This window comes from Sulfitobacter sp. F26169L, from assembly GCF_026410285.1.
In the GTDB taxonomy this organism is placed as follows: Bacteria; Pseudomonadota; Alphaproteobacteria; order Rhodobacterales; family Rhodobacteraceae; genus Sulfitobacter.
Map to the genome: position 1 here is coordinate 1 of NZ_JAPMLP010000008.1, position 57671 is coordinate 57671.

51 protein-coding genes (1 of these 51 running past the window's edge) are annotated in these 57671 nt (G+C 54.7%); 13 read left to right on the plus strand and 38 right to left on the minus strand.

The genetic code is table 11. The features are described 5' to 3' along the window. Positions 1–46 precede the first annotated feature (46 nt). From OS189_RS14995 to OS189_RS15085, 19 genes are all read right to left on the minus strand, one after another. The gene (locus OS189_RS14995) at positions 47–361 is read right to left on the minus strand and encodes a hypothetical protein (RefSeq protein ID WP_267168146.1); all 315 of its coding nucleotides are present in this window, start codon (positions 359–361) and stop codon (positions 47–49) included. Between the two features lie 58 nt (positions 362–419). After that, positions 420–590: a hypothetical protein gene (locus tag OS189_RS15000; RefSeq protein WP_267168147.1), complete on the minus strand. Its 171-nt coding sequence runs from the start codon at positions 588–590 to the stop codon at positions 420–422. Between the two features lie 101 nt (positions 591–691). Continuing rightward, a complete protein-coding gene (locus OS189_RS15005) occupies positions 692–1303 on the minus strand; it encodes a nucleoside/nucleotide kinase family protein (protein ID WP_267168148.1) in 612 nt (203 codons plus the stop codon). An 18-nt stretch (positions 1304–1321) separates the two neighbouring features. Continuing rightward, positions 1322–2827 carry a mannitol dehydrogenase family protein gene (locus OS189_RS15010; protein WP_267168149.1) on the minus strand — a complete coding sequence of 502 codons (1506 nt, stop codon included), beginning with the start codon at positions 2825–2827 and terminating at the stop codon, positions 1322–1324. Further along, positions 2815–3594 (minus strand): L-iditol 2-dehydrogenase, encoded by a 780-nt coding sequence (locus OS189_RS15015; RefSeq protein WP_323380239.1) that lies wholly within the window; start codon positions 3592–3594, stop codon positions 2815–2817. Before OS189_RS15015 ends, OS189_RS15010 begins: the two co-directional genes overlap by 13 nt. Continuing rightward, positions 3591–4595 carry an ABC transporter ATP-binding protein gene (locus OS189_RS15020; protein ID WP_267168150.1) on the minus strand — a complete coding sequence of 335 codons (1005 nt, stop codon included), beginning with the start codon at positions 4593–4595 and terminating at the stop codon, positions 3591–3593. The genes OS189_RS15015 and OS189_RS15020 overlap by 4 nt, the downstream gene beginning before the upstream one ends. Positions 4596–4610: 15 nt before the next feature. Next, entirely contained in the window at positions 4611–5441 is an 831-nt protein-coding gene (locus OS189_RS15025; protein ID WP_267168151.1) for a carbohydrate ABC transporter permease, read from the minus strand. 10 nt (positions 5442–5451) lie between these two features. Beyond that, positions 5452–6318: a carbohydrate ABC transporter permease gene (locus OS189_RS15030; protein WP_267168152.1), complete on the minus strand. Its 867-nt coding sequence runs from the start codon at positions 6316–6318 to the stop codon at positions 5452–5454. Positions 6319–6430: 112 nt separating this feature from the next. Then, entirely contained in the window at positions 6431–7735 is a 1305-nt protein-coding gene (locus OS189_RS15035; RefSeq protein WP_267168153.1) for an ABC transporter substrate-binding protein, read from the minus strand. Positions 7736–7850: 115 nt separating this feature from the next. Then, positions 7851–8882, minus strand: a complete 1032-nt coding sequence (locus OS189_RS15040) for a LacI family DNA-binding transcriptional regulator (protein ID WP_267168154.1) — start codon at positions 8880–8882, stop codon at positions 7851–7853. 149 nt (positions 8883–9031) lie between these two features. Beyond that, the gene (gene pgi / locus OS189_RS15045) at positions 9032–10639 is read right to left on the minus strand and encodes a glucose-6-phosphate isomerase (RefSeq protein WP_267168155.1); all 1608 of its coding nucleotides are present in this window, start codon (positions 10637–10639) and stop codon (positions 9032–9034) included. Then, positions 10639–11289, minus strand: coding sequence for a bifunctional 4-hydroxy-2-oxoglutarate aldolase/2-dehydro-3-deoxy-phosphogluconate aldolase (gene eda / locus OS189_RS15050; protein ID WP_267168156.1), 651 nt, complete (start codon positions 11287–11289; stop codon positions 10639–10641). The genes pgi and eda overlap by 1 nt, the downstream gene beginning before the upstream one ends. A 3-nt stretch (positions 11290–11292) precedes the next feature. Continuing rightward, the gene (edd, locus tag OS189_RS15055; protein ID WP_267168157.1) at positions 11293–13101 is read right to left on the minus strand and encodes a phosphogluconate dehydratase; all 1809 of its coding nucleotides are present in this window, start codon (positions 13099–13101) and stop codon (positions 11293–11295) included. A gap of 11 nt (positions 13102–13112) precedes the next feature. Beyond that, the gene (gene zwf, locus OS189_RS15060) at positions 13113–14561 is read right to left on the minus strand and encodes a glucose-6-phosphate dehydrogenase (RefSeq protein WP_267168158.1); all 1449 of its coding nucleotides are present in this window, start codon (positions 14559–14561) and stop codon (positions 13113–13115) included. Positions 14562–14565: 4 nt separating this feature from the next. Next, entirely contained in the window at positions 14566–15597 is a 1032-nt protein-coding gene (gap, locus tag OS189_RS15065) for a type I glyceraldehyde-3-phosphate dehydrogenase (RefSeq protein WP_267168159.1), read from the minus strand. 90 nt (positions 15598–15687) lie between these two features. Then, complete coding sequence (locus OS189_RS15070; RefSeq protein WP_267168160.1) at positions 15688–16614, minus strand: carbohydrate kinase family protein; 927 nt, start codon at positions 16612–16614, stop codon at positions 15688–15690. 3 nt (positions 16615–16617) lie between these two features. Continuing rightward, positions 16618–17847 carry an ROK family transcriptional regulator gene (locus tag OS189_RS15075; protein WP_267168161.1) on the minus strand — a complete coding sequence of 410 codons (1230 nt, stop codon included), beginning with the start codon at positions 17845–17847 and terminating at the stop codon, positions 16618–16620. Positions 17848–18612: 765 nt separating this feature from the next. Then, positions 18613–18777 carry a hypothetical protein gene (locus tag OS189_RS15080; protein ID WP_267168162.1) on the minus strand — a complete coding sequence of 55 codons (165 nt, stop codon included), beginning with the start codon at positions 18775–18777 and terminating at the stop codon, positions 18613–18615. A 199-nt stretch (positions 18778–18976) separates the two neighbouring features. Continuing rightward, complete coding sequence (locus tag OS189_RS15085; RefSeq protein WP_267168163.1) at positions 18977–19888, minus strand: AraC family transcriptional regulator; 912 nt, start codon at positions 19886–19888, stop codon at positions 18977–18979. Between the two features lie 168 nt (positions 19889–20056). Between OS189_RS15085 and OS189_RS15090 the strand changes: the two genes are divergently transcribed. Then, positions 20057–21007, plus strand: coding sequence for an SDR family oxidoreductase (locus OS189_RS15090; RefSeq protein ID WP_267168164.1), 951 nt, complete (start codon positions 20057–20059; stop codon positions 21005–21007). A 47-nt stretch (positions 21008–21054) separates the two neighbouring features. On the opposite strand, the gene OS189_RS15095 is transcribed toward OS189_RS15090, so the two are convergent. Genes OS189_RS15095 through OS189_RS15105 form a run of 3 tightly spaced genes read right to left on the minus strand, consistent with a single transcriptional unit; the run spans position 21055 to position 23848 of the window. Next, the gene (locus OS189_RS15095) at positions 21055–22068 is read right to left on the minus strand and encodes a zinc-binding alcohol dehydrogenase family protein (protein WP_267168165.1); all 1014 of its coding nucleotides are present in this window, start codon (positions 22066–22068) and stop codon (positions 21055–21057) included. 23 nt (positions 22069–22091) lie between these two features. Beyond that, positions 22092–22886, minus strand: coding sequence for an SDR family NAD(P)-dependent oxidoreductase (locus OS189_RS15100; RefSeq protein WP_267168166.1), 795 nt, complete (start codon positions 22884–22886; stop codon positions 22092–22094). Further along, positions 22868–23848: an LLM class flavin-dependent oxidoreductase gene (locus tag OS189_RS15105; protein ID WP_267168167.1), complete on the minus strand. Its 981-nt coding sequence runs from the start codon at positions 23846–23848 to the stop codon at positions 22868–22870. Before OS189_RS15105 ends, OS189_RS15100 begins: the two co-directional genes overlap by 19 nt. Before the next feature lie 122 nt (positions 23849–23970). Between OS189_RS15105 and OS189_RS15110 the strand changes: the two genes are divergently transcribed. Further along, on the plus strand, positions 23971–24876 hold the full coding sequence (locus OS189_RS15110; RefSeq protein ID WP_267168168.1) for a LysR family transcriptional regulator: 906 nt from the start codon (positions 23971–23973) through the stop codon (positions 24874–24876). Positions 24877–25622: 746 nt separating this feature from the next. Here OS189_RS15110 and phoB read toward each other — a convergent pair. From phoB to OS189_RS15145, 7 genes are all read right to left on the minus strand, one after another. Next, complete coding sequence (gene phoB / locus OS189_RS15115) at positions 25623–26312, minus strand: phosphate regulon transcriptional regulator PhoB (protein ID WP_267168169.1); 690 nt, start codon at positions 26310–26312, stop codon at positions 25623–25625. A gap of 3 nt (positions 26313–26315) precedes the next feature. Further along, the gene (gene phoU, locus OS189_RS15120) at positions 26316–27023 is read right to left on the minus strand and encodes a phosphate signaling complex protein PhoU (RefSeq protein WP_267168170.1); all 708 of its coding nucleotides are present in this window, start codon (positions 27021–27023) and stop codon (positions 26316–26318) included. Positions 27024–27026: 3 nt separating this feature from the next. Continuing rightward, a complete protein-coding gene (gene pstB / locus OS189_RS15125) occupies positions 27027–27824 on the minus strand; it encodes a phosphate ABC transporter ATP-binding protein PstB (protein WP_267168171.1) in 798 nt (265 codons plus the stop codon). 12 nt (positions 27825–27836) lie between these two features. Next, a complete protein-coding gene (pstA, locus tag OS189_RS15130; protein ID WP_267168172.1) occupies positions 27837–29165 on the minus strand; it encodes a phosphate ABC transporter permease PstA in 1329 nt (442 codons plus the stop codon). Then, positions 29162–30388, minus strand: a complete 1227-nt coding sequence (pstC, locus tag OS189_RS15135; protein WP_267168173.1) for a phosphate ABC transporter permease subunit PstC — start codon at positions 30386–30388, stop codon at positions 29162–29164. The genes pstA and pstC overlap by 4 nt, the downstream gene beginning before the upstream one ends. Positions 30389–30448: 60 nt before the next feature. Beyond that, positions 30449–31486, minus strand: coding sequence for a substrate-binding domain-containing protein (locus OS189_RS15140; protein WP_267168174.1), 1038 nt, complete (start codon positions 31484–31486; stop codon positions 30449–30451). Between the two features lie 140 nt (positions 31487–31626). Beyond that, positions 31627–32691, minus strand: coding sequence for a sensor histidine kinase (locus tag OS189_RS15145; protein WP_267168175.1), 1065 nt, complete (start codon positions 32689–32691; stop codon positions 31627–31629). A gap of 987 nt (positions 32692–33678) precedes the next feature. On the opposite strand from OS189_RS15145, the gene OS189_RS15150 reads away from it, so the two are divergent. The 3 genes from OS189_RS15150 to arsC are packed head-to-tail and all read left to right on the plus strand — an operon-like array spanning position 33679 to position 35507. After that, on the plus strand, positions 33679–34011 hold the full coding sequence (locus OS189_RS15150; protein ID WP_267168176.1) for an ArsR/SmtB family transcription factor: 333 nt from the start codon (positions 33679–33681) through the stop codon (positions 34009–34011). A 9-nt stretch (positions 34012–34020) separates the two neighbouring features. Beyond that, positions 34021–35088 (plus strand): ACR3 family arsenite efflux transporter, encoded by a 1068-nt coding sequence (gene arsB / locus OS189_RS15155; RefSeq protein WP_267168177.1) that lies wholly within the window; start codon positions 34021–34023, stop codon positions 35086–35088. After that, the gene (gene arsC / locus OS189_RS15160; protein ID WP_267168178.1) at positions 35085–35507 is read left to right on the plus strand and encodes an arsenate reductase (glutaredoxin); all 423 of its coding nucleotides are present in this window, start codon (positions 35085–35087) and stop codon (positions 35505–35507) included. The genes arsB and arsC overlap by 4 nt, the downstream gene beginning before the upstream one ends. Positions 35508–36106: 599 nt before the next feature. On the opposite strand, the gene OS189_RS15165 is transcribed toward arsC, so the two are convergent. The 3 genes from OS189_RS15165 to OS189_RS15175 form a co-directional block, all read right to left on the minus strand. Continuing rightward, positions 36107–37429 carry an ammonium transporter gene (locus OS189_RS15165; RefSeq protein WP_267168179.1) on the minus strand — a complete coding sequence of 441 codons (1323 nt, stop codon included), beginning with the start codon at positions 37427–37429 and terminating at the stop codon, positions 36107–36109. A 23-nt stretch (positions 37430–37452) separates the two neighbouring features. After that, on the minus strand, positions 37453–37791 hold the full coding sequence (locus OS189_RS15170; RefSeq protein ID WP_267168180.1) for a P-II family nitrogen regulator: 339 nt from the start codon (positions 37789–37791) through the stop codon (positions 37453–37455). A gap of 1003 nt (positions 37792–38794) precedes the next feature. Next, on the minus strand, positions 38795–39043 hold the full coding sequence (locus OS189_RS15175) for a LysR family transcriptional regulator (RefSeq protein ID WP_267168181.1): 249 nt from the start codon (positions 39041–39043) through the stop codon (positions 38795–38797). 286 nt (positions 39044–39329) lie between these two features. Between OS189_RS15175 and OS189_RS15180 the strand changes: the two genes are divergently transcribed. Both OS189_RS15180 and OS189_RS15185 read left to right on the plus strand, forming a co-directional pair. Further along, entirely contained in the window at positions 39330–39566 is a 237-nt protein-coding gene (locus tag OS189_RS15180) for a Rossmann-fold NAD(P)-binding domain-containing protein (protein WP_267168182.1), read from the plus strand. A 240-nt stretch (positions 39567–39806) separates the two neighbouring features. Beyond that, the gene (locus tag OS189_RS15185; RefSeq protein ID WP_267168183.1) at positions 39807–40232 is read left to right on the plus strand and encodes a PACE efflux transporter; all 426 of its coding nucleotides are present in this window, start codon (positions 39807–39809) and stop codon (positions 40230–40232) included. Positions 40233–40688: 456 nt separating this feature from the next. On the opposite strand, the gene OS189_RS15190 is transcribed toward OS189_RS15185, so the two are convergent. Further along, a complete protein-coding gene (locus OS189_RS15190) occupies positions 40689–42167 on the minus strand; it encodes a winged helix-turn-helix domain-containing protein (RefSeq protein ID WP_267168184.1) in 1479 nt (492 codons plus the stop codon). A gap of 97 nt (positions 42168–42264) precedes the next feature. On the opposite strand from OS189_RS15190, the gene OS189_RS15195 reads away from it, so the two are divergent. From OS189_RS15195 to OS189_RS15220, 6 genes are all read left to right on the plus strand, one after another. After that, entirely contained in the window at positions 42265–43890 is a 1626-nt protein-coding gene (locus tag OS189_RS15195) for a tetratricopeptide repeat protein (protein ID WP_267168185.1), read from the plus strand. Positions 43891–45789: 1899 nt separating this feature from the next. Continuing rightward, entirely contained in the window at positions 45790–46464 is a 675-nt protein-coding gene (locus OS189_RS15200) for a type 1 glutamine amidotransferase domain-containing protein (protein ID WP_267168186.1), read from the plus strand. Positions 46465–46537: 73 nt separating this feature from the next. After that, positions 46538–47134, plus strand: a complete 597-nt coding sequence (locus OS189_RS15205) for an SDR family oxidoreductase (protein WP_267168187.1) — start codon at positions 46538–46540, stop codon at positions 47132–47134. A gap of 281 nt (positions 47135–47415) precedes the next feature. Beyond that, positions 47416–48168 (plus strand): amino acid ABC transporter substrate-binding protein, encoded by a 753-nt coding sequence (locus OS189_RS15210; protein ID WP_267168188.1) that lies wholly within the window; start codon positions 47416–47418, stop codon positions 48166–48168. A gap of 5 nt (positions 48169–48173) precedes the next feature. Beyond that, positions 48174–48848: an amino acid ABC transporter permease gene (locus OS189_RS15215; RefSeq protein ID WP_267168189.1), complete on the plus strand. Its 675-nt coding sequence runs from the start codon at positions 48174–48176 to the stop codon at positions 48846–48848. Further along, the gene (locus OS189_RS15220) at positions 48845–49591 is read left to right on the plus strand and encodes an amino acid ABC transporter ATP-binding protein (protein ID WP_267168190.1); all 747 of its coding nucleotides are present in this window, start codon (positions 48845–48847) and stop codon (positions 49589–49591) included. The genes OS189_RS15215 and OS189_RS15220 overlap by 4 nt, the downstream gene beginning before the upstream one ends. A gap of 591 nt (positions 49592–50182) precedes the next feature. On the opposite strand, the gene OS189_RS15225 is transcribed toward OS189_RS15220, so the two are convergent. The 5 genes from OS189_RS15225 to sbnA all read right to left on the minus strand — a co-directional run. Beyond that, positions 50183–51256 (minus strand): PAS domain-containing sensor histidine kinase, encoded by a 1074-nt coding sequence (locus OS189_RS15225; protein WP_267168191.1) that lies wholly within the window; start codon positions 51254–51256, stop codon positions 50183–50185. A gap of 344 nt (positions 51257–51600) precedes the next feature. Continuing rightward, positions 51601–53658 carry a catalase gene (locus OS189_RS15230; RefSeq protein WP_267168192.1) on the minus strand — a complete coding sequence of 686 codons (2058 nt, stop codon included), beginning with the start codon at positions 53656–53658 and terminating at the stop codon, positions 51601–51603. Positions 53659–53709: 51 nt separating this feature from the next. Further along, on the minus strand, positions 53710–55140 hold the full coding sequence (locus tag OS189_RS15235) for a Y4yA family PLP-dependent enzyme (protein ID WP_267168193.1): 1431 nt from the start codon (positions 55138–55140) through the stop codon (positions 53710–53712). Then, on the minus strand, positions 55137–56699 hold the full coding sequence (locus tag OS189_RS15240; RefSeq protein ID WP_267168194.1) for an FAD/NAD(P)-binding protein: 1563 nt from the start codon (positions 56697–56699) through the stop codon (positions 55137–55139). Before OS189_RS15240 ends, OS189_RS15235 begins: the two co-directional genes overlap by 4 nt. Further along, positions 56696–57671 carry the 3' portion of a 2,3-diaminopropionate biosynthesis protein SbnA gene (gene sbnA / locus OS189_RS15245; RefSeq protein WP_267168195.1) on the minus strand. 65 nt of this gene lie beyond the right edge of the window, so 976 of the gene's 1041 nt are visible here — the last part of the coding sequence; its start codon lies beyond the right edge, outside the window; it ends in the stop codon at positions 56696–56698. The genes OS189_RS15240 and sbnA overlap by 4 nt, the downstream gene beginning before the upstream one ends.

Here is a 57671-nt window from a genome sequence, read left to right on the forward strand (position 1 = left end):
GTAGCGATGGACCAGGCTGGCCAATAGCTGCCTACGCGTGACGCAATCAGCGTGTCAGAAACGCGACCACCCTCAAGTACCGCTCTAAATATAGCCACAAAATGGTCAGCGCGATTAACATGAAACCAATTGAGGTGGATGGGTAAGCACGGAAGGAAATGCTGGCGAAAGCCTTGCGCCCAAGCGCGTCTTTGCCTTTCCCAGATCGATCCACGTGTTGACCGGCCTCCGCCACAGCGACCAGCGGATACCGACCGTCGAGATCGGTCACAAAAGACACCTTCTGAGCAGCGCCAGTCCGCATCGGGCCATCCGCTGTGACCTCGAAGAAACCCGCAAATTGACGTTTCAACTGCTTCATTTCAGCTGCCTTGACCAACTACTCGTGCCGGATATGCGGCGACTTTGAAAGGCTGCTGTTAATAGATGTACAGGAATTCGGAGATCATCCTCAACCGATCGGCCACTTCGAACGTCGGCAAGTCTTCCTCAACAATTAGGGCAACCGCTTCCCGCTTTATCGGTAAACCGAATTTTTCTGTTCTTGTGCGCTTTTCCTTATTTCCAAAATCACCATAAAATGCAGCCACAAACCAATGCTTCAGCAATTATTAAAAGGCAAATGCCGCTAAGGGCAGAAGGTCGCAATCCTTTTAGGTGAGAGATAGTTCTTGGTAAAAGAAGAAAGTCTTCATGCCTCAGTTCGCAACACCAAGTCCGGCATACGGGAATGTTTTGCCATAAAGTCTGCATTCTTAATGTCGTTTCCAAGGGCGCGCATTCGTGCCTCTAGATCTGAAAGCCCGTGATCGCGCCAGCGCATGATAAGCCGATGTACCAGCGTTTCACGGCTTACATCCAAGCTAACTGTCAAATCAAAGATCTCGGCAAGATCAGACCATGGTCGGATGTTAAGCAGAAGATAGTTTCCCTCGACCAAGACGATGCGTGTCCTAACGCCAATGCACCCTCCAGCGGGGATAGTTCGATCAGTTTCGCGATCAAACGTCGGGAATGAAACACGATTCCTTTGGCGTAAGTTACGCATTAGATACACGAACCCCTCCGCGTCGAATGTCTCGGGCGCGCCTTTACGGTGAAACAGCCCCAGTTCAATCAATGCGTCATTGTGGAGGTGAAACCCATCCATCGGAAGGACAGCAGCGCTGTGCCCGAACCACGTAACAAGATCGGCGGCCAGTGTCGATTTCCCCGATGCAGGCGCACCAGAGATTGCGACGATGTATCGCTCTGACCGGGCTGCGCGCACTTTGATGAATTGGGTGAGATTGGTAAATGTCACATCCTTCACGGTGGTCAGCTACCCTGTTTTCACGGTTTTTTCGCTTCGCAGCGTATCGCCTGCGTATCTGAGCAGAGCGGTCTCGCAACCCTCTGACCAAATCAACCTCAGCCAGCTTTCAAATGCCTCACAAAACGGGGCAGATGCGGCCACATCACCGTAAAGCTTACCTTGCTCAAGCCATGTTTGGGGGTGGCTTTTGGCCGCGCGCGCTGCGGCGTTCAACTCATCCCAAAGCGGGTCATTCGGTGCGATTTGGGTGCCGTCCTCGCGCGTTCCTTGGCACATGCGCGCCCAAAGTGCCTCGACAAGAGCCAGCCCCGCAACTGAACCGCCCGCAGCGAGCTGATCGCGTAGGATTGGCAGCACGAACCCGGTGTGGCGCGCAGAGCCGTCAAAGGCGACACGTCGCGTCGTGTCAATGATACGCGGATTGGAAAAGCGGCGTTCAATGAGGTCCAAATAAGCCAGCGGCGTCACGTCCGGCACGGGGGCGACTGTCCGGGTGATCTCTTCAGTCTGCACCTTGTGGAACATTGCGCTGATTGCAGGGTGTGCCATGCACTCGGCTATCGTCGCGAGGCCGAGGGTTTCACCTACATTGGCCAAGACCTGATGCCCTGCGTTTAGAATGCGGATTTTCATAGTCTCATACGCGTGAACATCGTCTGAAAATGTCGCGCCAACCGCGTTCCAGTCGGGGCGACCGGCGCAAAACCTGTCTTCAATGACCCACTGGCGATAGGCCTCATGGGTGACGGGCGCGGCGTCGTTGATGCCGAAAGAATGCGCCAGCGCGACTTCCTTGGGGCCGGTAGCAGGCGCGATGCAATCGACCATTGAATTGGGGAAGGTTGCCTGCGCATCGATCCAATCGGCCAGTTGGGGATCAGACAGCCGTGCCAGCGAAACGACTGCTTGGCGCAGAATGTCTCCGTTGCCTTGTAGATTGTCACAGCTCATTCCCGTGAAGGGTCCGTGCCCAGCGGCGCGGCGTGCGGCCAATGCCGCGACTATAGCGCCAAAAGCGGTGCGCGGCGCCGCCGGATTGGCAGCGTCATGCACGATATCGGGATGGGCGGCATCAAAACCTTTATTGACAGGATCAATGTAATAGCCGCTTTCCGTCACCGTGAGAGCCACGATGCGAATGGCAGGGTCAGCCATGGCGGCGATTAGCGCGGCATTGCCGTTTTCGATCGGCAGGTAGTCAATCATCGCGCCGATCACTTCGGCCGATGTCTCGCTCGGGTCGAGTTCGATCAGCGTTGTCAGGCAGTCTTGTGCCAGAAGTTTTGCACGCATCGCGGTATCATAGGGGCGGACGCCTGCGCCGATGATCGCCCAGTCATGTGCTTTGCCGGCTTGCATGAGGCGGTGCAGATACCACGCTTGATGGGCGCGATGAAAATTACCGACGCCGATATGGACAATGCCTGCAGTGAGCGCCGCCCTATTATATTGCGGATGCCTGATTGCGAGTTGGTCTAGCGTTGCGTCAGAAAGTTTGATCAGCTCATCCATTGGCCGCCATCCACATTGTATGTTTGCGCGACGATATAGTCGCTTTCGCTGCTCGCAAGGAACACAGCCATGCCTGTCAGATCGCTCGCTTTCCCCATTCTGCCGAACGGCACAGCCGCGCCTACCTCGCTCTTCTTCTGGCCGGGGGATTTGTTCTCGTATTTTGCAAAGAAGGCATCGACACCGTCCCAATGTTCGCCATCGACAACACCGGGGGAGATTGCGTTAACGTTGATGCCGTGCTTGATCAGATCCAGCCCTGCCGACTGCGTCATACTAATCACCGCCGCCTTGGTCGCGCAGTAGACAGCGACAAGCGGCTCGCCGCGCCGCCCGGCCTGGCTGGCCATGTTGATGATCTTGCCCTTTGTCCCTGTCGCGATCATCTGGCGCGCCACGGCTTGCAGGGTAAACAGCGTCCCCTTGACGTTGACGTCGAAAGTGCGAACGTAGTCGTGTTCCTCTATCTCGACGATTGGCGCGGCTGTGAAAAGTGCGGCGTTGTTGATCAAGATGTCGATGGGGGCGAAACCGTGGCTTTCGGCAACGCCAAGCGCCGCGTCAATGCTGCTGCGGTCTGTCACGTCCATGGCCACGGCCAGCGCCTTGTCGCGGCCAATCGCCATAGCCGTCTCAGACGCGCGTGCCGCGTCGATATCGGCAATAATGACACGCGCGCCCTCGGTGATATAGGCCTCGGCAAAGGCGCGCCCGATCCCGCGTGCAGCGCCCGTGATCAGGGCTGTTTTTCCCGCCAGGCGCATCAATCTACCCGCAGGCCTTGAGCGTCGAACTTGTGCAGCTTGTCGAGCTGGGGGGTGAGGTAGATCGTGTCGCCGTGTTTGACAGGCAGCTCGCCATCAACGCGCGCAGTCATCGGATCACAGCCTTCCACGCCGTGAATATGCAAGAAGGTGTCCGAGCCCAAATGCTCGGCGATCCCAACAGTCGCCTTCCAGGCCCCATCCGTCGAGGAAACATCCAGATGCTCGGGGCGGATACCGATTGTCGCCACGCCATGCTTGTCGGCCTCGGTGCCCTTGATCAGGTTCATTTTTGGCGATCCGATGAAGCCCGCAACGAACTCGTTGCATGGCTTGTGATAGAGTTCCAGTGGCGAGCCGATCTGTTCGATAAAGCCCTTCCGCAGCACCACGATCCGGTCCGCCATCGTCATCGCTTCAACCTGATCATGGGTCACGTAGATCATGGTTGTCGCGAGTTTCTTGTGCAATTCTGAAATTTCCATCCGCATCCCCACGCGCAAAGCGGCGTCGAGGTTGGAAAGCGGCTCATCAAACAAAAAGGCCGAAGGTTCGCGCACGATTGCACGGCCAATGGCGACCCTTTGGCGTTGACCGCCCGAAAGTTGGCCCGGACGGCGGTCCAGATAGTCTGTAAGGTTTAGCGCCTTGGCAGCAGCGTCAATGCGGCGTTCCTGTTCGTCAGCAGGCACGCCCGCCATCCGCATCGGAAAAGCAATATTCTTACGCACCGACATGTGCGGATAAAGCGCGTAGGACTGGAAAACCATCGCCAGCCCGCGTTTTGCCGGAGGCACGTTTGTCGCATCCGCACCATCAATCTCTATGTGACCGGAAGTGATGTCTTCAAGCCCCGCGATCAACCGCAGCAGCGTTGACTTGCCACAGCCCGAAGGGCCTACGAAAACCGTGAACTCGCCATCTTCGATTGTTAGGTCAAGTGGTGGAATGACTTCCACGTCGCCAAAGCTTTTGGACACTTGGTTGAGTTTGATTTGTCCCATTTGTCTTTTCCTTGCTTACTTGACGGCGCCAAAGGTCAGGCCGCTGACGAGTTGTTTCTGGCTGAACCAGCCGAGAATGAGGATCGGCGCTATCGCCATGGTCGAGGCAGCGCTGAGTTTGGCGTAAAACAGCCCTTCAGGGCTGGAATAGCTGGCGATGAAAGCCGTGAGCGGCGCTGCTTTTGCCGCCGTGAGGTTAAGGGTCCAGAAAGCCTCGTTCCATGCGAGAATGACGTTGAGCAGCATCGTTGACGCTATGCCCGGGATCGCCATTGGAGTCAGAACGTATAGCACTTCGTCCTTGAGTGATGCTCCGTCCATTCGCGCAGCTTCAAGAATTTCGCCGGGGATTTCCTTGAAATAGGTGTACAGCATCCAGACGATAATCGGCAGGTTGATCAGCATGAGAATGAACACCAGCGCAATCTTGCTGTCGAGAATTCCGAAGCGGATACAAAGCAGGTAGATCGGGTATAGTACGCCCACCGCAGGTAGCATCTTGGTGGAGAGCATCCAAAGCAGGATGTCTTTTGTCCGCTTGGACGGAACGAAGGCCATAGACCATGCTGCGGGCACAGCGATGATAATGCCGAGTATGGTAGAGCCGCCTGCGATGATGATCGAATTCCAGAGGAATCGGCCGTAATTGCTGCGCTCGAGCACTGCTTTATAGTTTTCGATCGTCCAGTCAAAACCGAGGAAGATCGGTGGATCTGCAATCGCCTGTGCTTCGGTTTTGAAGCTGGTCAGAATCGTCCAGAGGATCGGAAAGAAGATCAACAAGCCCACAGCCCATGCGGCGGTGGTGTTGATGATCTTGCGTTGATTTGTGACGTTGCGTGCCATGATTTTCTCCTCACGCGTCCAGATTCTTGCCGACGATGCGCATCAGGAAGATGGCAACGATATTGGCGAGAATGATTGCATAGACGCCACCGGCCGAGCCGAGGCCCACGTTCTGGCTTTCAAGAACGCGCTGGAAAATGAGATAAGTCAGCGTTTTGGTGCCGAATGCACCGCCCGTGGTGACGAAGATTTCTGCGAAGATCGAGAGTAGAAAGATTGTCTGGATCAAGATCACAACCGTGATTGCGCGGCCCAGATGCGGCAGCGTGATGAAGGCAAAGCGTTTTGACGCAGGCGCGCCGTCCATCTCGGCCGCTTCTAGCTGTTCACTGTCCAAAGACTGGATCGCAGTGAGAAGAATGAGCGTCGCAAAAGGCAGCCATTGCCACGACACGATTATGACAATTGACGTCAGCGAGGCCTGACTGAGCCATTCAACAGGCGTTGCGCCGAAGAATTCCCATAGATGCGCCAGCAGTCCGTAGTTCGGATCCATGAACATGTTTTTCCAGACAAGCGCCGATACTGTCGGCATGACGAAGAAGGGCGCGATTACAAGGATGCGAACCATCCCCTGACCCCACATTGGCTGGTTGAGCAGGATCGCAAGGCCGATCCCGAGGATAACCGTAATCGCCAGCACGCCGCCGACGATGATCAGCGTGGTCATGACCGAGGGCCAGAACGCGCTGGACGTCACGAAGCGGACGTAGTTATCAAAACCGACCCATCCAAGATCACCGCCGCGCAGGGGCAGGTATTTCTTGAACGAGAAGTAGACGGTCATTGTCAGGGGGACGAGCATCCACCCCAAAAGCAGGATCACCGCCGGTGCCATCATAAGGCGCGCTGCTGATCGGGAATGTTGGGTTGCCATCAGGCACACCTCCTCTGTTGACAGGCTCAAGCCGCTTCAGATGAAAGATAACATATTCGGGTGTTTGTTCGGATGAGGGCGGCGTTGCCGCCGCCCTCTTGGTCTAGAAAGTTTAACGGTAGCCCGCGGCTTCCATCGCTTCGTTGGTGATCTCTTGCGCTTTCGCAAGCGCTTCTTCCACTGTCTGCTGGCCTGCGTAAGCCGCCGAGAATTCCTGGCTTACTTCAGTCGCGATGCCGGCAAATTCGGGGATCGCTGCAAACTGGATTCCGACGTAAGGTGAAGGCTCTACAGTCGAGTTCTTAGGGTCAGCCGAGAGGATCGAGTCGAGTGTCATCTGGGCGAACGGTACCTTCTGATACTCCGGGTTCTCATAGAGCGATGTACGTGCGCCGGGAGGAACGTTTGCCCAACCTTCTTTGGCCGCAACCAGCTCGATGTAATCTTTCGATGTTGCCCACTCAATGAACTCTTTTGCTGCCGCTTCGTTCTGAGTGCCGGCAGGGATCGCGAGCGCCCATGCCCAGAGCCAATTGGAACGCTTGCCGAGGCCTGTATCAGGCGCGAGCGCAAAACCGACCTTGTCGGCAACTGTCGAGTCGTCAGCGTTTGTCACAAAGGAGGCCGCAACCGTCGCGTCGATCCACATGCCGCACTTGCCTTGCTGGAACAGCGACAGGTTTTCGTTGAAACCGTTCGCCGCATAGCCTGCCGGGCCGCTTTCATCCATCATGTCTTTGTAGAAATTGAGTGTGTTGGCCCATGCTTCGGTGTCGAACTGTGCATTCCAGTCCTCATCGAACCAGCGTGCGCCGAAGGAGTTTGACATTGCCGTAATGAAAGCACCGCCTTCGCCCCAACCGGCTTTGCCACGCAGGCAGATGCCGTTGATGTCGTTATCACGGTCTGTCATGCCCGCTGCAGCTTCCTTGATGAATTCCCAAGTCGGCGCTTTTGGCATTTCCATGCCGGCCTTTTCCATCAGGTCTTTGCGATACATGATCATCGAGCTTTCGCCATAAAATGGCGCAGCATAAAGCGTGCCATCGTGGCTCAAGCCGTCTGCCATTGCCGGCAGGATATCATCGACATCATATTCGGCGCTCAGGTCATTCAGCGGCACGAGCCAGTCGTTTGCGCCCCAGATCGGCGTTTCGTACATACCGATCGTCATGATGTCGAACGCTCCACCTTTGGTCGAGATGTCGGTCGTTACGCGCTGGCGCAGGACATTCTCTTCCAGCGTGACCCACTCAACTTCGTGGCCGGTTTTGGCCGTGAAGTCGTCGGTGTAGCCTTGCATGCGGATCATATCGCCATTGTTTACTGTTGCGATTGTGATCGTGTCCGCAGCAGCACCACCGGCCGTGAAAAGCGACAATGCTGTCGCGGCGTAAAGTGAATTCTTTAAGAACATCCAAGGTTCCTCCCTCTCAAGATGATGAACGCAGCTTAACGAGCAATCTGACGCGCAGTCAACTTTAATTTTACGCGCGTCAAATAAATATGAAACCCTATACCAAATCAGGGTATTAAGCGGAGTCTCGCATCACCAGCTTACCGTCAAAAAGCGTTTCTTCGCGCTCTGAAAGTCGGGTTTCCGCGTCTAGAATGCGAAACAATGTGCTGGCTGCGCGATTCGCGATTGCGGCGTAATCTTGCCCGATGGTTGTCAGAGACGGACAAGTGTAGCGGGAAAACGGGTGATCGTCGTGGCCGGCAATGCGCAACGCGCTGCCCACACCATGGCCGACGGCTATGCCAAGCCCATAGGCCGCCGATAACATCCCGATGGCCAGACGGTCATTGGAACATAACACAGTGTTGGTCGCGAATGCACGCGCGGACATGAGTCGCGCACCTTCGATGCTACCAATCGCCTCGAATTTCCAGCCCTCTCCCTCAGCTTGATAAATATGCGGCGTGTGGCCGTGCCTCTGCATGCTTTCGAGGTAAGATTGCCGTCGCTTGTTCGCGTTCGGGTTGCTCGGTGATTTCATCTCGAAAAAGCACGGAGGTTCACCACTTCGACATAGATATTCAACAATCAGATCAACGCTTTGAAAGTTATCCGTTCCAACGAATGCCTCGCATGCACCTTCAATATTGGCGTCAAACAGGACAACCGGCACGTCCCTGTTAAAAGCTTCGATGTCCGCACGGTCGGACACCCGGCCAAAAGGAGCCAACAGCACCCCTGCGGGCTTGAGCGAGCGAAGCGCCTCAAGGTTGTCACGCTCTTGTTTAGGGTTGCCATGCGAACTGAGCAAAATAGGGCTATAGCCCGCTGCTAGACAGGCAAGTTCGACTTCGCGACCTATTTCCGAGAAGAACGGATCTGCAAGATTGGGTACCACGACGCCAATGTTCTTTGTCTTGCTTCTGTTTTGGTTCACCGCATAGACGTTGGGCCGATAGTCATATTGCTTGAGCGCTTGCTCGATCCGCTCTCGAGTGGACCTGCGCACGCTAGCGGGATCGTTGAAATACTTGGAAAGAGTCGGGCGCGAAATACCGCTAGCGACGGCGAATTCTTCCATGTTTCGGAGTTTTCGCTGTTCCATTCTTCCCCCAATCTTTACGCATTAGTACGCGCGTAAACTTATTGCAGCATAAGGGGAAACTCCGGCAAAGTGCAATGCCAGAGTTTACAGCATTGACGAATGAACCTCCCAACGACGACGATTGCACATCTAAGACCTTGAACAGCGTCTTACGTCGTTAGCTTTTTTAACAGCCCTCTCGTAGAGGCGTCCTTTGATCTGCAATCAGCACCTTGAACCATAGGCAGAAGTGCGTTCGACAGCTCTTTACCAAGTTCGACGCCCCATTGATCAAAAGAGTTGATCCCCCAGATCACGCCTTCAACAAATACACGGTGCTCGTAAAGCGCGATGATCTGCCCGAGCACGAAGGGCGTGAGTTTTGGGTAGGCTAAGGTAATTGAGGGGCGATCGCCCGGAAAGCAGCGCTGCGCGGCTTGGCGCTCTTTTTCTTGCCCGTTGTAACCTTGTTCCGCGGCGATCTCCATCGCCTTCTCATATGACCGCCCAAGCATCAACGCTTCCGATTGTGCAAGGCAGTTGGCCTTAAGCAGCGCGTGATGGTGCGACAGATTAGGCTCATGACTCTCGGCCGCGATCAGAAATTCAGCCGGGATCACATCCGTGCCCTGATGCAGCAGTTGGTAAAAAGCGTGTTGCCCGTTCGTCCCCGGCTCACCCCAGACAACAGGACCAGAGGCATGCGCGAGGGGGGTGCCGTCTTTCGTGACGCTCTTGCCGTTGCTTTCCATGTCGAGCTGTTGCAGGTAGGCGGGCAGTCGCGATAGTCGCTGGTCGTAGGGCAGCACGGCCCGCGAAGGATAGCCGCAGAAATTGCGGTGCCACACGCCAGCAAACGCCATGAGCATTGGCAGGTTTTCTGTTGGCTCGGCAGTTTGAAAGTGCTGGTCCATCGCGGCAGCACCCGCCAGAAAGTTGCGAAAGTTCTCCGGGCCCACTGCCAGCATGATCGGTAGCCCGACAGGACCCCAGAGTGAATACCGCCCGCCGACCCAATCGGCAAAACCGAATACGCGGCGCTCGGCTATGCCCATTTTGGCTGTCAGTTCGAGCGCGGTCGAAACCGCCGCCAGATGTCCGCCGATGTCCGGCCCGATGCCTCTGCGCAACCAGTCCAGCACCGTCTGCGCATTGGTCATTGTCTCGATGGTCGTGAATGTCTTTGATGCCACGATCACGAGGGTCGATTTGGGATCAAGGCATTCTAGAATTTCGTGAACATGCGCGCCATCGATATTGGACAGAAAGTGGCAGCGCGGCCCGTCGTGATAAGGTGCGAGCGCCAGTGTCGCCATCACCGGGCCGAGATCAGATCCGCCGATGCCGATGTTGATCACATCCGTGAACCGCGCGCCGCCTTGCCCCGCGATCGATCCGTCCCGCACGCCCTGCGCAAACTGCACCATGCGTACAAGTGTTTTCGCAATGGCGGGGCGCACATCCTCCCCGTCCACGATCAGCGGTTTGGTCTCTGTTGAGCGCAACGCGGTGTGCAGCACTGCGCGGTTTTCTGTCTCGTTGATTTTGTCACCGCGCAGCATCGCTGCCCGCGCCTCTGCGACGCCTGTCTCGCCCGCTAGTTCGACCAAAAGCTCAAGTGCTTCGTCGTCGAGGCTTGTTTTGGAAATATCGAGCAGCAGATCGTCGCTTGACGCGGAAAAGCGTTCAAAGCGTCCGGTGTCTTCGAATAACGAGATGATTGTCCGTTCCCGAGCGGCCGCCGCGTTGGTCTCCAACTTTCTCCAAGTCTGCGTCATTACATCTCTCCAAGCCTTGCCGCGCTGCGCGCCAAGGCTTCGATCCCGGCCCAGTCTTCGTTGAGAACCTTGTCGTTCGGCGCAACCCAGCTTCCCCCTGCGCAGATCACGTTGGGCAAGTTAAGGTAGGCGCGCGCGTTCTCAGGGTTCACGCCACCCGTCGGACAGAACATGATTTGCGGCAGCGGTGCGCCGATCGCTTTCAGCGCGGGCGCCCCGCCCGAGGCCTCAGCCGGGAAGAACTTGAGCATATCATAGCCCCGCTCCAGCAAACGCATTGCCTCGCTCGCCGTGGCCGCGCCGGGCAAAAGCGGCAGTTCCTCTTCCTCGCAGGCCGCAATCAGCGCGTCTGTCGCCCCCGGCGAAACACCGAAGGTAGCGCCCGCCGCCTTTGCCGCGCGCACATCTTCAGGGGTGATCAGAGTGCCGGCGCCCACATGGCCGCCTGTCACATCCGACATAATGCGAATGGCCTCGAGTGCTGCAGGTGTGCGCAATGTCACCTCAAGCGCGGGCAGCCCGCCGGCGACAAGCGCCTCGGCCAGGTAGCGCGCCTTGGTGGCATCTTCGATGACAAGCACAGGGATTATCGGGGCGAGTGCACAAATTTCGCGCGTGCGTTTGCTGGCAGTTCTGGCGGAAAGGGTCATGGGTCAATCTCCGAAAATGGTTGCGCCGCTCGTGGCGGCGCCAACGGTGTTGCGAAATGCCGCGAACAGCTCGCGCCCCGTACCGGCCTGCGCACTGGAAAGGTCAACGGTCGCATTGGGGCGCGTGTCAAGATCGCCAGCCAAGACATCGAGCGTGCCAGCCACGGCATCAACGCGCACAAAATCGCCGTCACGCACGCGGGCGATCGGGCCACCGTCAACAGCCTCGGGCGACACATGGATTGCGGCAGGCACCTTGCCCGATGCGCCCGACATCCGCCCGTCCGTCACGAGGGCCACCTTGTGCCCTCTGCCTTGCAGGATCGACAATAGCGGCGTCAGGCTGTGCAGTTCGGGCATCCCGTTGGCCTTTGGCCCCTGGAAGCGCACGACGACGACGACATCACCTGTAAATTCGCCTGCCTTGAAAGCTGACTTAACAGCGTCCTGATCCGCGAAGACGCGTGCGGGTGCTTCGATCATATGATGCTCGGGAGCGACAGCGGAGACTTTCATCACCGCAGTGCCCATCGAACCCGTCATGCGCTTCAGTCCGCCAGTGCTTTGGAACGGATCGCGGGCAGGGCGCAGGATCTTTTCGTTGAGGCTGGTGCCCGCCCCTTTCTCCCAAACAAGCCCTTCGGCTTTCAACTTCGGCTCGGTAGTGTAGTTCTCAAGCCCTTCGCCCGCCACAGTCATTGTGTCCGGATGCAGCAAGCCTGCTCCGAGGAGTTCACCAATCATATAGCCAAGCCCGCCAGCTGCGTGGAAATGGTTCACGTCCGCCAGCCCGTTGGGATAGACCCGCGCCAGAAGCGGCGTGACATCGGAAAGCTCCGAGAAATCCTGCCAGTCAAGGATGATCCCGCCCGCTCGCGCCATGGCGACAAGGTGAATGAGCAGGTTGGTCGAGCCGCCTGTGGCGTTGAGCCCGATGATCCCGTTCACGAAAGCGCGCTCGTCAAGAATAACGCTGACGGGGGTGTAACTGTCTCCCAGCGCACTGAGGGACAGGGCGCGTTTGGCGCCCTCCTGCGTGAGGGCATCGCGCATTGCGCCGTTTGGCGGCACAAAGCTTGCGCCCGGCAGGTGCAGCCCCATGAACTCCATCAGCATCTGGTTGGTGTTGGCGGTGCCATAGAATGTGCAGGTGCCGGGGCCGTGGTAGGCCGCCATCTCGGCGGCCATCAGCGCTTCGCGGCCCACTTCGCCGGCGGCGAATTGTTGGCGCATTTTGGCTTTTTCATCGTTGGAAAGGCCGCTTTCCATTGGTCCTGCGGGGAGGAAGACAGCAGGCAGATGCCCGAAGGCCTGTGCCGCAATCACAAGGCCCGGAACGATCTTGTCGCAGACGCCCAGAAAGACGGCGGCGTCAAACGTGTTGTGGCTGAGCGCAACGGAGGCTGCCAGCGCGATCACGTCGCGTGAGAACAACGAAAGCTCCATGCCCGCTTCGCCTTGGGTGACGCCGTCACACATTGCAGGAACGCCGCCAGCAACTTGCGCGGTGCCGCCCGCTGCGCGCGCCGCCTCGCGGAGCAGATCGGGGAAACGCTCAAAGGGCTGATGCGCCGAGAGCATGTCGTTGTACGCCGTGATAATTCCGAGATTTCCCGCAGTACCTATGGCCAGCTTGTCTTTGTCGTTGCCAGAGGCGGCATAGGCATGCGCCTGACCGCTGCACGAAAGATGCCCGCGCGCCGGACCTTTGATGCGAGCCGCATCCATCCGGTCAAGATAGGGACGGCGCGTGGCTTCGCTGCGCTCGATGATACGCGCTGTAACACGCGCTAAGGTAGGGTGGAGTGTCATTCGACGTCCTTTCAATTAATCTCGCGCCAGCGACGGCCATCGCGGTGCATCAGCATCAGCGCATCTTCAGGGCCGGAGCTACCGGGGTCATAGCCTGCGGGCGCTTGCCCGGCCTCTTCCCAACCGGAGATGATCGGATCAGCCCATGCCCAAGCGGCCTCGACCTCATCGCCGCGCATAAACAGCGTCTGGTCCCCACGGATAACATCCATAATTAGCCGCTCATAGGCATCTTGGGGCTCGGCTTGCTGGTCAAGCGCGTCGGCAAACGTCATGTCCAGCTTAACCTCGGCCAAACGCATGCCGCCGGGGCCGGGCTCTTTGATGGTGTTGCGCAGTGTTATACCTTCGTCGGGCTGCAACCGAATGATGAGAGCGTTGCCTTCGCGGCGTTCCATCGCGGGAAATATCATGTGGGGCGGATCGCGAAACACAACCGCGATTTCGGAGCTGCGCCCGCGCAACTTCTTTCCTGTGCGCAGGTAAAATGGTGTGCCTGCCCAACGCCAGTTCCCGATTTTGACCTTCATCGCAACAAAGCTCTCGGTTCGGCTTTCGGGGTCGCCGGCATGATCGCGATAACTCCCTGCGCCGCGCTGATCGCGATATTGGCCGCGCGCGACATTGGAGGGGTCAACAGGTTCCAGTGCCTCGATCACTTTGACTTTTTCGTCGCGTACTGCACTTGGTTGGAACTTCGAGGGCGGCTCCATCGCCGTCAGGCACAAAAGTTGCATCAGGTGGTTTTGCACCATATCACGCATCGCGCCGGAACGGTCATAGTATTCGCCACGCCCTTCGACACCAAGGCTTTCAGCGACGGTTATTTGCACATGATCAATATGGGTTGCATTCCACAGCGGCTCCCAAAGCGAGTTGGCAAAACGCAGGACCATCAGGTTCTGCACAGTTTCCTTGCCGAGATAATGGTCGATACGGTAAATCTGGCTTTCGTCGAAATTCTGTCGCAGCTCAGCGTTGAGCACCTTTGCGCTGTCAAGATCGTGACCAAACGGCTTTTCCACCACGATACGGCTCTGCGGTGTGGCGATGCCATGGTGATGCAAGCTGGCGCCGATAGCGCCGAACAGAGTGGGGGAGACAGACAAGTAAAAGGCCCGCACGACATCGCCGCGCATGACATCTTTCAATTCAGGCCACCCGTCCGAACCTGTCGCATCGACGCACACATAGGTCAGCATGTCGAGAAACTGCTCAACCAGTTTTGCTTGTTTTGCGGCTTTGGCTGCGAATTCGATTAGGCTTTCACGCACAAACTCGCGGAACGCCACCTGCGTAAAATCTGACCGCGCCGCGCCGATGATGCGCGCCTCCTCGGGCAGTTGGCCCACCGTAAAGCGATGAAACAGGCCGGGCAGGATTTTACGACGCGACAGATCGCCCGTGGCGCCGAAAATGACGAGGTCGAACGGGTCGACGGGAATGACGCGAGAGACCATTTGTTTAACCTGCCATCTTAAGTGGACGGGCATCGCGCAGCAAAGCCCCGATGGTGCGCCCTGTGTCAATCATGCGGTTCGAAAACCCCCACTCGTTGTCATACCAGCTTACTACGCGAACCATGCCAGCCTGCGTCACGCTGGTTTGAGCCGCCGCAAAACATGACGAATGCGGATCATGGTTGAAATCGACCGAGACAAGAGGATCCTCCTCATAGGATAGAACGCCAGCCAGCTCACCGGCTGCCGCTTGCGCAATTGCGGCATTGACTGCGTCGCAGGTCGCTGGCCGCTCGGGCATGAAGCTTAGGTCAACCAGCGAGACATTCGGTGTCGGCACGCGCACGGCAGAGCCTTCTAGCTTGCCTCCAAGTTGCGGCAGTACCAGCGAGATCGCCTTGGCTGCACCTGTAGATGTTGGCACCATCGACACAGACGCTGCGCGGGCGCGGTAGAGATCATTGTGGTTTGTGTCATGGCTTGGCTGATCGCCGGTAAAAGCGTGGATCGTCGTCATGTAGCCGGTCTTGATGCCGAAGGCACGGTCCAGAACCATCGCCACAGGGGCGAGACAGTTGGTCGTGCACGAGGCATTGGAGACGATGATATCATTGGCTGTCAGCTCTGTGTGATTGACGCCGTAAACCACAGTTTTGTCAGCGCCCTTGCCAGGAGCCGAAATCAGCACGCGCTTTGAACCGTTTTGCAAATGTTGCGCCGCCGCCGCGCGTTCGGTGAAAAGGCCCGTGCATTCGTAGGCGATATCGACGTCTTGCCAAGGCAATTCGCACGGATTGCGCAGCGCTGTCAGCCGGATGCTGCGCGCACCTACGATCAGGCGGTCACTCGCGATTTGCACCCGCTCGCGCAGACGCCCGTGAACGCTGTCGTATTTCAACAAATGGGCGATATTTTCAGGGGGGGCCAGATCATTGATGGCGACGATGTCGATATCTGTTTCGCCACTTTCAATGAGCGCGCGCAAAACACCACGGCCAATGCGTCCGAAGCCGTTGATTGCAATCTTGAGTGTCATGTTGCTGTCCTTTTTTAAGTTGGGGAAGGGCGCAATTTTGATAGCGCTAACATTGTGGGGTGAGAAATATCCGCAGATTTAGTGCACATGTCAGAGCTCCTCGGACCATGGCGGATTTGCTCCGGCGCGTGAGACCGTGATTGCAGCAACACGCGCACCATGCTCGAGAGCTTTGGTGAGTACATCGGCCGAAAGATCGGCTAGAGCCGATTTATGTAGCTGACCTAGTTCTGAAAGCTTGGCAAGGATGCCCGCGTTGAACGTATCACCCGCGCCAACAGTGTCGACGATCTCAGCCTTGAGGGCGGAAACCTGGACTTCTTCGCCGCTTGTCAGATAGCCTGTCGCGCCTTCACCGCCGCGCGTCAGGATCACAACAGAAGGCCCCTTGGCCAGAAGGTTCTCCGTCTTTTCGCGCAGCGATAGAGGCTCGGGAATTAGCCAGTTTAGGTCTTCATCCGAAACTTTGACAATGTTCGATAGGGCCATCATACGGTCAAGCCGTTCGCGGTAACGCGCGATGTCACGGATAAAACCGGGGCGGATATTCGGGTCAAGCATCACTGCTCTGCCTTGCGCGTTACGCTCCAGTAAGCTGGGGTAAGCCTCTGCACCCGGTTCGCAGGCAAGGCTGATGCCACCAAAGTAGAGTGCCGAAACCTCGTCCGAAAGCGCAGGCATGTCTTCTGGCAAGAGCATGCGCCCCGCCGAATTCTCGTCATAAAAATCGTATGTTGCGTGGCCGCCGACCAAGCGCACAAAGGCGAGCGTTGTGGGGCGGTCTGACATGATCAGATTGGAGGTATCGACATGGCTAGCCTTCAACCCCTCGACAAGTTGCCGTCCGAACATATCCGTAGAGATACCCGACAGCATGCCCGTCTGAACGCCTAAGCGGCCAAGCGCGATCGCGGTGTTGAAGACCGCGCCGCCCAAATGCGGAACGAAGCCTTCAGTGCCCGTCACAGTCGCGGTAGGTATCATGTCGATCAGGGCCTCTCCGCAGCAAAGTATCATTGGTCAGCCTTTCAGAAACGCGTTGCGATCCACGAGGAACCGATCGGAAAGAGGTAAGCTCGCAGCACCAAGTGATCGCGCATCGCCACCGATCGTGCCTGTTCGAACTTCAGGTATTTCGATGCCGGGTACAGCGAAATCATTCAGGCAGATGCCTGCGCGCGCCACCAGCTCGGCACGCACCTTCGCGGGAAGCGAGCCATCGATCAAAACAGTTTGAAAATCGATCAGGCAGTTGGCCGAAACGATCACCTGCGCCAAACCTTTTGCGGCCCCGTCAAGCCAATTGTTAAGCAGCTCGTGCGAGAAGTCCCATGCGTCGGGATCGCTCCAGCTTGTCTGCCTGTCGTGCCCCGCACTTTCCAGCATAGTTTCCAGCGTTGCCAGCGAAGCCACATCTACAAGTTGCTGGCGGACGCCGTCCTGTTGCCCAACAATCGGCATGGACCCAAGTGCTGCCGCGTTACCGGTTCTGCCTTCGTAAAGCTTGTTGTCCAGAACAAGGCCGCCACCGACAAAATAACCAATGTAAAAATACAAAAAGTCCCTTGGTTTATCCTGATCACCAAAGACGAGTTCCGCACCGCAAGCAGCCGAGGCATCATTGCAGAGATATACGGGGAAATCGAATGACTGCCGAAGTTCCGCCGCAATGTCGCGGTCGCGCCAAGCATCAAGCCTGCTGCCGGCCTGCACCAGTGATTTGTCCCACTCCCAAAGCCGAAAAGGCATGGCGATGCCGAGGCCTGCTACACGTCCTTGCTTGGCCTCGGACATTTCTCCCAGCCAAGCGGCGAGCGTCTCACGCGCAAAACGGATGACAGAATCAGGCATTGGATGGGAATAAACTTCCTTTGTGTGGTGCCGCACCTTGCCTTCAAAGTCGACCAATACGATCTCGGTACTCCTGCGTCCGACCTTCAGCCCGAAAAAGAAAGCGCCATCGGGGTTCAGGCCCATCGGAACCGACGGTTGCCCGACCCTACCGCGGACCCTTAACCCTTTCTTCAATAGGGTGTCGGCTTCGAGCGCACGCATGATGACGGAAACCGTTTGCGCAGAAAGCCCTGTGATACGGCTGATCTCTGCTTTTGACATCGGCCCATTCTCGCGCACCAGCGATAGCACCAGGCGCTCGTTGTAGGCCCGCATCCCGCCTTGGTTCGAACCGCGCGCGACGCGTCCAGTAAGGGCAATCTCACCTCTGGGTGCGTAGCGAGTTTCATTATGCATGCGATTTCCAAACAGCTGTCAAGTGACGCTCTCCATGACAATCTCGTAGATTCGGCAGTCTCTGTCAATTATTAAATCAATCTGATTTATTAATTGGCGTCGCCGTGATTTTGGTCAACCGGTTTTCCCGAGGACAGTAACAATGCGCAAACACGTGGCAAAAGCTTGGTTCGGTTGGACCGGTTAGAAGAGCATAGATAACCTCTTCAAAGTAGGAGGGCGGCACCGGATGGAACCGGCATTCCTGCGCAACCGAGCCACGTGCTGCAAGGGAATCGCACCTCGCACAGGCCGAAATTTACTTGTAGTTTTCCTTAGCCCAAACCGAGGGGTGAAATGCGATGCAGTTCGCTATCGTGAGGGTCGCTTGGTGTTCGAAGAGACTGTGCGCTTACTGCTGGCGAACGCATGGCGCCCCGAAATCAGCCATCACGATACTCTTGGAGCATCCTGCCGGGGGGCTTGACGGTCGTGTGTAGCTCAAACAGCAAAAAATTTCCTGCGAGCTGGGGCAGGGTATATTCGCCTTAGCTGCGGAATCACGATTTCAGAGATACTTGCCCTCATATACCACGCTGAACTCAGAGCAAGTTCACGCCATCATTGATTAGCGACTGCCATTCCCCATAGTTGTTGCCGTCATATGGGGGGAAGCGATCATTCACTGTAGGTGCGTCGAAAGTCCGTTCTGCGGGGTGTTGTTGCGGTTTGATTTCGGTTCGTTTGATCAGGTTGGTGAACAGGTAGGGCTCAAGAACGGTGCAGTCAAAGGGGGGCGCGATGACAGCCGCCCTGCGCGCGCACGTGTTGCACGGTGACCGATCCAACGCCACCGGATGCGCCGCTCACCAAAATCGTCTCGCCCCCTTGCATCCGCGCCTTGAAGGTGTGGAAGATCCATTGGTTTGCCCGACCGTGTGGTATCCGCATCTTGGCATTGCCCTTGGAATGCGAAACCGTGCGGGTGTTGATGTTAGTGTTGTTTGCTCCCCCGCCGCCCGCACGCGGACAACTACGTCGTTTGGTCCCGGATAGGGCACCGGAAGAGTGCCTCGCACCTCACGCGTTTCCGGCACGCCATGACGGTCAGGATAACGGCGGGCATCGTGTCGGGTAGGGGCATGTTGGTTTACAATCGAGTGTTTCTCTCATGAATATCAAAGCGCGGCTGCTGTGCGTGACCCCACTGCCGTGGCGTCTGTCCATACATACGCTTGAACTCGCGGCTAAACTGCGATGGGCTGACATAGCCGACATCAATCGCGGCCTCGTTGACCGCCATGCCGCCTGCGATTTTCATTGCCGCACTGTTGAGCCGCATCGACTTCACGAACTGGATCGGTGCCATCGTCGTGACCTGCTTGAACTGCCGGTGAAAAGCGGCCCTGCTCATGCCAGCGCGGCTTGCCATATCGTCGATCGAGATCGGCATATCCAGATGTGACGACACATGCGCGATGGACCGTGCAATGGCGTTTCCGGCGCCGAAAGCCTGCCGCGCAAAATCGCCCGCCTCGCCTTTCAGGATGGCATAGTAAACCTCCCGAAACCGCGCTTCGCCGAGAACTGCCATATCCGTTTGGCTGTCTCCGAGCTGCAAGAGGCGGAGCAGGGCATGGGTAAAGGTGTCATCCCACCTCGCCAGTCTGATCCCCCGTTCCCGGAGCGCGCCGCCGGTCGGGGCCAGACGGCCTCCGGCAGCCTCAATCTCCATGGCGACCCCAACCATTGCGCGCCGGTCCAAGGATATCATGACCCCGTAAAGCGGGTCGTCGCGCGAGGCGGTGGGCGTTCCGGCCTGTACCGGCATCGACATCGGGCAACAGAGATATTGGCTGTTGTCGTAGACGTATTTGCGGCCATCCAGGACAACCTCCTTCGTGCCGCTGACAATGGCCATGACACAGGGCTCATAGATGGCGGGGACGCACGGTATCGCTTCGGTGGCACGAAAGAGGTGTAGGCCCGCGATGCCGGTCTCTGTCAGGCCGTCGCCGAACGTTCGGCGGGCGATGAATTGTTTGATCCGATCCTTGCTCATGCGAGAGATCTAAGAGCCAAAAAGAAACCTTGGCAACCATATCGAGACGATCAGGCAAGTAATCGCGACAATCTCGTCTGTGTGATTGATCCGGCAGGAGCTATCTACAATTCGAAGAAGGAAACTCATGTCGCACAGTCGCGTGCCGACACCAAAAGGAAAATGCCAATGCCAGACACTGCTTTCGGACCTAAAGGCTGGACGCCAGATCGTCTTGGTGACCTAGCGGGCAAAACCTATCTTATTACCGGAGCCAATGCAGGAGCCGGATTTCAAGCGACGCGGACGCTACTGGCCAAGAACGCCACTGTCGTGATGTTGAACCGCTCAGTTACAAAATCGGAGGCGGCGCGCGCGGAACTGAAAAAGGAATTCGGCGCGAAGGTCGATGTGAGTTTCATCCAGATTGACCTTTCTTCGCTTTCCAGCGTTCGCGCAGCGGCAGCGGAGGTGTTGAAAACGGTCCCCCGGATCGACGCGCTTCTGTGCAATGCAGCTATCGCTCAGGTGCCGACCCAGCAACTCACAGTGGACGGACACGAGAGCATGCTCGGGACAAACCACTACGGTCATTTCCTTCTGTGCGGTTTACTATTCGAGTTGATCGATGCGTCGAAGGGTCGGATCGTGATTGTCTCCAGCCTCGGCTACAACATGGGGATCAGGACCATCCAGTTTGACGACATGAACTGGGACAAGAACTATCACCAGAACAAGACTTATAGCCAAAGCAAATTGGCACAGATGATGTTCGCATATGAATTGCAGGATCGGCTGGCGGCGGCAGGCAAAACCGGCGTCGAAGTTTACGCCTGTCATCCCGGGTCATCAAAGACATCACTCATCTCGACCAGCGGCAATCTGGGTACTCGGATCATGTTCGGGCTCATGTCGCTTTCGCCATTGGTTCAATCGGCCGAGAAAGGCTCATGGCCTGAAGTGATGTGTGCTACCGAGGGCGGGTTGGAACAGCGGGCGCTGTATGGCCCCACTGGCCGAATGGAATTCGTCGGCCCGGTCGGCAAAGGCACGCTGCATGCGCATGCCTGTGACAAGGCGGCTATGGCCAAACTGTGGGACGTGTCCGAATATGCAACCGAATTCCGCTGGAGTATCTGAGCCTTGGATGTGGGCGGCGCTAACATCGGTGCGCCGCCCGCCATAATTTAGAACCCTTCAAGCACCAGTTTCCCCTTGGCCTTGTTGCTTTCGAGGGTCGCATGGGCGCGTTTCAGTGTCGCCGCGTCGATCTTGCCCAGAACCTCGGTTGCGGTTGATTTGATTTTGCCCGCATCCAACAGATCAGCCACTTCGTTGAGGATGTCATGCTGGCGCGTGATGTCGGCTGTTTCGAACAAGGACCGCGTAAACATCAATTCCCAATGCGTCGATATAGCCTTGGTTTTGAGCGGCATAATATTGAGCGTTTCAGGATCATCAATTAGGCCGAACCGGCCCTGTGGCGCGATGAACTCGGCGATTTGTTCGATGTATTCATGGGTGTGCGTCGTTGAGAAGACATATCCGGGCTGGCCGGTCCCCAAGGCTTCGATCTGGGGTGCCAGCGGTTCGGTATGATTGATCACATAATGTGCGCCAAGATCTTTGACCCAACCCTGCGTTTCAGGGCGCGACGCGGTAGCGATTACGGTCATATCAGTCTTTGCGCGCAAAAGCTGGATTGCAATGGAGCCGACCCCGCCAGAGCCGCCAATGATCACGACGGCATTCGCTGCACCGGGAACAGCGTCGCCCACGCGCAAACGGTCAAAGAGCATTTCATAGGCGGTCAATGCGGTAAGTGGCAGTGATGCTGCGTCAGCGGCGGTGACGGATCTGTGCCTGTTACCTACAATCCGCTCGTCCACCAGATGATATTCCGCGTTTGTACCCGAACGGTCGATTGCGCCCGCGTACCAAACCTTATCGCCGGATTTAAACATGGTCGCGTCCTTTCCGGTTGCGACAACTTCGCCGACCGCGTCCCAGCCCAGAATGACGGGCGTGTCGCCTTCAGGTGGGCGGCTTTGGCGTATTTTGTAATCAACTGGGTTTACCGACACGGCTTGAATCCGGACCAAAAGATCGCGGCCTGTTGCGGTCGGCTTGTCAATTTCCAGATCAATCAAAGAGTCCGGGCGATCAAGCGCGCCCGCAGTTTTGTATCCAACGGCTTTCATAGTATTGAAACCTTTAATGAGGGTTAGGTTGTTTGAAGATTTGAGATTGTGGCCTTGATGGCCTGAACCACGGCGCTGACTTTGCCAGTAACCAGTGCGTCGGCGTGGGGTTGGCCAAAGGCCTTGGCATCGTTGTCGAAGTAGCGGCCCGACACATCAGCGAAGTCGGGATCAAGTGCTGCGCGGTAGAGAATTTCGGCGCCAATTCTTAGATCGTTGCCGGCAACGCCAAAGCCTTCCTTGACCATCTTGCTGGCCAGCAGTGATCCGGGATTGAGCGCCAAGACGCTAGGCCCGTCCGGAAGCTGCGCAGCGAGATCGCGCGACCACATAGTGATCGCCAGTTTGCTTTGGGCATAGGCGTTCATGTCGTCCAGCGGGTGCCCGCCTCGGAGTGCAGCGATATCCACGGGCGCCTGTGCTGCCGAGGATAAATTAATGATGCGCCCACCGGTCGGGATCAGGTCTAGGAGGCCGACCGTCAGCATGTAGGGTCCAATCGTGTTTACCATGAACCGCAAATCCAGCCCTTCGGGTGTGATGGTTTGAGGCGATTTTAGGACGCCAGCGTTGTTGATCAAAACATCAATCTGCGTGTGATCCTGTTTGATCTCGTCAATCAGGCCCACGACATCCGCGCTGAGCGACATGTCGGCCAGATAAGGCTGTGTCTTGCCGCCTATGGCCGCGCACGCTGCATCGAGCTTGTTCCGGCTACGGCCGTGGACCAGTACAGTATGGCCGTCTCGCACCAGCATTTTCGCAGTTTCAAAGCCAATTCCGTCGGTGGCACCAGTAATCAGAATAGTTTTGGGCATTGTCGTATCCTTTTGATTGGACGCGCGGGTAGAATTTTTTCCGCCTGACGTTTCATCGTTGTTTCCGTATCGCAGGAGTTGAGCTGCAGGTTTAGCGAAACATGGTTAACGCCCGCCTCCTGCAAAACCTCCAAATAGCGGCGCAGGTGGGTCACGCCTGATTGGAACCTCAGGTGAATCGGGCGCGGTGCTGCATCCGGCTCTCTAACAAGATCAACGTTAAGCGATTGCATCACCGGCTTGTCCGATCCGCCTTCAACAGCAACGCGGGCGCGGAAATCGGCGATTGCCTTTGCTTTGACATTGGCGTTGCGGGGGCATGTGATCCAGCCGACGCTGTTGTGCGCGGCCCAATCAGGACGTCGGCGGCGACCACCGGTCACCGAGAGCGGCAGCTTACGGCCCATTGATTTTTGCCATATGTCCATCGCGCCACGAGACATTCCTTGCGCAGTTTTAAAGGCGGGATAGTCAGGGGCCATCGACCGGATATAGTCAAAACTGTCGCGAAACCGATCACCACAACCCCCAAGCGACTTGTTCGTGGCCGGGTATTCTTCGGGGCGAACCCCAGACGCGACGCCTAGCAGTAAACATCCCCCCGCCAGAACTTCCACGCTTGCCGCGGCCTTCGTCACGTGCGCGGGATGGCGCAATGGAAGAGTGATACTGGCAACGCCAGGGGCGATGCGACTGGTCTGGCTTGCCAGCACTCCAAGGTACGTAAAGTGGTCGAACATCTGCCCTGCATCGCCAAATAATGGCACATTGAAAGGCATGTCGCACAGCCACACTGCGGAAAAGCCGAGGGCCTCCGCCATCTGGACCCGCTCAAAGTGGCACATCATTGTCGGCACGGGCCCCGTGACGTAGCTTTCAAGCGGCGCAACCAGACCAAGGCTCAGCTGGTCGGGTTGGAGTGCCGTGTTAGAGGTTGTGTTGATCATGGCAAATTGGGTCATCTCAAGCTCTTAGCAAATCACGAGCGGCAATCAGCCTGCTTCAGTCCCTCTTTATATTATTTTGAAATTCAGGATAAGGTTGTATAATTGGATTTCATAATTCCGAATTTGGATATAATTTCATGGATACCGAAAGTGTTAGACTCTTTGTGCTGTCTGCCGGAAAGCTAAACATCAGTGCGGCAGGCAGAGAGTTGGGCATGGCTCCGGCAGTAGCAAGCGCGCGGCTGGCAAAACTTGAAAAAACACTTGGCGCAGATTTGTTGCGGCGCTCGACGCGCAAAGTGTCCCTTTCGATTGAAGGCGCCGATTTCCTGCCGTTCGCAAAAGAAATAGTCGCTCAGGAAGACGCGGCTTTGGCGGCCTTGGGCATGGTGAAACCGTCCGTCAGCGGCACTATGCGCTTTGCCGCACCCAGCACGTTTGCACAACACTACATTGCACCCGTCTTGCCCAAGTTTCTGGCGCAGTATCCCGAGATCACCTTGGACCTACGGCTATCGGACACACAATTCGATTTGATCGAGGGAAGCTTCGATCTGGCTCTCCGCAATGTGGAAATGTCCGATAGCAGCCTTAAGGGGCGCAAGCTGGCGGATGACGTCCGCGTGCTGTGCGCGTCGCCTGCATATCTTGCGGAACACGGGCTGCCTGACAAACCGGCCGAGCTGGTAGAACACCGCCTGATGTCGTTCAAGGATTTCTCGACCAAAGGCCTTGTGACCGCGACAGGGCAAAAGGCGCAATTCGAGCCAAAGATCGCAGCAGCGCGATTATTATGTGACGACGGTCAAAGCCAGAAGATCGCGACGATAGCTGGCGCGGGGATCTCCATCAATTCGATATGGAGTGTTTATAATGAACTGGCCGACGGTACGCTCGTTCGGGTTTTGCCGGACTACCGTCTTGATGAGCAAACAGCTCTATGGCTGGTCTATCCGAAGTCAAACGTGCTCACCGCGAAGGTGCGGGTGTTCATTGATTTTCTGATGGATGAGGTGGGAGGCACGCTCCCGCAACTTGACTGACAGGGTTTTCATGCTCGAACAGCCAGCGGCTAGAACATGTCGTTCTGGTTCTTGCGGTTTTCCGGCAGGACGGCGTACTGTTGGAAGTAGCCGGGGTTATTTACAGTGTTAGCATCGGGATCGACGATGATTGCAGCTACTGCCGCGGATACGAGTTCCGGTGCAGTTTTCTTGGTGATACTGTCAATTATTGTGCATTGATGACTCGTCAGGTGCCAAATCCGCACAGGTCCCAGTTACGCAATATTCAGGGACCAATCATAGTTAACGTAATCACATTGACCAAAGAGGATGTCGACACCTGTGTTGTCCGGCAGGTTCTCATCTTGCTATCGCAGGAAGATGGCATCTTGCGCTGGTGAACTTGCACGCACAATCGGTGAGATCACGCAGCAGGTTTTGACGGAGAATCTGCAAAGTGCGGGACGTGACGGATAATCTGGAGCACGGTCCGCCCGTCGCGGTTCGATATACCCTGACGGGAATGGGCAATGAACTTGAGGGGCTATCGGTATGGGCGGCTGGCAGTGACAGTGATGTTGAACGATCACGCGCAATGTTTGAGGGTTCTCAATAATCCGATCAAAAAGAGGCAACGTTTAATTAAGGCGCAGCTAATGCTTACGAAAAAATCCGTCGCAATTGAAGCAGAGCTTATCTGGCCACACGGCGGATTTTATCAAACCTGCAATTTCGATACTTTTGTCGAAATCCCAGACTTTGTAAGTCTCCTCAAAGACCCACGTTCATCCAAGCGCGTAACCGGCGCCGCGAACCGTTCTTATCGGATCACTACTGCCATAGCTTACCAATACCTTACGCAATCTTGCGACATGAACATCGACAGTACGCATATCTACAAAAACGTCGCGCCCCCACACCAGGTCAAGCAATTGATCACGGCTGAAAACGCGACCCGGCCTTTCCATCAATCTACTTAACAATTTAAATTCAGTGGGGCCCAATTTCAGCTCATGCGAATTGCGGCTGACACGGTGGTTTACAGGATCCAGGATTATATCTTCAAATTCAAGCGCGCGTCCTGCTGCAACCGGTCGGGATCGACGCAATTGAGAACGTACGCGCGCCATCAATTCACTAATAGAATAGGGCTTGATGACGTAATCATCCGCACCGGTGTCCAGACCGCGCACTTTATCGACATCTTCGGATCGCGCGGACAGCATGATTACCGGAATATGACGGGTGTCGTCGCGTGTCTTGATTTGGCGACACACTTCAATACCACTCATCAAGGGCATCATCCAATCAAGGACCACCAGATCGGGCAAAGCTTCCTCTATCATCAAAAGGGCATCTTCGCCATTTTCGGCACAACGTACGTTGAACCCCTCAGCCTCAAGGTTGTAACTTAAAACCTCGCGTTGCGCTCGCTCGTCTTCAACCAATAGAATTTGCGCCTGCAGCGTTCTCACCGATCAGATCCCCTTGCTCGTTGAGGTATCGTCAGCTTTTTGTCGTGCGTCATCTGGTTTCGTCCCCGTCGCTAAATATACGACTTGTTCTGCGATTGAAGTGACATGATCCCCCATCCGCTCTGTGTTCTTGGAGATAAAGTGAAGGTGTAAACAAGCAGTTATGTTGCGCGGGTTTTCCATCATGAAGGTCAGCAACTCTCGAAATAAAGCATTGTACATCTGGTCAACATCGACATCACGGGCGATGACATCGGCAGCCAGCGCCGCATCACGGTGAATGTAGGCATCTAGCGCGTCTTTCAACATTCCCTCAACGGCGCGCGTCATCCGGCGAAGCGTCCCGACGCTATCGTTGATCGGAGCGATTTGTGCGAGCACTTCCGTGCGTTTGGCCATGTTCTTGGCATAGTCACCGATGCGTTCAAGGTTTCCGCTTATCTTGATCACACTGAGTATCAGGCGAAGATCAATGGCGGTCGGGGCGCGTAACGCAATGATCCGTGCCGCGCGCTCGGTGATCGTCTCTTCAAGTTGGTCAATTACAGCATCCCCAATACGAACCTGCTGAGCAAGATCCTCATCGCGTGTTTCGAGCGCTTTCATTCCGAGGCGAATAGCGTCTTCAACAAGGCCGCCCATTTTCATGATTTCAGCTTGAACACCGTCCAGATCAGTGTCGAAAGCAGAATAAATGTGTTCTTTTGTCATGGGTTATCCGATCCTGCCGGTGATATAACTTTCAGTTCTCGGGTCAACCGGCGCTGTGAATATCTGGTCGGTGTCCCCGTACTCTACCAGACTTCCGAGATGAAAAAACGCTGTTTTCTGGCTGACTCGCGCGGCCTGTTGCATCGAGTGGGTGACGATAACAACGCAATAATTCTGGCGCAGATCATCAATCAATTCCTCGATTTGTGCGGTTGCGATTGGATCAAGCGCAGAGCAAGGTTCGTCCATCAACAACACTTCGGGTGATGTTGCGATGGCGCGCGCGATGCACAGACGTTGCTGCTGCCCCCCCGATAGCCCTGTTCCTGCGTTTTCCAGTCGGTCTTTGACTTCATTCCACAATGCGGCTTTGCGCAAGGCGTTTTCGACTATGTCAGCCATCTCACTCTTGTTACGGGCAAGCCCATGAATTTTCGGACCATACGCGACATTGTCAAATATCGACTTTGGAAACGGATTAGGTTTCTGGAACACCATGCCGACCTTGGCCCGCAACTGCACAGGATCGACGTTACGGTCATAGATATTTTCGCCGTCCAGGCGAATATCTCCTGTGACACTGCAAATATCGATGGTGTCGTTCATTCGGTTCAAGCAGCGTAGAAAAGTGGATTTGCCACAACCGGATGGCCCGATAAATGCCGTGACTGTGTTCGGGGCGATTTCGACCGATACGTCCTTAATTGCGATCGTTTCGCCGTAGGAAACTTTTACGTTCTTGGCCGAAATTTTTTGTCGCGTCGTGGTTTGGGTGCTTTCGATCACTTGAATGTCTTTCATTTGTTTTTCTCCTTACCAGCGGCGTTCAAATCGGCGACGCAACAGGACTGCGGCAATGTTCATGATGGCCAAAAACACCAGCAATGTGATGATCGCCCCTGACGCGCGTTCAGCGAATCCGGGATCGGCGCGTTGTGTCCAGTTAAAGACCTGCACAGGCAGTGCCGTCGCAGCTTCGCCAAACAGCCCTGCGGTTTCGCTGTAGGGGGCTGGATATTCGCGTACAAAGGCCACCATTCCGATCAATAACAACGGCGCGGTTTCACCCAGCGCCTGCGCCAAACCGATGATGGTGCCTGTCAAAATTCCAGGTGCCGCAAGCGGTAGAACATGGTGAAATACGGATTGCACTTTACTCGCCCCGACCCCCAGTGCCGCATCACGGATCGACGGTGGCACTGATTTCAGGGCGGCGCGCGTTGAGATGATAATGGTTGGTAGGGTCATCAGGGTTAATACTAATCCGCCAACCAGTGGTGAAGATTGGCGTAGCCCGCCAAAATTGATGAAGATCGCCAGGCCAAGAATGCCAAAGACAATCGACGGCACGGCGGCAAGGTTGCTGATGTTTACTTCAATAAAGTCAGAAAGCCGGTTCTTCGGCGCAAATTCCTCCAGATAGATCGAGGCGGCAACACCTAGGGGTAAAGCCAGCACAAGAACCACAAGCATCATATAAAGCGACCCCAGGATGGCCACACCCAATCCGGCTGCTTCGGGGCGCTGGTCGCTGGCATCGGGCGCTGTCAAAAACCGCCAATTGAACCGCGTCTTAATCACGCCGAGGTCTGCAAGGCGTTGTGCAATTTCCAGTGCTTCAGGGGAGGTGTTACCATCCAATGCTGCGCTTTCCATCGTGACGCGGCCCTTGAAATATCCATCGACCCGCCCCTCCGTCAGAACGTCGATTGTCAGGGTTGTACCAACCAGTTCGGGGTTCGCCAAAACATGATTGCGCACAGTCGCTACCGCTTCTTTGCTGATCATCTCGCCGATGTGTTTATCTGATAAATCGGTCGTAATGCCCAGCTCGGCCAGCTGCCTGATCAACGCGGCCCGCAGTAATGGCGCATAGCCAAACGTCGTAACCCTTGCCATGAGGTCTGGGTCGCGCGTGCCGGTTTTGTCAAGTTTGTCTTCGGGCAATGCGATCTCAAGGGTGACGTAAGTTTGGCGAAACGCGCCCACACCGCTTGAAACAACGGTTGTTAACAAAACCACAAGTGCCAGTGCAGCGATGCCAATCGCGCCGAGCCCATAGAAGCGAAACCGCCTCTCAGCTGCGTTGCGGCGCTTTGTGCGATCATCGCGCACCAATAGTGATGGGGTAACCTTGCTCATTCGTACTGCTCCCGAAATTTACGCACAACGACGAGGGCCACCACATTTAATCCCAATGTAAGGACGAACAACGTTAGCCCAAGTGCAAAGGCAACCAACGTTTCAGGGCTGGCAAAATCGGTGTCCCCCGTCAATTGGCTGACGATCTTGACGGTGATTGTTGTCATGGCTTCGAACGGATTCAGCGACATCCGCGCAGCGGCGCCAGCCCCTAGAACCACAATCATCGTCTCGCCAATTGCGCGACTTGCGGCCAACAGAATTGCACCGACAATGCCGGGTAGCGCTGCTGGGATGACAACCTGCCGGATGGTTTCTGAGTGCGTCGCCCCAAGACCAAAGGACCCGTCGCGCATGGATTGGGGGACCGCGTTAATGGCGTCATCCGACAACGAGGATACAAACGGAACCAACATGATCCCCATCACAAGTCCTGCTGTCATGACTGATGATGCGCTGTCTCCCAGTCCGAGGGGTTGCGCAAAATGATCCCTTAGCAGCGGCCCGACAGTCATCAACGCAAAAAGTCCATAAACTATCGTTGGGATACCGGCCAACACCTCGATCATCGGTTTGGCAAAACCTCGCATGCGCGGCCCTGCATATTCGGACAGGTATATCGCCGCGAACAGGCCAACCGGAACCGCAATGAGCAATGCGATGACGCTGATATAAAGCGTGCCCCAAAGCAGTGGCAGGATGCCCAACGCGCTGTCACCGCGAAAATTGGGCGCCCATTCAGCCGAGAAGAAGAAATCGACCCAGTCGTAGTCGCGAAAAAAGTTGGCTGTTTCAAAAATCATCGATAAAACAATGCCCACAGTCGTTAAAACGGCGACACTTGATGCGCAGAGCAGTAGAAACTTGATCCAACGCTCGGACGCTGTACGGGCCCGAAAGGATCGTGTGGATTGCCGTATTGCACCGATACACCCAAGTGCGGCGACACCTAAGACCGTCCAGTACAATACGGGAAATGAAAGCGTTTCGATGCCCTGTTTTTGCGCGATGGACCGGATCAGATACAACACAAAAACAGTGACTAAAACAGGAACAATCACGCTCAGAAATGCATTCGTTGCGTGGGCTTTGGGCAATGCAGCTAACGTACGGACATCTCCTTGTGATGCCGCCGTAGCGCGCACTTTGGCCCCCCAAAAGCCAATTGTTGCCAGTGCTATAACAACAACCGGCAACGAGATGAAAAATTCAAACACCCACATCAAGGCAGCTTTCCTTTTGATGGCTGCAGGCCCGACACAGCATCAGCCCTGCAACCTGTTTTACATACCGTCGAGAAGGGTGCGGTTTGCTACTGCATCTTGCGTGCTCGCCAGCTTGGGATCAGACACCAGACCGTATTCGGCCAGTGGGCCGTCCGGCCCCGCGATTTCATCGCTTACGAAGAAATCAGCAAACTCCTGCAAACCCGGTATTTCACCCAGATGCGCGGCCTTGATGTAGAAATAAAGCGGCCGCGAGACAGGGTAGTCGCCTGTGGAAATGCTCTCTGTCGTCGGCACAACATCGGACATTGTGGCAACCTGCAATTTATCACTGTTGTTTTCATAAAACGACAAGCCGAATACGCCGATACCGTTGGTATCCGCTTCAATGCGGGCTAGTGTTTCGGTGTAGTCACCGTCAACATCAACCGACAATCCGTCTGTTCGAACCGTCATGCAGGAACTTTCGGCAGCATCCTCGTCGCCGCCGTTGATCGCCAGAATTGCGTCCAGCGCACCGCTTTCTTCACAGCCTTGCAGAAGCACTTTTTCCTCGAACACCTCGCGTGTTCCGTGCTTGGTGCCCGGAATAAACGCTTGGATCGGCTGATCCGGCAGTTTAGCGTTCACCGCGGTCCAGTTTGTATTGGCGTTTGCCGCCATTGCACCGTCAACAGGCAGTTCGGCAGCGAGGGCCAGATACCAGTCAGCAGGCGTAAATTCAAATGTGTTACCGTCGATGTCGCTGGCGAATACGATGCCGTCGTAACCAATGCGCACTTCGACAATATCCGTCACGCCGTTTTCAGCGCAGGTTGCGATTTCGGAGTTCTTGATCGCACGGCTGGCGTTAGCAATGTCGACTGTGTTTTCGCCGACACCTTCGCAGAACCGCTTAAGGCCTGCCGATGACCCCCCGGATTCAACAACCGGAGTTGGAAAGTCGAAGTTTTCGCCAAATGCTTCGGCAACGATGGCCGCATATGGCAATACAGTAGATGAGCCTGCAACCTGCACGTTTTCGCGCGCAACGGCCGCAGTGGCGGATACGGTGGCAAGAAGAAGTGATGAAGTTGTAAATTTTACGAGTGACATAGTCGCTCCTGTCAAATTCGCTTGAGGACCACCCCCATGGTGATCCTGGCGCGCTTATCGGCGCGCTTGCTTTCAGTTTTGCTACAGGAACATTACAGTTTTATGACATCTTGATGGGGCGGGCACTTCTGCCCACAGACTTATCCATCATTGACAATCGAGGGCAGAACGACAGTGAATTGCGACCCTTGTCCAACCTGACTGCTGATCTTCAGTCGACCCCGATGGCGATTTAGTATGTGTTTTACGATCGCCAGCCCCAATCCGGTGCCGCCAAGTTGACGGTTGCGATGACCATCGGCGCGATAAAAACGTTCGGTTAAGCGTGGCAGATGGAGCGGAGCAATCCCCGGACCTTGATCGGCAATCTTGATCTCAATCGCAGGGCCACGTAGGACAGGATCGTGCATAACGTGTTCGATCGTCACATCGACCGTTTGATCCGCGCCACCATATTTGATCGCGTTCTCGATCAGATTGGTAAAAATCTGTATCAACTGGTCGGCGTCTCCGACAAAAGACAGCGGCCCTGTCCCCAACTCCATTTGCAAGGTCACGTTGTTTTTCGCAGCCATCGGGTTGAGGTTTTTCAGTGTGGTTTGCAACAGCGCTCGCAGATCGATCTGTGTGTTTGGGCGCACCCGTTCCTCGGCTTGGACGCGACTAAGGGACAGCAAATCACCTACAAGCCGGTTCATCCGTTCCGCTTCATCGGCCATGATGGCCAGAAACCGGTCTTGCGCTTTTGCATCGTTGCGCGCTGGGCCACGCAGAGTTTCAATGAACCCCATCACGGACGTTAATGGCGTGCGCAGTTCATGGCTGACGTTCGCAATGAAATCGCGCCGCATTTGTTCTGCTCTCTCAGCACCGGACACGTTTTCAAGACTGAACAACAGTAAATCAGTATCGCCAATAACCTGCAAATGGCCCTTATAGTTCACGTCCTCGCCGTTTTCGACAATCTGATATGTGACGGTTTGAGGTGTGCGGTTCGTCAAACCTTGCTCTACAGCGGCAACCAGTTTCGGGTGCCGTACAGCAGTCGCGAAATGACGTCCCAAAACAGCGTTTCCCAGCACATCTTCGGCCAACTCGTTCAACGCTACAATGACGTGTTCATCCCCGATGATTAACGTTGGCAGCGGGAAGGCGGCAATCAAATCCTGTGCCGCCCAGAGTTGCTGTTGTTTTTGGTCGGGCATGATTGCACCTGTACCTTAATCCATTCGGGGGTTTGTATCCGGCTTCAGAAGGTAACAAAAGAGTAACCAACCTAACTTGTCGGTAGCATACTCCTTTAGCCGATAGTCCTGATCTCGAAACAGTTCAGCTCCAATTGACCGCCGCTCGGCGAAGACTGGGCGTGCCCGACATAAACACAACCCAGCCCGACCCGGTCGACTTGCTTAGCAAGGTGAATGGCCGTTTTCATCGACACCTTGCGAGCCTTTGATCCTTGCACACGCAGAATGGTTGATGTGAGGTGTGGGCGCTGCGAAAGAGGTGTCAATCGATCACAACCGGTTTGGAATCGCGAGCGACGTTTAACATTTGTTAGAAGTTATAGATGTTGGCCGGTTCGACGATACTTCCCCGCGCCTTCAATCTTTGCCCCTGGATAGCGGGGAACTGTCGACTTTTTGGGGCCCAGCAGAAGCTGGACGTCCTCGTGCAGCGCACAGAATGGTTGCCGTAGCCACTTAACTTAAAGCCAATCAAAACAGTCCAGTTCCGAACCAGAAGCTCAAACTGGCGTGTTGATAAGTGCGGACGGTCATGGAAAGGCCCGGAAACATAAATTGGCATCCGGTTATTTTGAAAGACTTAATCCAGTTGGTCACAGTCTTTCCCGTAGTATGTCATCGCAGATAAGATCCGTGTCTTTGAGCGTGACAGGATCAAAAACGTCCAACATCCTATCGACTGCGACAATGAACAAACCCGGATCCGGAAGGTTTTCCGCGGGTTAGGGGCCTGCGCAAAGAGCCAAGATCCGTTCGGGAAGCAGCAGACTCTTTTGGCCGACTAGGCGATCAATATTCGAGGTTCCGCGCTTCTGGAATATCGCAGGAAATTGGGTTTTGAATCTTATCTGCCTCCTATTCAGCACAATCTGCAAAATTGCGGTAAAAGTGAAAGTATCCAAAATAGAACTTGACGATCGCCGTAATATCAATATTTCTTGATATATGGATAGTAAGACCGCTCTCGATGCCTTCGCCGCACTCAGCCAGCCTACCCGGCTAGACGTCTTCCGCTTGCTCATAAAGGCAGGGGAGGTCGGCATGTCGGCAGGCGATATCAGTGATACTCTCGGGGTCCGCCAGAACACGATGTCGGCCAACTTGTCGATCCTTGCACGTTCCGGATTGATACGCAGCGCGAGAGAAGGGCGCAGCATCCGTTATTTCGCCGATATGCAGGGGATGCGCGGACTGTTGAGCTTTCTGATGGAAGACTGCTGCGGCGGAAACCCCGAGCTTTGCCAACCCGTTATCAATGAACTCGCCTGTGCCTGTTAGGAGACTATCATGACCGATACATCGTTTTCCGCTGCGGCGGGTCTTGGAACATTTGAGCGGTGGCTGTCCGTCTGGGTGGCGCTAGCGATTGGCGCGGGATTGCTGTTCGGCAATCTTTTCCCGGAGGTTTTTGCCGCTCTGGCTGCGCTGGAGGTTGCATCGGTCAATCTGCCCGTGGCGGTACTGATCTGGGCGATGGTCTATCCGATGATGGTGGGTGTGGATTTTGGCGCATTGCGGCAGGTGGGCGACAAGCCGAAAGGGCTGGTCGTGACGCTGGCGGTGAACTGGCTGATCAAGCCCTTCACAATGGCAGCGCTTGGCGTTCTGTTTTTCGAGGTTGTGTTTGCCGGCCTGATCCCGCCCGATGATGCGCAGGCGTATCTGGCGGGCGTTATCCTGCTGGGGGCAGCGCCCTGTACCGCAATGGTGTTTGTCTGGTCGAACCTGACGCGCGGCGACCCGACCTATACGCTGGTGCAGGTCAGCGTGAATGATGTGATCATGGTGTTCGCCTTTGCGCCCATCGTAGCCCTATTGCTGGGCGTGACCGACATTGTCGTGCCGTGGGATACGCTGCTATTGTCGGTGGGGCTTTATGTCATCCTACCGCTGATCGCTGGATATTTCACCCGCAAAGCCCTCGTCGCGCAAAGCGGCGAGGCGGCGGTGGATGTCTTTAAATCGCGGGTGCAACCCTTCTCGATCTTCGGTTTGCTGGTGACGGTCGTTCTGCTGTTCGGGTTTCAGGGGGAGGTGATCATCGAGCGTCCGCTGGTTATTGCGCTTATCGCGGTTCCGCTGATTATCCAATCCTATGGTATTTTCTTTGTCGCTTATTTTGCGGCGCGGGCGTGGAATATTCCCTTCAACGTCGCAGCTCCCTGCGCACTGATCGGCACATCCAATTTCTTCGAGCTGGCTGTCGCGGTCGCAATCAGTCTGTTCGGATTAGGCTCTGGCGCGGCACTGGCAACGGTTGTCGGTGTCCTGGTGGAAGTGCCAGTGATGCTCTCGCTTGTTGCCTTTGCCAACAGGACACAGCACTGGTTTCCAAAGGAAAAGGATGCATCATGACCGTCGTTATCCACCACAACCCCGATTGCGGCACGTCGCGCAACGTCTTGGCAATCATCAAAGCGTCGGGCGAGACGCCAGTGGTCATCAATTATCTTGAGACCGGCTGGACCCGCCCACAGCTTTTGGCGCTTTTTGCCGCTGCCGGTCTAACGCCCCGCACCGCCCTGCGCACGACGAAGTCGCCGGCGGAAGAACTGGGACTGCTCGATCCTTCGGTCAGCAACGATGTAATACTTGAAGCGATGCTTGAGTACCCCGTTTTAGTCAATCGCCCTATCGTCTGCACCCGCAAGGGCATTCGCCTGTGCCGCCCGAGTGAGGCGGTACTGGATCTTCTTGACCGTTTGCCGCCCGGCCCAATGACAAAAGAGGATGGCACGCCGCTGATTGATGCGAACGGAAATCGCGTGGGCTGATGCCGAAGTTTTTCTGCTTCCCCAAGAATGTCCTGAAATCCACCGCTCGTCGGACAGCTTGTCGAAGCGGGTATCTTAACACTTGCGGCGAAAGCCTGCTTCGACTGCAACTTCGCCCGTGACCGGCATTCTTTCGCAGCGAAGTGCACGAGTAGCTGGTATTCACGTCGCATTGCGAAGTCAAAATTTTGGCATTTGCGGCAAGTTGTGTGCTACGTGTGGAAGCAGCGAAGATTAAAACTTTCTGCTCAGGGCTCGCATTCCGTCCTCGCCGCTGCCTGATTTCAGATTTTTTCCAAACCGGTGAATGGCACGCACCGTTCCCCAACATCGCTTGGATGTCCATGCGCTCCGCAATACTCAAAGCGGCTTCCAATTCGACGCTAACATAACACACTGTGCCGTCGCGTAGAGCATCGCATTGGTATGAATGATCTCTGTTTGGTGGAGCCACACCCGCCATCTCTGCAAATGGAGTTGACGGCTGTAAGTACACTGTTCCGCATTTCTGTGTAGTAGTGAGTGTCGCCTGCAAAGAAACATTCCGATAGGCATTCCCCAGCCTAAGCAGGGAAACGCCTTTTTTTTACACCAGATGCTTAGCCTGCTTTGAATTCCGGATACGCTTCCATGCCCAGCTCTGCCATATCAAGCCCGTTGATTTCACTCTCTTCGTCAACGCGGATGCCAACAGTTGCTTTAAGTACCATCCAGACAACCGAAGACGTGACGCATACAAATACCCCAACAACAAGGATTGAGTAAATTTGAGTGCCCAAAGCTGCAGCGTCGTTGGTGAACACTACTGCAATGGTCCCCCAGATGCCTGCACACAAATGCACAGGGATCGCACCGACCACATCATCAATCTTTAGCCGATCAAGGAAGGGCACCGCGAAGACCACGATTGCGCCCCCTACACCACCGATCAATGATGCCTGAAAGAGAGAAGGCGTCAACGGCTCTGCCGTGATAGACACCAGTCCCGCCAATGCACCGTTCAGGATCATTGTGAGGTCGGGTTTCTTGTACATTAGCTGGGTTAGCATCAATGCAACGACAGCACCGGCGGACGCAGCAATATTGGTGTTTGAGAAGATGCGGCTTATGTCAGCAACATTACCTGCTGTATTCATATACAGCTGCGAGCCACCGTTGAATCCGAACCAACCCATCCACAGAATGAATGTGCCCAATGTGGCAAGCGCGAGATTTGAGCCCGGAAAAGGTACAACTTTGCCATCTTTATACTTGCCTAAACGGGGCCCGAGAATAATGGCGCCGCAAAGTGCTGCCCAACCACCGACCGAATGAACAACTGTTGAGCCCGCAAAGTCCTGAAAACCCATGGCATCAAGAAAACCACCGCCCCATTTCCAGCTTGCCTGAATTGGATAAATGACAGCTGTCAAAATGATGACAAACGCCAGAAAAGGCCAAAGTTTGATCCGTTCCGCCAGAGCACCGGACACAATCGATGCCGTTGCAGCACAGAACATCAGTTGGAAGAAGAAATCGGACCCGACGGAGGCATAGGTCAGATCTGGCTCGACACCCGTAAGCCCGACGGGCTCAAGGCCGGTCACCGCAAAAGCGCCCAATATGTTCGGGATCGTCCATGCATCGCCCGGATACATCAGATTGTACCCCAACAGATAGAAGAACAGAGAAGCGAGCGAAAACAAGGCAATATTTTTGGTCAGTTGCATGGCCACGTTTTTACCGCGCACAAGCCCAGCTTCGAGCATGGCAAAACCCGCAGCCATAAAGAAGACCAGAAAGCCCGAAACCATAAACATGAATGTTGTGAAGATGAATCCTATTTCTGCCGTGAGCGGTGTTTGGTCCACTTCTTGAGCAAGGCCGATCTGGGGGGGCAAAATTAGGGCGATGGGCAGGCCCAGTTTCCAAAATCTGTGCATAGTTGGTTTCCTGTTTGAGGTTATCATAGTGCATCCTCGCCGGTTTCGCCGGTGCGTACGCGAACGGCTTGTGCGATATCGATTGCGAAAATCTTCCCATCGCCAATTTTTCCGGTGCGGGCAGTCTGGGAAATCGCTTCGATAACGTCGTCAGCCAATGAGGATGGAACAGCGATTTCGAGCTTTATTTTGGGGACAAAGTTCACGGTATATTCCGCGCCACGGTAGATCTCGGTATGCCCCGATTGCGTGCCGAAGCCCTTGATTTCATGAACCATCATGCCGCGAACGCCGACAGCGGTAAGCGCTTCACGGACCTCCTCTAGCTTAAATGGTTTTATGGTTGCGATTATGAATTTCAAATTCTTCTCTCCTCGTTCGGGTGACTGTGCAGTTTCAGCCTAGGGATCGCTGCATTGCAGCGTAAAGGAGAGTGCCGCCACCAAAGTGACCGAATGCGCGAAAGCGATTAATCATTAGGCACGCGGGTAGGGGGCGCTAAAATTTTGGGCAAAAATATAAAACCATATCCCGATAAACTGTCCAAATTGGCATTTTTCAGAACAGGTTTCGTACGGCGCGAGCGCTCTCGGTTCATTTGAGAGGAAGTTGTGGGAAAGCGCAGCGACTCAACCATTAGGAAATTCGTTATCGCTGCGGTTCACATGCACGACCAGGTTTTGCGGGGCACGGCGGCAAAGGAGCGTATTCAGTTGCAGCAATATCTTCGCTGCGAGCGCACGCAGCACAAAATCAAGACGTCTGCTGTGGGCTCCTTATTGTCATTGGTTGAGTCTTGGATGGAAAATCTGGCCTTATGAATTTATTCCGGACAACCTCTGCAGGATTAACCCAGCTTATCCAGATGCTGCTACCGCTGGCTTGGCATTTTCGTACACGTCCAGCAGGCGGCCTTTCAATCTGTAAGAGTTTGATGTCGAGATTTTTGGCATCCAAAGAATAGCTTTAGAGATGCAAGGTTTTCCACGTAAGCGAAAGCCGCGCCAGCGTAGGACCATACTGCATCAGTGCGATTGATATAGTCTGGCACAAGTGAAAAGCATGATGCGGATTTCACACATTGCGCGTATCTAAGTGTTGATCAAACAAGTGATCTATAAAACCCGATTGGTCAATCGTGTCCGCGATGCCGCGATTTGCAGGTGGCGCGCCAGTTCAGCAATATCAATCTAGTCATTTGCAAAAACGGCTCGATTTTGACGCGGCGCAGACGTATTACTCTCTGAAAAGCACTTTGGATGGATGGCTTTTGGGAACAACATCCGGAAACGCAATCAGAAGATCTACCTGCCCGAATTGTATCGTTTCAGTGGCTCGTTCGTTATCAATGTCACGGGAAATTTTCTAAAAATCGGGTGCGTCCTGACGAATGCGCTCAATAATCTCAGGCATCACAATGACCTGCGCATAATCGGTTGCTGCGATCGCAAACGCCCCCGAAGCGGTTGCCGGATCGAAGGTATCCTGCGCGGTCAATGCTTCCAGATCCAAAAGAATTTGCTGGATTTTGAAATTTAAACATTCGGCGGCGAGCGTCGGGACAAAACCGTTTGGTTTGCGAATAAATAGCGGATCCTCGAAGACTTCCCGCATCGTCTTGAGTTGATTGCTTGCTGGGTCGGAACCATCTGTTCTGCGACCCGTGATGCGTTGCTTCGCGCATAAGTGTCACAATCAGAAAACGGGAAGAATTCTGCGGGCGCATGGCACGTGACACCAAAAAGGAAAGCGCAATGTCAGAGAAAATAATTCTGATCGGCGCTAAATGGAAAAGGGGCCAAACAGCGCTGAGTGGTCCGGGTAGGCTTGCAATCATAACGGCCAGCCGCGCTGGGGACGGGGTGAGCACCAAGTCGATGAAAATGGATTGTTCGCTCGGATGATTGGAGTGCTTAACGTTAAACCTATCCCGTCCGCGGTTGCAGATGCCGTAACAAGTGATGCGATCGATACGTTTTCCAAAGTGGTTGCTTACGAAATGCCGGGTGTCATCCGCGTAAACTCGGTCAGCCCAGCAGTTTTGACAGAAGTCTGGGATGTTTATCCTAAAATGATCTCTGGCTTTGAGCCCGCGCCGAGCAAATTGTTAGGCAAAGCCTTTGGAGCGCGCAGTTGATGGTTTCATCACCGGTCAGATTATCCACATGGACGCTTAAACGTATCGTATGGTTACTCTCGGAACCTTATCCAACACTACCTCACAGGGGGGGGACGGCACCGTACAGAGCGCGCAGCTTTACCGGACTTTTTGTCTGAGTTGACAACTGCGGAGAGAAACATAAGTTGGTTCGTGAGGACGGCCTCCCCCATCTAGGGCAATTTTCTGGGACGACCCAGCTATCAGATGGGAAGTATCATGCGAACAACTCGCGACCGTATTCGCCACGCAATCAGTTTTGAATTCATTGGCCTCCTGCTTGTTGTTCCGCTTGGGGCCCTTGGGTTCGGGTTGCATGCTGCAGATATTGGCGTCGTCGCAGTCAGCGCAGCGACCATCGCGACCCTGTGGAACTATCTATATAACTGGCTTTTTGATCGAGCCATGAGGTGGTGGAAAGGTAGCGTTCAGAAATCGATCATCCTCCGCATTCTTCATGCAATACTCTTTGAAGCAGGTCTCTTGTTGGTGACGCTACCTCTCCTTGCGTATGTTTTAGGAATTGGTTTGTGGCAGGCACTTGTCGTGGATTTGGCCTTCGTTGTGTTCTATCTGATTTATGCATTCATTTTTAACTGGGTTTATGACTTGGTTTTTCCGCTTCTCAATCAGGCTCCAAGATAATGTTTACGGTGCTCGGCCGGGTTGACGTCCAGCAGTGAAAATACCGGGAACCAAGCAAATTTCTGCGTGGTCTAAATGGGAATGCCGGCTTTGGGTCCGGAACGTCAAATGATGGTTCTCGGATGAAAGTGTAGTAAGTTCGCATCCAGTTCCCCGAACACTCCCCCGAAACAAGGCCTCTAACATACCAACAGAATCTAATCATTTTGGTTGCGGGATCTCGATTTCACGAGTGCCACTCCTCAGTTTCCGGCCTCCAGCATTGGAACGACTTCATCCGGAGATTGCGCCCGACGTTCGCTCGAACATTATGACTTCTGAATATCAGGGGCGACACAGGGCCATTCTCTGCCGTCCGTTATAGCGTGCGCAACATGCCGTTGGCGGTTCCTCATAGCGGGAGCGGACGATCATAGGATAGTAGCAGACCAGAATGAGACGTGCCCTAATCTCACTCTATGCCGGCATGCTTGCTTTCGTCAGTCCCGAAAGCCAATCTCGGCGCACGCGTTGGGGTGTGTGAAGTTCGTCTTGAATCTGGCACTCTCTGGAAATCGACCAGTCAGGATTCTCTGCCATATAGGGGATCAATGCGTTCCGTGCCGCCCTTGAATTGCCGAGCTCATGATAGATCACGGCCAACAATTTTGCCTGTTCGGCTGTCCTGCACGGAATGGATTCCATAGCTTTGAGCGCCTTTTTATGCTCGCCCATCTGCCAATATATGCGCCCCTTCTTGTAGGCCAGTTCGCGGTTCCGCAACGGGTTGATCCGCTCTGCCATATTGATCAATTCAAGAGCGCGGGCTGTATCGTCAAGATTGAGGTAAGGATCAATCATCCCCGTTACGACGAGTGTCGAGGACGGATTTATTTTGGCTGCACGCTCAAACGCTGCAATTGCGGATCTGATTTCGCCACGTCCAACTAACGTTCGCCCAATTGCATAATGCACAAGGTAGTTGTCTGGGGCGATGGCAAGTGCGCGGGCCGCCAATGTCTCGGCACGGCTACGAGCGGCGTCGATGTCTTTTATAATCCAGCCGGCGTCGATACCGACCCGCAAAGCCAGCGATTGACCGAAATGCCCCCACGGTGCATCCGGAAACCGTTTCAGTGCGGTTTCTTGCTCCAGAACGTTCCGTTGGAATGCCTCTCGGGACTGAAACCGCAACATACGACTGCGCGCCGCATTCTCGATGAGCATGGCACTGATATCGCCCATATCCATACGGTTCTGAGCCATGTCGATTATCTTCGCCCCCACGGCGTTTGCGACATGTCGTCCGATCCACGGCGTGACATTGAAAAATTCGCTTAAACTGAGTTCCACCTGATCAACCCAGACACATGCATGGTCCTTGGTTGATACGAGTCGCAAGCTGATGCGGACACAAGTTCCGTCACTCTGGACGCCGCCTGTGACGACGTAATCGGCGCGTTGCTCTGCGGCGATCTTGCCCAACCGGTGTGCCGTTGGCTCGCTTGGATCAGCGAGACGCGAGAAAACAGTAAGTTCGGGGTAGCGGGCAAGGTAAGTGATGATGGCTTCAGCCAATGCCGCCAACAGTGCCGGAGCCCGCACTCCGGATACGCCGAGGTTGTCAAACGGAAGCACAGCGATAAACGTGCGGGTTCGCGTTGCAGCTGCTTGCCCGTTTCCGGGTAGTTTCGGTTCTGCGGATGGCTGGTCCGATAATATCGATTCACATGGCTCGGCAGCGGAGGCGAAGCGGTAGCCCTGCCTTGGGATCGTCTCGACGATGCGTTTATCGGTGTCCGACAGGACGCGGCGAATGTCCGCAATGCATTGCGCAACGTTTTCATCCGACACCAGTTCGACGTCCCACGCGGCCTGAACAAGCTGTGCGCGCGTGACGACCTTGCCTTTGTGTTGTGCCAAATATTTCAGAACCTGTCGGGACTTATATCGCATCGGAAGTTCGCAACCCGAACTGTCGCGAAGATGTCCGGACCTCTGGTCAAGCACAGCTGCGCCGCACTTAATTTCAAAAGATTTCAAGGAATTTCGTTTGAAAAAACGCACGCCAGAACCTCCGATTGAAGCCTACCACACTTTATTTGTCCGGCGAACCAAAACGAATGATGTTCGCGCAGAAGAAGGAAACTATTTCATGAAAAATGTGATTTCGAAGACAACGGTCTCGCTTGTTGGTTTGCTTTTAGCGACAGGGCCGGCCGCGGCACATAACCTTGATGCGGTAATGGAAGGCCTTGATTCCTCTACACTTGGGAAAGTAGAGTTCGCGACATCCTGCACTGAAGACGCCCATGACAATTTTCAGGTCGGTCTGCTTTTATTGCATCACATGATGTATCGCCAATCGGCACAAGTGTTCAGTGTTGCGGCTGAGACGGATCCTGAATGCGCTATGGCGCAATGGGGCATTGCGATGACCAAGTTTCATCCGCTTTGGCCCGGCGGCCCGACACCGGAAGAAACGGCAGCCGGCCAGTCCGCCGCTGCAAAACTGTCTGAAATGGAGGCTGGTTCAGATCGCGAGGCAGCTTATATCGATGCAGTTCGTGCATTTTATGCGGGTGGAGATGTAGGGTTTCGCGGCCGCCTTGCCGCTTGGGCTGCCAAGCAACGCGAGATAGATGATGCCTATCCCGATGATCTGGATGCTAAAGCTCTTGATGCTCTCGCACAGCTTACTATGGCCCCGCGCGGCCCCGACGCGGTCCCTGAACTGCGCGCGGTGGGAAAGCGGATGGATGCATTGCGCGTTACCGCCCCATACCATCCGGCGGGCTATCACTATGCGTTGCATGCCTATGACCACCCGGCACTTGCCGAAATGGCGCTTGAAGCGGCTCGGGGGTATGAGGCAATTGCACCCGAAGTCCCTCATGCACTTCACATGCCATCTCACATCTTCACACGTTTAGGACTATGGGAGGAATCCGCAGCCTGGAATGCGCGTAGCGCTGCGGCGGTACTTGACCAAGTGGGGGGTGGTGTACTCGCCGACCATTACCCGCATGCAATCGACTATGCTGTTTATGCCCATCTGCAGGTGGGCAACGTTGCGCAAGCAGCGGCACTTTTGGCTGAGCTTGAGGAGCACCCCGGAATTGAGAATACGTTCGGTTCAGCCTACGCGACGGCCGCTGCAGCTGCACGCATTCCGCTTGAGACGGATAACTGGGAAAAAGCGGCAAAGTTGCCTACCGACCTCAATCCCGCCATCACATGGGTTCGCTACCCGCAGGCCATTGCGATGCGCTGGTTTGCGCGCGGCGTAGGTGCAGCCAGATCAGGTGATGCTGCCGCCGCGCAACAGGCACTCGACGAGCTTGTAGTGTTAAAAGGGAAAATGGAGGAAATGCAGGCGCAGTATTGGTTGGCACTTCTCGACTCACAGACCAAGTCCATCGAAGCCTGGATAGAATTCTTGGACGGGAATTCAGAAAGAGCGCTCAACTTGATGCGACAGGCTGCCGAGACCGAGGACAAGATCGGCAAGGCGCCAGTTACACCGGGACACATCCTTCCTGCCCGTGAACTTCTTGGCGACTTGCTATTCGAAATCGGGGATATAGCGGCCGCGAGGGTAGCTTACGAAACCGCCCTTGAACATTCACCCAACCGACGCAGAAGCCTGACCGGACTGACCGCTGCATCTAGACGATAGAGTGTTGATGCATATTTCGATCGGAAAGGACCTGTCCCTGAGAAATCATGGGCAGGACCTTTGTTTGTGTCTCGGGATACTTAGATTAGCCATCTCGAACAGGGCCAAGAAAAAGCACGCGACCGGTGCAAAACGCCTCGTAAGGGGAGTTATTACGACACTTATTCTGGCGGTTTTCTTTGGGTGCGGGAAACCGATCCCGCTTTTATGATCTGCCTGTCTTACGCCGATTTCTTGCATTGATCGGGGGTGATGCCAAACTCCCGGCGGAAGGCGCGGTTGAATCGAGATTGGTTTTTGAACCTGAAATCAAGCGCAAGACCGGCGAGGTTCCCGCGGCGAACGTTCTCGCTTCCAGTATTTTCCGGCATGAATGTAGACGTACGCTTCGGATATAGGCGGCTGGTGTTGCGCCCGTAACAGCAAATGTATTGTACAGACTGCGACGTGATAGGGTTGTGAAGCGCTACTTTGGCAAAGATGGGACTTGCGATTAGATGACGGGTAGTTTGACATCGGTGATGTAACACCGGTTGCATTATCATCCGTGACTGCTCCAAGGGTATTGTCAAACCCGCAGGTGAATGGATATCGATCGTCGAGCTTGAAACCATCGCAATATCCTCCTGCCATCGCCGCGCATCATGACATGTGGGATGAACGGCCCATTTCATTGCCATCAAAGCACCCGGTGCAACCCTGACCTAAGCTGAATTGCAGGCGTTCTATGAGGGCAAGGTCCTTTCAGAACGTCATAACAAACGCCGGACGCCACAATCTTTGTCGATAAACTGCAGATGGGTGCCACTGGCAAAATTCAGAAAAAATGAACTGCGCAAGACTGGGGTGCCCATCTGATTGGAAGCGGAGCCACCAATGGCCGATCCACAGATCCGGGGTAGCGGTGCCAAAACCCCGATCTGGACCGAGTGCTTGCCAATTTCACAGCCGCAGAAGATGCATGGGCGCAGACCGATAACATGGGATCATCTGCTCTCGAAGTTCGGATGTGGAAGGGCGTGATGCCCACCAATTTCGCGCAGAATACCGCGTCCGAATGCGATATTTGAACGACGGACCGCGCGGGTAAGGTCTCGCTTGTGCTATCCTACTACCATGATGCATAAAATCGCTAGTCTAAGTTGGAAAATCAGGCCGCCAATATCGCAAAGTTTGATCTTGCCCCATGCAACGACAATTGGTCAAATTTAGCCAATGGATATCGTCACCTATGTGTTCGATCGGCCCGAACGAGTGATCGTCAAGGCGCCGTGGTGCCCCTGTTCGCGCAACCTGCTGTCAGGTTTGATGACTCTGTTGCCCAAGCCGCCGTAGTTTGTGACTAACGTAAGTAACACAAAACAGGCACGCTTCTGAACCGTCTCCACCATGTTCCTAGCTAGCCAAAATTATCGCGTTTCTTTTGAATGCATTGCTGGGTTGAGCGGGTGAAAGACGGGAGGAGCATTCCTACCCTTTTCGGTTTGGCTACAAAGGGACATTAGAATCCGACGAAATTTGATGCGAGTATAGGAAACTACGCTCGTTCGTTAGAGAGATATCAGGCTGATCAAGTGGTCAACGTTGGCTACGAGAGCATAGTGGCACCGACATCTTAGCCTTTCATGGGGATTGACCTCGGCCAAACAATCGCAGTGCGGCGTTTTTCGAAGCAGAAAACCCTAATTTGTTGACAGTTCGGGACGCGGAAAACAATTACCGAAGTTGCCATTTTAGGGGACGAGTGCCGCGATAAAAGGTCAAGAGTCTCAGAAACTGACCGAAATGCCGGAACAATCACCGTCGGCGTTTGTTCGCACAGTGAAGGGCAGGGCTTCTGGCAGACCAGATGTCAGAGTGTATGACCTGCAAACACACAGAATTAGAGGCGGCAAAGAAATGAACATTCTTATGATACTCACGTCCCACGACGAGTTGGGCAACACCGGCAACAAGACCGGCTTCTGGCTGGAGGAATTCGCCGCGCCCTATTACGTATTCAAGGATGCGGGGGCCGAGATCACGTTGGCGTCACCCAAAGGCGGCCAGCCGCCACTTGATCCCTCGAGTGATAAGGACGACGCACAGACTGAAGCCACCAAGCGTTTCAAAGACGACGATGCTGCACAAAAGGATTTGGCCAACACCAAAGTTTTGTCCACCGTATCTGCAGATGGATTCGACGCAATCTTCTATCCGGGCGGTCACGGCCCGCTGTGGGATCTAGCTGAAGATGGCGATAGCAGAAAGCTGATCGAGGCGTTCAACTCGACTGACCGCCCCATCGGCGCTGTTTGCCATGCCCCTGCCGTTTTCAAGCATCCCAAGGGGTCGGATGGAAAGCCGCTTGTGTCGGGCAAGACAGTCACGGGGTTCACCAACACTGAGGAAGAGGGCGTTGGTCTGACGGACATCGTTCCTTTTCTGGTCGAAGATATGTTGAAATCGAATGGTGGTGATTACCAGAAAGGCGACGATTGGGCATCATTTGTTGTAACCGATGGCAAGCTGGTGACCGGACAGAATCCTGCGTCATCAGAAGAAGCTGCGCGCAAATTGCTGGCGTTGTTGTAGGGCCGCGCCGGGGCAACCTGCACGTGGTTGCCCCGATGCTCCAGAAGCCAAATTTTATGAAGTGGAGATCTCAATGGACATCCTTGTAGCAGGCGCGACGGGCAATACCGGTCTGCGCCTGGTCAACGAACTGAAAAGGATCGGCCATTCTCCGATCGCGTTGGTCCGAGAATCCTCCAATACTGGAGATTTGCCGTCCGATATCGCCCTCCGTCACGGTGATCTGACCGATCTTCAGGACGACGTTTGCGAGGGATGCGATGCAGTGATTTTCGCAGCCGGCTCCGGCGGCTCCACCGGTCCAGAAATGACCGACAAGGTGGATCGCGACGGAGCCAAACGTCTGATCGACATTGCCGCCAAGGCAGGGGTGAAGCGCTTCGTAATGCTGAGCAGTGCTGGCGCTGAAAATGCGGATCCGGATGGCGATCTCGCACATTATCTTAAGGCAAAACACGCAGCAGACGAACATCTGAAGGCTTCGGGCCTCAGCTATGCGATCATCCGTCCGGTCAGCCTGACCGATGATCACGGCACCCGAAACATGCGTTTCGGTGACGATGTCGACATGACGGGCAAAGCTGCGCGCGGCGATGTCGCAGCCGTGTTGGCGAACGCTGTAGAGGATGCCGAATGGACCGGTAGGGCGTTGCTGATGGAATCATTCTGATCTGCGCAGTATCGCGGCAGGCAGTGAGAGCAATCTGTTAAGGGGAGGGGGCTAACGAAGCTTCATAAACTCAACATCGTACGCTGCTGATCGGGGCCCTGATTTCAATCAGCCTCCATTCGCCAAGGCGCAGGCCCTTGATAACATTCTTTGGAATAAGCCCTATCAAGGACAACGTTCCGGCGGTGCCGCAATTACTGTTATAACAGACTTAGTTAGCCGACGATCATTGAAGGGGGTCCCCCCATTGTTAAGTATCTCGCGAACCGACGGAGTATATCATGAAAAAAACAGCTGCCATCACATCATTCATTATCGCATCCATCTTCGGCACAGCTCAGGCGGAAACGCTGAACGTAGGCATGTCGGGGGGGTATTTCCCTTTTACCTTTGTGAAATTAGATGAACTTCAGGGTTTCGAAGTGGATTTCATTAATGCCATTGCTGCCGAAACTGGTGACGAAGTCAATTTCGTTACAATGTCGTTTTCCGGCCTTGTAGGTGCTCTTGAATCCGGCCGGATCGATACAATCGCGAACCAGATTACCATAACGCCAGAACGCGAGGCGAAGTTCGTCTTTTCGCAGCCTTACGTTTTTGACGGGGCGCAAGTGGTGGTCAAGGCGGGGAACGAGGACACAATCGCCAATGTCGAAGATTTAAGCGGTAAAACCGTGGCGGTGAACCTTGGGTCCAATTTCGAACAACTGCTGAACGAACTGCCCAACGCCGATCAAATCGAAATTCGTACTTATGAAAGCAACATCGCGCAGGACACTGCTCTGGGTAGAGTTGATGCATTTGTCATGGATCGCGTGTCGTCGGCCCAGTTGATCGCGGAAAGCCCGCTGCCGCTGGCATTGGCGGGCAGACCTTTCAGTCAGATCAGAAATGCATTGCCATTTCAGGACAACGCCGAAGGCAATGCGCTACGCAACCGGATTGACGCCGCCATTACGACACTAAAAGAAAATGGGACCTTGACCGAAATCTCGGAAAAATGGTTCGCTACTGATATTACTGTTGCTGAGTAGAAAACATGAGGGCACTCGATTTCGAATACATGTGGGATCTGGTGCCCATTTTGTTGGGGTACGTTCCGCTAACCCTGTTTATGGCTGTGGTTGGCATGGTTTTCGCGCTGGTACTGGCATCTATCATGGCGGTGGAGCGGGTGTTTCGCGTGCCGGTGCTGGATGTTTTCGTACGGCTTTTCATTAGCTTTTTCCGCGGTACGCCGCTGCTGGTTCAGTTGTTCCTATTCTATTATGGCCTGCCGCAGGTGCTGTCGTTTCTGACAAACATAGACGGCGTGACCGCGACAATCATGGGGCTGACGCTTCATTTCTCTGCCTATATGGCGGAGAGCATTCGCGCCGCGATCCTTGGTGTCGACCGCAGTCAATGGGAAGCTTCCCAAGCTGTCGGCATGACACAGGTCCAGATGATGTCGCAGATCATCCTGCCGCAAGCGGCGCGCGTAGCGGCCCCGACGCTGGTCAATTACTTTATCGACATGATTAAGGGCACGTCGCTCGCTTTTACGCTTGGCGTTACGGAAATGATGGGCGCAACGCAGAAGGAAGCCGCTGGCAGTTTCCTCTATTTCGAGGCTTTTCTCGTGGTTGCCGCGATTTACTGGATCATGGTCGAAGCGCTCGCCTTTGTGCAACGTAGGCTCGAAATCTACCTCAACAAGGCGCATGCAAGATGACATCAAACTCTGGCATCTCCGTGACCGGGCTTAGCAAGGCCTTCGGAAACACTGCTGTCCTGAAGGACATTTCGCTCGAGATTGCGCCGGGCGAACGTGTCGTCGTGATCGGGCCATCAGGCACCGGAAAATCGACGTTGCTGCGCTGTCTGAATTTTCTCGACCGCCCTGATGAAGGCGTGATCCGCGTAGGCGATCTGACGGTAGACGCCAGCAGCGCGTCCCGCAACGACATCTTGGCGTTGCGAAGGCGAACCTCGTTTGTCTTCCAGAACTACGCGCTTTTCGCCAACAAAACGGCACGTGAGAACATCACTCAGCCGCTCATTACGGTTAAAAAACAGTCAAAAACCGATGCCAATGCGCGTGCCGAAGCGATCCTAAGAGAAACCGGCCTCACCGAACGGGCCGATGCCTATCCGGCCGCTCTTTCAGGTGGGCAACAGCAGCGTGTAGGTATCGGTCGTGCCATGGCGCTGGACGCCGATCTGATGCTGTTCGACGAGCCGACTTCGGCACTCGATCCCGAATGGGTCGGAGAGGTTCTCGATCTGATGCGGCGGGTGGCCGAGAAACGCCAGACTATGTTGATAGTTACTCATGAAATGCAGTTCGCCCGCGAGATAGCGGATCGAATCCTGTTCATGACTGATGGAAGAATTATCGAACAGGGCCCCCCGAAAGAGCTGCTCGAAAACCCGCAAGATACGCGCACGAAAGATTTTTTGCGCCGAGTTGTTTGAGCATTTTTCGTAAGGCAGAAAAAAATGCCTTAATGACGCGTTTCGAGGGTAGAAACCTGAAACACAGATATCCGACGAAATAATGAAAACCGCACCGCATCCTTACGAAGTTCGTCCGTTTCAGTTTCATAGTTCATCTCCTTTGTTGCGGTAATTGCTTTCAAAGGAGCGGGATCAAACCGTGACGGGGCCAGTTGGCAAGATTGTCGTAAGCCGGGACGCGGTGGCCAAGATTTACGGGCTGGAATTGCGTGGAGAGTTGGTGGCTATGCTAAACGCAGCAAGGCCCGCCGATGAGGCGGGCCTTGCTTAAAACGAAAATTCGCTAAAGTTGGTTGCGGGAGCTCGATTTCAGAAATACTTGCCTTTGCATTCCGCTCGGGCGATCGGCATTCTTTGCTCCTGATCAACTTCACGTAGCGACGAAACGAGCCAAAAAATTGGTCTTTCAATCCATTAACTAAACAAAAGCAGGCATTGGTCGCGTATAGCATTCTACTGAACCTAAATTCAGCAAGCAGAGTCACGAACGACTGGGAATCAAAAAGTCGGCCAGTTTTCGTAGATCAGCATTCATAATGAGCACAAAAATCATTGGCTGGGGAACAGGTCAGGCTTTCCGTCAACGGGTAATTCTAACTGAAAAATAGTCTTGTTCGCATCTGATATCACATCAATTTTGCCGGAGTGTGCCTTTACGATTTCATGAGCGATATAAAGCCCCAAGCCCAACCCTTGGAGTGAGTCGCTTTGGGCAGACCGTTTAAACGGTTCGAAGATGCGTGAGATTGTCTGTTCGGGGATCACCTTCCCGGAATTGGCTACCGACATCACAAAGACATTATCGTGCGCATCCGTATCAACTAATATTGGCTTGTTCCTTGATCCATGTGTCACAGCATTGGCCACAAGATTTGACAAAACCTGTTCCAACCGCGCAGCGTCACAAGTCAGAACGCCCTTGAACTTGAACGAGGTCATGATCTTCCGTTCGGGGTGTGCGAGACGTATTTCGTCAACGACTTGCTCAAATCGATCGTTGATATCTGTAATTGGGGCTAAATCGACTGGGATACCACTGCCTAAACGGGCTCGCGCGAAATCCATCGTGGTATCGATCAGTTTGGCCATCCGGTCTGCACTGTCGTCAATCGCTGCAAACATTGCGGCAATTTCTTTGTCGTGGGGTTGGCGTGACGCAATTCTGACAGCTGATCCAATCGCAGCCAATGGATTGCGCAGATCATGTCCGAGTATGGCAATGAACTGTTCACGCAAAATGGCTTCATCTTCGGACGACTTCAAAGCAAGAGAGCGTGCTTTGTCGTCTGTCACATCACGGGCAGAGCATACAAAAATATCCCCTTCGGGGACAGCAACCCACGACAGCCAACGGTAGGATCCGTCTTTGCAACGATACCGATTTTCAAAATGCAATGCAGACTGGCCTGATTTCATTGATATGAACAGTTTTTGCGTGCGTTCCATATCTTCGGGATGAAGGAAATCCGTGAAGACCATCGTTTTGATTTCCGTTTTGGACCACCCCAGCACCTTTTGCCACGCAGGGTTCGTTTCGACAAAAACCCCGGCTTGATCGACAATGCCGATCATATCTGGTGAAACCTTCCAGGTCAGGCTGTGCGTGTCCGCATGGGTTGTCATTCAATCACCGCAGTAAGAAGTAGTTGGAATAGAATAGCTAAGCCTATCTCTCATCATTCGCGGGTTTTTGCCTGCAGAATTTCTGTCAGTGCCGAGAAGCCTTGGCCAGACCATTGATGAAAATGGCGGTCTTTGCAAGTTCCGCCCCGTCCCCATAGCGTGCCCAGCCGCTTCGTCTCTGCTTTGGCGGATCACCACGGCTCGACTACACAGGTATTTACGCGCGCCCCCCAAATTTTAAGCCTTAGAGCGCAGCAGGATTCAAACCGATTGCTTTTGAAATCGGACGCGGCGCGCGCAGTTGGTCATACATTTTTGCGTAAACACGCAGTTTCGCAATCAGATCAAGATGCGTCTCTCGCCCAATAGCGCAATCCTTCGCACATTTTCAGAAAACCGGCGACGTTATCATTGTTTAACTTTAAGATGCCATCATCTAATTTTCCCGCTACCCCCACTGCTTCGAAAAGTGGCGTGCTGGCGTCTGTCCAAGCAATAAACTTCGCATGGGCAAATGCGTCACTGACAAAATCCTGTGCCGGCTTGTTTCGGGCCAATTCCTCGCCCGCATTGGCAGAGAAAATCAGTGCCACTGCATCGAATAGAACAGACGGGCCACCGTCGATTGTTTCGTCGGCAGCTTTCATGGTGCCATCGGACAGCTTAACGCCCGCGATGTGCGGCGCGATGATCGCAACCTTTGCGCCCGCGTCGGTAAAAGTTGTCTCAATCTTGTTAACCAAATTCGCATCCGCCCCATCCGTCAGGAACAAGCCCAATTTGCGACCTGCAAAGCTGTCCGGACCGTTCTTGAGAATACTTAATGCATCAGAAGCAGGCAGATCCGTGATCGGTTTGCGCGCAGGTTTCGCGGCGTCCGGCATATCGGTATAGCCAAGACCTTTGGCCACGGCGTTGGCCAGATCATCATGCACATTCATCAGATGGCTCAGCATCCGCAATCTGATGTGTTCATGTTCGCATTTGGACAACTCAAACGTATAAGCGGCGGCGATGTGGTTCTGCTCTGTCTTTGTTTGGCTGACGTAGAATTGCCGCGCCTGACTGTAGTGATCGGCAAAGGTTTCTGACCGCGTGCGCTGCTTGTCGCCCTGCACCCTTTCGGAATAACTGGTGAACCCGATTTCGGGATTTTCACGCGGTCCACCATCGTCGCCCCAACTGTTGGGCTCATAATTGGCGCGCCCTTTGGGGTTGTGCATGGCCATGTGACCATCCTGTTGAAAATGGTTCATCGGACATTTGGGCGCATTGATCGGAATGTGGGTAAAGTTCGGCCCGCCAAGCCGTTTGGTCTGTGTATCCAGGTAGGAAAAATTGCGCCCCTGCAAAAGCGGATCGTTAGTGAAGTCGATCCCACGCACAATGTTTTGCGTGCAAAACGCCACCTGTTCGGTTTCTGCAAAAAAATTATCTACAGTGTTATCGAGCGTCATGGTGCCAATGATTTGCACAGGCACCTGTTCTTCGGGAATCAATTTCGTTGGATCAAGGATATCGAATTCAAATTCATCGGCGAAATCATCATCAAAGACCTGAATACCCAGATCCCACTGCGGGTAATCGCCGGAATCAATCGCGGCCCACATGTCACGCCGGTGAAAATCGGGGTCCGCGCCATTGATCTTTAGCGCTTCGTTCCAGACTACCGATTGCAGCCCCTGTTTGGGCTTCCAGTGGAATTTGACAAAGTGCGATTTGTCATCGGCATTGACCAATCGGAAGGTGTGAACGCCAAACCCTTCCATGAAACGCAAGGAGCGCGGGATCGCGCGATCGGACATAGTCCATAGTGTTGTATGAATGGATTCAGGTGTCAGCGATATAAAATCCCAAAAGTTGTCATGCGCGCTTTGCGCCTGTGGGAAGTTACGGTCGGGGGCGGGTTTGACCGAATGGACCAGATCGGGAAACTTTATCGCGTCCTGAATGAAGAACACGGGGATATTGTTGCCGACGAGATCCCAATTGCCCTCACCTGTGTAAAACTTGACCGCAAAGCCGCGAACATCGCGCGCCACATCAAATGATCCCTTGCTACCGGCGACTGTCGAAAACCGAGCGAAAAGGGGCGTTTTCTCGCCCTCGCGCTGAAAAATGTCTGCGCAGGAAAGCTCCGGGATCGCCTTTGTCAATTCAAAGTGGCCATGAACGCCATAGCCACGCGCATGGACGACGCGTTCTGGAATCCGCTCATGGTCGAAATGAAAAATCTTTTCCCGCATGATATGGTCTTCCATTAGCACAGGTCCGCGTGACCCCGCCGTGAGAGAATTCTGATCATCCGCAATCGGGCCGCCCTGCGCGGTTGTCATTGTCTCATCGCGCTGGTCGGCTTGTTGGTGCGTCGCACCGCCCTTGTCCATCTTTGGCTCTGTCATGGTTTCATCTCCCTAATATATGCAGCGCCAATCGCGCCTTTTGTTGTCGCGTTAGTCAGTGTCGATTGCGTCAAGCGTTGCTGTGCCATCCCGTTGCAGAAACACGTTTTTCGCTAAAGGAAACTGGTGTGAGCGGCTTTCCAAGAAATGCATGAGGTAGCCAGCCGTGTTCGGAAATACCATGATATCACCCGGTCGCACACCAGCGGGGAACACCATCTTGCGCCGCGTCAGCCATTCGCTTTCGGTGCAATAGGTTCCAGCAAGATACCCTTCGACCGGATCACCGCGCGGCTCGGGACCGGGGACCATCAATGGGTCCAATGCAAATTCGCTAAAGCCGGATCGTGATTGAGTGCGGTTCATCTGCACCCCGATCACTGGCACGCCGGCGCTGTCGGTCTTGCAGAACGCTACGCGCGCGAGCGTCATTCCGCAGCCGTCCAGCACCGAGCGACCCGGTTCGCAGCGCAAGGATACTTTTGCATCGCGCAGTCGGTTCGCAATGGTCTTGCCTCCGTCGGTTGCATTCAGGATTTCGCGCATCCAATCCGTCTGAACCACTCCTTGGGCCACCGGATAGCTGTCGATTGACCCTTTTGCACCATCAGGGTCGACAGTCCGTCCCAGTCCGACATTGTGCTGCGTGATGGGTTCACGCGTACCGCCCAGTGCAGCATCCAGCTCGGACTTCCATGTGTCCCATTGAGCTGGATCATCGAGGTAGTTCATCGGGATACCGCCCCCGATATCCAAAAAGAAGTCGCGCTGTATGCTATGGCGAAGCGCGGTAATAACCGGCAGGGTCTGGGCAATGGCTGCGATACGATCCGCACTGCTGTAGCCGTTCAAATGGAAGTGCAAGCCATCCAGCGTGATCTGTGGCGTTTGCGACAAACGCGTTGCAATGTCTGGTATCTTCCTCAGTGGAAGACCAAACCGAGAATAAAGTGGCTGCCCCTCGCGTTCAAAACCGTTCAACCGCAGACCGACTGACACCGGCCTGTCCTGATACTGAACGACCTCTTCCAGCAGCGTGATTTCATCCAGATTATCGAGGATGATCGTCACCCCGTTGGCCACACACAAAGACATCAAGTCCTGGTCTTTGACAGCCGCAGTGCAGACGATCCGGTCGCCGGGCAAGCCGCGGTCCAGACACTGAACAACTTCTGCATGGCTGGCTGTATCTATGCCAATGTTTATGTCCCGCGCTGCATCGACGTAGGTCAGGCATTTGTTGGCTTTGCGGGCAAACATCGGAAGAAAAGGCAGATCAAATTCACCCACGCAGCCGATTAAATCAGCGATATTCCCTCGAAATGGCGCATCAGACTGTATGTTCAGCGGCGCGCCATGCTTGTCGAGCAGATCGTGAACAAGTTTCGGCTCCTCAAGAAGCGTCACCATCCAGTTCTCCAGCCGGGCGCGCAATGGTACGATGCCACGACAGGGCTCATAAACAGATACTTGTGTCTTCATGTGGCTGCCTCCAATCCCGTATTCTGCGCTGCCGTTGAACGCAGAACTTGTTTCGCCCATCTTTCGGGCAAGTCATGAAGCAGGCGCGACAAGGTATCATTACCCAGAACGCAGCCTTCAGTAGCACGCCCGATGATCGACAGGCCTGCTGTCACACCATTATTGCATAATGATTGCCCATCAGCGTTGATCCGTAGCCCACCTAACGCACCGACCGATACATGCCCGTCGCGAAGTAATCCGGCGAGCGGCTCGGACAAGGCAGCGGCGCCAGCTGACGGGATCGTTGCATCGATTATGACATCCGCGTTTGGTGGGTTGGTCAGGTGATCAAAGCTGATCAAACCTGCCTCTTCAAGACAGATCAACTTGCCCACGTTTTGCGCTGGCGGTCCAAAGGCAAGCCGCTCCATCTCGGCGGCGACCTCAAGAAACAGCGCAGCATCGTGCTGACAAAGCTCTCTATAGCTAATCCAGCGAATGAGCTGAGGATAGCATCGCCGCCACGTCTCGGCCAAGGCCCAACCTATGTCCGGCGCTATTCGTCCCGAAGCAATATCATACCCCAGCCGTAACGCGTCGCGACACCTGTGCGCATCAAACGGGGTTGCGGTCCAATCATCGAAAAATTCCCTTGCCGCACCGCCAGATGCACCCTGCAGTTTATCCGCAATAGAAAGCAACTTGGTCCAGATATGTTCACTGAATAGGTCAACGCGTGGATCGCCCAGCACCATCTGGAATCCATCCAACTGTTCCGTCCAGAATTCAACATCGCGCGGCGGTGTAAATTGGGTCTGCGAAACCTTGGCACGCATAGGTCGACCAGAGCGACTGAATGGGGCGATCAGCGCTGGTTCCTGCCCCGACGGCTGATAGGAATGACCTTTGTCAATTTCAGTGAAGACCCCCCCGCGACCTTCGGTTAGCGCCAACATCATGTCGATAAATGTAAGCGCGAACCCCCTGCAAGCAACGATTGCGCCCGCTCTCACTGAGGCAGGTGTTAAAGTTTTGCTAATCGGATAAGGCGACGAAACGGTTATAGCGCTATCGGCGCTATTTTCACGCAACCAATCCTGATGCCCCGTCGAGACCAACACTTCATCAACAACAATACCGCTCGGCGTAACGATCCAGCCATCCTGCTTTTGCCTCAGACTGGTAACGGAGGTCGTATGAAGCGTGAGATTGATGTTCGCGGGCGCGTTCTCGACCACTTTCTTAAAGCACCAGCCAAGATATGCACCAACATTTGATCGGGGCACGTAATCGTCAGCCGCGACGCTTGAACCGTTGCTGTGTGACCACTTCAAAAAATCCGGCCCCCGTCCGTCCGTCCACGCATCAATCATGCGCGCTGGGAAATTCATCAGCAAAATATCAGGCTGCGATGGATCGTAAATCGGCCCTGCGCCCGGATGTGGCGAGGCTTCGAAAATGTGGAGATCAATCTGTGACGCCGGATTATTTCGCCCCACTTGGCTCAGGCTGTCCAACGCATAGAGCCCCTTGGGCCCGCAGCCGATTATGGCGATGGTTTTACGTTTCCCAGTCACGACGCGGGTGTGTCCAGTCCGGCCAGTCTCTGCACCTCGGCATCCGAATTTCCCAACTCCCGTTCAACCCATTCAGGATCAAAGATAGTGCTCAGATACCGCGAGCCCGAGTCGTGGATAATCGCGACGACAGTTTTACCGCGCAACGTGTCTTGCATGCTGCGCACTGCCTCCAGCACCCCACCGCCGGAACCACCAACCAAAAACCCTTCTCGCGCCACCGCCCGCCTGCATCCGGCGACACAGGTGACATCCGCCACACGCACCAGATCATCGAAAATTTGACCTTTCGCCAGATCAGGAATGCGCCCTGCGCCCATTCCGGAAATCTTGCGGGGTCCGGCGGCGCCTTCAAAAAGTGTGCTGCCTTGTGCGTCAACCGCTACAACCTTGGTTTCCCGCCCCATGCGGCGCAGATAATCCCTACAGCCACGCGCCGTTCCTGTGCTTGAACAGGCGACAAAAAGATAATCGATTTGACCCTGCATCGCGGCGTCAATCTCGGCAATCGTTCCCGCCTCGTGGGATGCAGGGTTGTCGGTATTGGCGTATTGGTTGGGCCAGAAACAGTCCGGTGAAGCCTCCAGCAACGCCGCGACACGTTCCAGACGCGCAGCCAGAAAATCACCTTCAATAGGCTGATCGACCAATTCGATTTTTCCACCCAAGGCGCGGATGATAGCCACATTTTGCGCCTGCGCATTGGGATCGACAACGCAGATGAATTTCAAACCATGCACTGCGCAGGTCTGCGCCAGCCCAATACCCATGTTGCCCGATGACGATTCCACTACCGTGTCACCAACGCAGAGACGACCATCCGCAAGCGCCTGTTCAATCATGAACCGGGCGGGCCGATCTTTTGCGCTGCCGCCAGGGTTCATAGATTCGACTTTCGCGATCAGGTTAACATCCGGCACATCAAGATACCGATTTAGCCGCACCATAGGCGTCTGCCCTACTAAATCGAGA

What these genes read in the sequence shown, in the direction of transcription:
- OS189_RS14995 (WP_267168146.1), bottom strand. Translation starts at nt 361, where the DNA reads ATGAAGCAGTTGAAACGTCAATTTGCGGGTTTCTTCGAGGTCACAGCG.
- OS189_RS15010 (WP_267168149.1), bottom strand. Translation starts at nt 2,827, where the DNA reads ATGGATGAGCTGATCAAACTTTCTGACGCAACGCTAGACCAACTCGCA.
- OS189_RS15020 (WP_267168150.1), bottom strand. Translation starts at nt 4,595, where the DNA reads ATGGGACAAATCAAACTCAACCAAGTGTCCAAAAGCTTTGGCGACGTG.
- OS189_RS15025 (WP_267168151.1), bottom strand. Translation starts at nt 5,441, where the DNA reads ATGGCACGCAACGTCACAAATCAACGCAAGATCATCAACACCACCGCC.
- OS189_RS15030 (WP_267168152.1), bottom strand. Translation starts at nt 6,318, where the DNA reads ATGGCAACCCAACATTCCCGATCAGCAGCGCGCCTTATGATGGCACCG.
- OS189_RS15035 (WP_267168153.1), bottom strand. Translation starts at nt 7,735, where the DNA reads ATGTTCTTAAAGAATTCACTTTACGCCGCGACAGCATTGTCGCTTTTC.
- OS189_RS15040 (WP_267168154.1), bottom strand. Translation starts at nt 8,882, where the DNA reads ATGGAACAGCGAAAACTCCGAAACATGGAAGAATTCGCCGTCGCTAGC.
- pgi (WP_267168155.1), bottom strand. Translation starts at nt 10,639, where the DNA reads ATGACGCAGACTTGGAGAAAGTTGGAGACCAACGCGGCGGCCGCTCGG.
- eda (WP_267168156.1), bottom strand. Translation starts at nt 11,289, where the DNA reads ATGACCCTTTCCGCCAGAACTGCCAGCAAACGCACGCGCGAAATTTGT.
- edd (WP_267168157.1), bottom strand. Translation starts at nt 13,101, where the DNA reads ATGACACTCCACCCTACCTTAGCGCGTGTTACAGCGCGTATCATCGAG.
- zwf (WP_267168158.1), bottom strand. Translation starts at nt 14,561, where the DNA reads ATGGTCTCTCGCGTCATTCCCGTCGACCCGTTCGACCTCGTCATTTTC.
- gap (WP_267168159.1), bottom strand. Translation starts at nt 15,597, where the DNA reads ATGACACTCAAGATTGCAATCAACGGCTTCGGACGCATTGGCCGTGGT.
- OS189_RS15070 (WP_267168160.1), bottom strand. Translation starts at nt 16,614, where the DNA reads ATGATACTTTGCTGCGGAGAGGCCCTGATCGACATGATACCTACCGCG.
- OS189_RS15075 (WP_267168161.1), bottom strand. Translation starts at nt 17,847, where the DNA reads ATGCATAATGAAACTCGCTACGCACCCAGAGGTGAGATTGCCCTTACT.
- OS189_RS15080 (WP_267168162.1), bottom strand. Translation starts at nt 18,777, where the DNA reads ATGCGGATACCACACGGTCGGGCAAACCAATGGATCTTCCACACCTTC.
- OS189_RS15085 (WP_267168163.1), bottom strand. Translation starts at nt 19,888, where the DNA reads ATGAGCAAGGATCGGATCAAACAATTCATCGCCCGCCGAACGTTCGGC.
- OS189_RS15090 (WP_267168164.1), top strand. Translation starts at nt 20,057, where the DNA reads ATGCCAGACACTGCTTTCGGACCTAAAGGCTGGACGCCAGATCGTCTT.
- OS189_RS15095 (WP_267168165.1), bottom strand. Translation starts at nt 22,068, where the DNA reads ATGAAAGCCGTTGGATACAAAACTGCGGGCGCGCTTGATCGCCCGGAC.
- OS189_RS15100 (WP_267168166.1), bottom strand. Translation starts at nt 22,886, where the DNA reads ATGCCCAAAACTATTCTGATTACTGGTGCCACCGACGGAATTGGCTTT.
- OS189_RS15105 (WP_267168167.1), bottom strand. Translation starts at nt 23,848, where the DNA reads ATGACCCAATTTGCCATGATCAACACAACCTCTAACACGGCACTCCAA.
- OS189_RS15110 (WP_267168168.1), top strand. Translation starts at nt 23,971, where the DNA reads ATGGATACCGAAAGTGTTAGACTCTTTGTGCTGTCTGCCGGAAAGCTA.
- phoU (WP_267168170.1), bottom strand. Translation starts at nt 27,023, where the DNA reads ATGACAAAAGAACACATTTATTCTGCTTTCGACACTGATCTGGACGGT.
- pstB (WP_267168171.1), bottom strand. Translation starts at nt 27,824, where the DNA reads ATGAAAGACATTCAAGTGATCGAAAGCACCCAAACCACGACGCGACAA.
- pstA (WP_267168172.1), bottom strand. Translation starts at nt 29,165, where the DNA reads ATGAGCAAGGTTACCCCATCACTATTGGTGCGCGATGATCGCACAAAG.
- pstC (WP_267168173.1), bottom strand. Translation starts at nt 30,388, where the DNA reads ATGTGGGTGTTTGAATTTTTCATCTCGTTGCCGGTTGTTGTTATAGCA.
- OS189_RS15140 (WP_267168174.1), bottom strand. Translation starts at nt 31,486, where the DNA reads ATGTCACTCGTAAAATTTACAACTTCATCACTTCTTCTTGCCACCGTA.
- OS189_RS15145 (WP_267168175.1), bottom strand. Translation starts at nt 32,691, where the DNA reads ATGCCCGACCAAAAACAACAGCAACTCTGGGCGGCACAGGATTTGATT.
- OS189_RS15150 (WP_267168176.1), top strand. Translation starts at nt 33,679, where the DNA reads ATGGATAGTAAGACCGCTCTCGATGCCTTCGCCGCACTCAGCCAGCCT.
- arsB (WP_267168177.1), top strand. Translation starts at nt 34,021, where the DNA reads ATGACCGATACATCGTTTTCCGCTGCGGCGGGTCTTGGAACATTTGAG.
- arsC (WP_267168178.1), top strand. Translation starts at nt 35,085, where the DNA reads ATGACCGTCGTTATCCACCACAACCCCGATTGCGGCACGTCGCGCAAC.
- OS189_RS15165 (WP_267168179.1), bottom strand. Translation starts at nt 37,429, where the DNA reads ATGCACAGATTTTGGAAACTGGGCCTGCCCATCGCCCTAATTTTGCCC.
- OS189_RS15175 (WP_267168181.1), bottom strand. Translation starts at nt 39,043, where the DNA reads ATGCGGGAAGTCTTCGAGGATCCGCTATTTATTCGCAAACCAAACGGT.
- OS189_RS15180 (WP_267168182.1), top strand. Translation starts at nt 39,330, where the DNA reads ATGATTGGAGTGCTTAACGTTAAACCTATCCCGTCCGCGGTTGCAGAT.
- OS189_RS15185 (WP_267168183.1), top strand. Translation starts at nt 39,807, where the DNA reads ATGCGAACAACTCGCGACCGTATTCGCCACGCAATCAGTTTTGAATTC.
- OS189_RS15190 (WP_267168184.1), bottom strand. Translation starts at nt 42,167, where the DNA reads ATGCGATATAAGTCCCGACAGGTTCTGAAATATTTGGCACAACACAAA.
- OS189_RS15200 (WP_267168186.1), top strand. Translation starts at nt 45,790, where the DNA reads ATGAACATTCTTATGATACTCACGTCCCACGACGAGTTGGGCAACACC.
- OS189_RS15205 (WP_267168187.1), top strand. Translation starts at nt 46,538, where the DNA reads ATGGACATCCTTGTAGCAGGCGCGACGGGCAATACCGGTCTGCGCCTG.
- OS189_RS15210 (WP_267168188.1), top strand. Translation starts at nt 47,416, where the DNA reads ATGAAAAAAACAGCTGCCATCACATCATTCATTATCGCATCCATCTTC.
- OS189_RS15215 (WP_267168189.1), top strand. Translation starts at nt 48,174, where the DNA reads ATGAGGGCACTCGATTTCGAATACATGTGGGATCTGGTGCCCATTTTG.
- OS189_RS15220 (WP_267168190.1), top strand. Translation starts at nt 48,845, where the DNA reads ATGACATCAAACTCTGGCATCTCCGTGACCGGGCTTAGCAAGGCCTTC.
- OS189_RS15225 (WP_267168191.1), bottom strand. Translation starts at nt 51,256, where the DNA reads ATGACAACCCATGCGGACACGCACAGCCTGACCTGGAAGGTTTCACCA.
- OS189_RS15230 (WP_267168192.1), bottom strand. Translation starts at nt 53,658, where the DNA reads ATGACAGAGCCAAAGATGGACAAGGGCGGTGCGACGCACCAACAAGCC.
- OS189_RS15235 (WP_267168193.1), bottom strand. Translation starts at nt 55,140, where the DNA reads ATGAAGACACAAGTATCTGTTTATGAGCCCTGTCGTGGCATCGTACCA.